At 44.8% G+C, this 56,318-nt stretch carries 65 protein-coding genes and 2 pseudogenes (2 of these 67 cut by a window edge); 46 read left to right on the top strand and 21 right to left on the bottom strand.

Annotated features, from left to right (window positions below):
* The 13 genes from EO763_RS13690 to EO763_RS13630 form a co-directional block, all read left to right on the top strand.
* Positions 1-27 carry the 3' end of a phage major tail tube protein gene (locus tag EO763_RS13690; RefSeq protein WP_005972713.1) on the top strand. 498 nt of this gene lie to the left of the window's left edge, so only the last 27 of its 525 coding nucleotides appear in the window; its start codon lies beyond the left edge, outside the window; it ends in the stop codon at positions 25-27.
* Positions 28-83: 56 nt separating this feature from the next.
* On the top strand, positions 84-380 hold the full coding sequence (locus tag EO763_RS13685; protein ID WP_161529274.1) for a 2Fe-2S iron-sulfur cluster-binding protein: 297 nt from the start codon (positions 84-86) through the stop codon (positions 378-380).
* 139 nt (positions 381-519) lie between these two features.
* A complete protein-coding gene (locus tag EO763_RS13680) occupies positions 520-840 on the top strand; it encodes a phage tail assembly protein (protein WP_103164394.1) in 321 nt (106 codons plus the stop codon).
* Positions 788-928: a GpE family phage tail protein gene (locus tag EO763_RS23830; protein ID WP_103164564.1), complete on the top strand. Its 141-nt coding sequence runs from the start codon at positions 788-790 to the stop codon at positions 926-928. The genes EO763_RS13680 and EO763_RS23830 overlap by 53 nt, the downstream gene beginning before the upstream one ends.
* A gap of 224 nt (positions 929-1,152) precedes the next feature.
* Entirely contained in the window at positions 1,153-3,630 is a 2,478-nt protein-coding gene (locus EO763_RS13670) for a phage tail tape measure protein (RefSeq protein ID WP_161530396.1), read from the top strand.
* Positions 3,630-4,559 carry a phage tail protein gene (locus EO763_RS13665; RefSeq protein WP_161529273.1) on the top strand — a complete coding sequence of 310 codons (930 nt, stop codon included), beginning with the start codon at positions 3,630-3,632 and terminating at the stop codon, positions 4,557-4,559. The genes EO763_RS13670 and EO763_RS13665 overlap by 1 nt, the downstream gene beginning before the upstream one ends.
* Positions 4,549-4,761: a tail protein X gene (locus EO763_RS13660; RefSeq protein WP_161529272.1), complete on the top strand. Its 213-nt coding sequence runs from the start codon at positions 4,549-4,551 to the stop codon at positions 4,759-4,761. Before EO763_RS13665 ends, EO763_RS13660 begins: the two co-directional genes overlap by 11 nt.
* Positions 4,749-5,909 (top strand): phage late control D family protein, encoded by a 1,161-nt coding sequence (locus EO763_RS13655; protein ID WP_161529271.1) that lies wholly within the window; start codon positions 4,749-4,751, stop codon positions 5,907-5,909. The genes EO763_RS13660 and EO763_RS13655 overlap by 13 nt, the downstream gene beginning before the upstream one ends.
* Entirely contained in the window at positions 5,906-6,487 is a 582-nt protein-coding gene (locus tag EO763_RS13650; protein ID WP_161529270.1) for a phage baseplate assembly protein V, read from the top strand. Before EO763_RS13655 ends, EO763_RS13650 begins: the two co-directional genes overlap by 4 nt.
* 58 nt (positions 6,488-6,545) lie before the next feature.
* Positions 6,546-6,893: a GPW/gp25 family protein gene (locus tag EO763_RS13645; protein WP_161529269.1), complete on the top strand. Its 348-nt coding sequence runs from the start codon at positions 6,546-6,548 to the stop codon at positions 6,891-6,893.
* Positions 6,884-7,987, top strand: a complete 1,104-nt coding sequence (locus tag EO763_RS13640) for a baseplate assembly protein (protein ID WP_161529268.1) — start codon at positions 6,884-6,886, stop codon at positions 7,985-7,987. Before EO763_RS13645 ends, EO763_RS13640 begins: the two co-directional genes overlap by 10 nt.
* Positions 7,980-8,561 (top strand): phage tail protein I, encoded by a 582-nt coding sequence (locus tag EO763_RS13635; protein ID WP_044203625.1) that lies wholly within the window; start codon positions 7,980-7,982, stop codon positions 8,559-8,561. The genes EO763_RS13640 and EO763_RS13635 overlap by 8 nt, the downstream gene beginning before the upstream one ends.
* 2 nt (positions 8,562-8,563) lie before the next feature.
* Entirely contained in the window at positions 8,564-10,576 is a 2,013-nt protein-coding gene (locus EO763_RS13630; protein ID WP_244321990.1) for a pyocin knob domain-containing protein, read from the top strand.
* A 51-nt stretch (positions 10,577-10,627) separates the two neighbouring features.
* Here EO763_RS13630 and EO763_RS13625 read toward each other — a convergent pair whose 3' ends face one another.
* Positions 10,628-11,266: a hypothetical protein gene (locus EO763_RS13625; RefSeq protein WP_161529267.1), complete on the bottom strand. Its 639-nt coding sequence runs from the start codon at positions 11,264-11,266 to the stop codon at positions 10,628-10,630.
* 78 nt (positions 11,267-11,344) lie between these two features.
* On the opposite strand from EO763_RS13625, the gene EO763_RS13620 reads away from it, so the two are divergent.
* The 3 genes from EO763_RS13620 to EO763_RS13610 all read left to right on the top strand — a co-directional run bounded on the left by EO763_RS13620 (position 11,345) and on the right by EO763_RS13610 (position 14,952).
* On the top strand, positions 11,345-11,920 hold the full coding sequence (locus EO763_RS13620) for a recombinase family protein (protein WP_161529266.1): 576 nt from the start codon (positions 11,345-11,347) through the stop codon (positions 11,918-11,920).
* 109 nt (positions 11,921-12,029) lie between these two features.
* Positions 12,030-12,998, top strand: coding sequence for a DNA-binding protein YbiB (ybiB, locus tag EO763_RS13615; RefSeq protein ID WP_161529265.1), 969 nt, complete (start codon positions 12,030-12,032; stop codon positions 12,996-12,998).
* Positions 12,999-13,083: 85 nt separating this feature from the next.
* A complete protein-coding gene (locus EO763_RS13610; protein WP_161529264.1) occupies positions 13,084-14,952 on the top strand; it encodes a M3 family metallopeptidase in 1,869 nt (622 codons plus the stop codon).
* A 51-nt stretch (positions 14,953-15,003) separates the two neighbouring features.
* On the opposite strand, the gene glnQ is transcribed toward EO763_RS13610, so the two are convergent.
* The 4 genes from glnQ to dps form a co-directional block, all read right to left on the bottom strand.
* Positions 15,004-15,726 (bottom strand): glutamine ABC transporter ATP-binding protein GlnQ, encoded by a 723-nt coding sequence (gene glnQ, locus EO763_RS13605; protein WP_161529263.1) that lies wholly within the window; start codon positions 15,724-15,726, stop codon positions 15,004-15,006.
* Positions 15,723-16,382 (bottom strand): glutamine ABC transporter permease GlnP, encoded by a 660-nt coding sequence (glnP, locus tag EO763_RS13600; protein ID WP_010294864.1) that lies wholly within the window; start codon positions 16,380-16,382, stop codon positions 15,723-15,725. The genes glnQ and glnP overlap by 4 nt, the downstream gene beginning before the upstream one ends.
* A gap of 26 nt (positions 16,383-16,408) precedes the next feature.
* Positions 16,409-17,155: a glutamine ABC transporter substrate-binding protein GlnH gene (gene glnH, locus EO763_RS13595; protein ID WP_039493511.1), complete on the bottom strand. Its 747-nt coding sequence runs from the start codon at positions 17,153-17,155 to the stop codon at positions 16,409-16,411.
* Positions 17,156-17,567: 412 nt separating this feature from the next.
* Entirely contained in the window at positions 17,568-18,071 is a 504-nt protein-coding gene (dps, locus tag EO763_RS13590) for a DNA starvation/stationary phase protection protein Dps (RefSeq protein WP_015839848.1), read from the bottom strand.
* A 342-nt stretch (positions 18,072-18,413) separates the two neighbouring features.
* Between dps and EO763_RS13585 the strand changes: the two genes are divergently transcribed.
* The gene (locus tag EO763_RS13585; protein ID WP_161529262.1) at positions 18,414-18,965 is read left to right on the top strand and encodes a P-loop NTPase family protein; all 552 of its coding nucleotides are present in this window, start codon (positions 18,414-18,416) and stop codon (positions 18,963-18,965) included.
* On the opposite strand, the gene rhtA is transcribed toward EO763_RS13585, so the two are convergent.
* Entirely contained in the window at positions 18,953-19,840 is an 888-nt protein-coding gene (gene rhtA / locus EO763_RS13580) for a threonine/homoserine exporter RhtA (protein WP_161529261.1), read from the bottom strand. The genes EO763_RS13585 and rhtA overlap by 13 nt on opposite strands.
* Positions 19,841-20,217: 377 nt before the next feature.
* Here rhtA and ompX point away from each other — a divergent pair, with 377 nt between their 5' ends.
* A complete protein-coding gene (ompX, locus tag EO763_RS13575; protein ID WP_039493514.1) occupies positions 20,218-20,733 on the top strand; it encodes an outer membrane protein OmpX in 516 nt (171 codons plus the stop codon).
* A gap of 286 nt (positions 20,734-21,019) precedes the next feature.
* Complete coding sequence (locus EO763_RS13570) at positions 21,020-22,189, top strand: MFS transporter (RefSeq protein WP_161529260.1); 1,170 nt, start codon at positions 21,020-21,022, stop codon at positions 22,187-22,189.
* A 43-nt stretch (positions 22,190-22,232) separates the two neighbouring features.
* Here EO763_RS13570 and EO763_RS13565 read toward each other — a convergent pair whose 3' ends face one another.
* Positions 22,233-23,633 carry an EmmdR/YeeO family multidrug/toxin efflux MATE transporter gene (locus tag EO763_RS13565; RefSeq protein WP_161529259.1) on the bottom strand — a complete coding sequence of 467 codons (1,401 nt, stop codon included), beginning with the start codon at positions 23,631-23,633 and terminating at the stop codon, positions 22,233-22,235.
* Between the two features lie 406 nt (positions 23,634-24,039).
* Here EO763_RS13565 and EO763_RS13560 point away from each other — a divergent pair, with 406 nt between their 5' ends.
* From EO763_RS13560 to EO763_RS13490, 15 genes are all read left to right on the top strand, one after another.
* A complete protein-coding gene (locus tag EO763_RS13560; protein WP_161529258.1) occupies positions 24,040-24,576 on the top strand; it encodes a rhodanese family protein in 537 nt (178 codons plus the stop codon).
* A 66-nt stretch (positions 24,577-24,642) separates the two neighbouring features.
* Positions 24,643-24,972: a DHCW motif cupin fold protein gene (locus EO763_RS13555; protein ID WP_161529257.1), complete on the top strand. Its 330-nt coding sequence runs from the start codon at positions 24,643-24,645 to the stop codon at positions 24,970-24,972.
* A 452-nt stretch (positions 24,973-25,424) separates the two neighbouring features.
* On the top strand, positions 25,425-25,751 hold the full coding sequence (locus EO763_RS13550; protein ID WP_341874901.1) for a helix-turn-helix domain-containing protein: 327 nt from the start codon (positions 25,425-25,427) through the stop codon (positions 25,749-25,751).
* A 26-nt stretch (positions 25,752-25,777) separates the two neighbouring features.
* Positions 25,778-25,999, top strand: coding sequence for a hypothetical protein (locus EO763_RS13545; protein ID WP_161530395.1), 222 nt, complete (start codon positions 25,778-25,780; stop codon positions 25,997-25,999).
* A gap of 73 nt (positions 26,000-26,072) precedes the next feature.
* On the top strand, positions 26,073-26,381 hold the full coding sequence (locus EO763_RS13540) for a hypothetical protein (RefSeq protein WP_161529256.1): 309 nt from the start codon (positions 26,073-26,075) through the stop codon (positions 26,379-26,381).
* A 119-nt stretch (positions 26,382-26,500) separates the two neighbouring features.
* Positions 26,501-27,379 (top strand): cell envelope biogenesis protein OmpA, encoded by an 879-nt coding sequence (locus EO763_RS13535; protein WP_161529255.1) that lies wholly within the window; start codon positions 26,501-26,503, stop codon positions 27,377-27,379.
* A 326-nt stretch (positions 27,380-27,705) separates the two neighbouring features.
* Positions 27,706-28,557, top strand: coding sequence for a DUF6387 family protein (locus EO763_RS13530; protein ID WP_039493522.1), 852 nt, complete (start codon positions 27,706-27,708; stop codon positions 28,555-28,557).
* 84 nt (positions 28,558-28,641) lie between these two features.
* On the top strand, positions 28,642-28,839 hold the full coding sequence (locus tag EO763_RS13525; protein ID WP_038911511.1) for a helix-turn-helix transcriptional regulator: 198 nt from the start codon (positions 28,642-28,644) through the stop codon (positions 28,837-28,839).
* Between the two features lie 300 nt (positions 28,840-29,139).
* The gene (locus EO763_RS13520) at positions 29,140-30,330 is read left to right on the top strand and encodes a tyrosine-type recombinase/integrase (RefSeq protein WP_208851955.1); all 1,191 of its coding nucleotides are present in this window, start codon (positions 29,140-29,142) and stop codon (positions 30,328-30,330) included.
* The gene (locus EO763_RS13515; protein ID WP_161529254.1) at positions 30,327-31,631 is read left to right on the top strand and encodes a site-specific integrase; all 1,305 of its coding nucleotides are present in this window, start codon (positions 30,327-30,329) and stop codon (positions 31,629-31,631) included. The genes EO763_RS13520 and EO763_RS13515 overlap by 4 nt, the downstream gene beginning before the upstream one ends.
* Positions 31,624-33,324 (top strand): DNA-binding protein, encoded by a 1,701-nt coding sequence (locus tag EO763_RS13510; protein WP_161529253.1) that lies wholly within the window; start codon positions 31,624-31,626, stop codon positions 33,322-33,324. The genes EO763_RS13515 and EO763_RS13510 overlap by 8 nt, the downstream gene beginning before the upstream one ends.
* A 15-nt stretch (positions 33,325-33,339) precedes the next feature.
* Entirely contained in the window at positions 33,340-33,729 is a 390-nt protein-coding gene (locus EO763_RS13505; RefSeq protein ID WP_161529252.1) for a hypothetical protein, read from the top strand.
* Positions 33,730-33,853: 124 nt separating this feature from the next.
* Positions 33,854-34,264, top strand: coding sequence for a hypothetical protein (locus EO763_RS13500; RefSeq protein ID WP_103199400.1), 411 nt, complete (start codon positions 33,854-33,856; stop codon positions 34,262-34,264).
* 390 nt (positions 34,265-34,654) lie between these two features.
* Positions 34,655-35,374, top strand: a complete 720-nt coding sequence (locus EO763_RS13495; protein WP_161529251.1) for a hypothetical protein — start codon at positions 34,655-34,657, stop codon at positions 35,372-35,374.
* Positions 35,375-35,678: 304 nt separating this feature from the next.
* On the top strand, positions 35,679-36,236 hold the full coding sequence (locus tag EO763_RS13490) for an ADP-ribosyltransferase family protein (RefSeq protein ID WP_161529250.1): 558 nt from the start codon (positions 35,679-35,681) through the stop codon (positions 36,234-36,236).
* Positions 36,237-36,473: 237 nt separating this feature from the next.
* On the opposite strand, the gene EO763_RS13485 is transcribed toward EO763_RS13490, so the two are convergent.
* The 9 genes and pseudogenes from EO763_RS13485 to EO763_RS13445 all read right to left on the bottom strand — a co-directional run bounded on the left by EO763_RS13485 (position 36,474) and on the right by EO763_RS13445 (position 43,862).
* Positions 36,474-37,310, bottom strand: coding sequence for a hypothetical protein (locus EO763_RS13485; RefSeq protein ID WP_161529249.1), 837 nt, complete (start codon positions 37,308-37,310; stop codon positions 36,474-36,476).
* Positions 37,311-37,722: 412 nt separating this feature from the next.
* Positions 37,723-38,049 carry a hypothetical protein gene (locus tag EO763_RS13480; protein WP_244321989.1) on the bottom strand — a complete coding sequence of 109 codons (327 nt, stop codon included), beginning with the start codon at positions 38,047-38,049 and terminating at the stop codon, positions 37,723-37,725.
* A gap of 36 nt (positions 38,050-38,085) precedes the next feature.
* A complete protein-coding gene (locus tag EO763_RS13475; protein ID WP_103161085.1) occupies positions 38,086-38,460 on the bottom strand; it encodes an META domain-containing protein in 375 nt (124 codons plus the stop codon).
* Between the two features lie 36 nt (positions 38,461-38,496).
* On the bottom strand, positions 38,497-39,300 hold the full coding sequence (locus tag EO763_RS13470) for a hypothetical protein (protein ID WP_161529248.1): 804 nt from the start codon (positions 39,298-39,300) through the stop codon (positions 38,497-38,499).
* Positions 39,301-39,618: 318 nt separating this feature from the next.
* A pseudogene (locus EO763_RS13465) lies at positions 39,619-40,997 on the bottom strand (relaxase/mobilization nuclease domain-containing protein).
* Complete coding sequence (locus EO763_RS13460; RefSeq protein WP_161529247.1) at positions 40,966-41,343, bottom strand: hypothetical protein; 378 nt, start codon at positions 41,341-41,343, stop codon at positions 40,966-40,968. Before EO763_RS13460 ends, EO763_RS13465 begins: the two are co-directional and overlap by 32 nt.
* A gap of 255 nt (positions 41,344-41,598) precedes the next feature.
* Complete coding sequence (locus EO763_RS13455) at positions 41,599-42,534, bottom strand: hypothetical protein (protein WP_161529246.1); 936 nt, start codon at positions 42,532-42,534, stop codon at positions 41,599-41,601.
* Positions 42,535-43,313: 779 nt separating this feature from the next.
* A complete protein-coding gene (locus EO763_RS13450; RefSeq protein WP_103199471.1) occupies positions 43,314-43,592 on the bottom strand; it encodes a hypothetical protein in 279 nt (92 codons plus the stop codon).
* Between the two features lie 18 nt (positions 43,593-43,610).
* Positions 43,611-43,862, bottom strand: a complete 252-nt coding sequence (locus EO763_RS13445) for a hypothetical protein (RefSeq protein ID WP_103199472.1) — start codon at positions 43,860-43,862, stop codon at positions 43,611-43,613.
* Positions 43,863-44,153: 291 nt separating this feature from the next.
* Here EO763_RS13445 and EO763_RS13440 point away from each other — a divergent pair, with 291 nt between their 5' ends.
* The 5 genes from EO763_RS13440 (at position 44,154) to hxsA (ending at position 48,160) form a co-directional block, all read left to right on the top strand.
* On the top strand, positions 44,154-44,531 hold the full coding sequence (locus tag EO763_RS13440) for a hypothetical protein (protein WP_208851954.1): 378 nt from the start codon (positions 44,154-44,156) through the stop codon (positions 44,529-44,531).
* Between the two features lie 204 nt (positions 44,532-44,735).
* The gene (gene hxsD / locus EO763_RS13435; protein WP_161529245.1) at positions 44,736-45,011 is read left to right on the top strand and encodes a His-Xaa-Ser system protein HxsD; all 276 of its coding nucleotides are present in this window, start codon (positions 44,736-44,738) and stop codon (positions 45,009-45,011) included.
* Positions 45,008-46,402, top strand: a complete 1,395-nt coding sequence (hxsB, locus tag EO763_RS13430) for a His-Xaa-Ser system radical SAM maturase HxsB (RefSeq protein ID WP_161529244.1) — start codon at positions 45,008-45,010, stop codon at positions 46,400-46,402. Before hxsD ends, hxsB begins: the two co-directional genes overlap by 4 nt.
* Positions 46,395-47,507: a His-Xaa-Ser system radical SAM maturase HxsC gene (hxsC, locus tag EO763_RS13425; RefSeq protein WP_161529243.1), complete on the top strand. Its 1,113-nt coding sequence runs from the start codon at positions 46,395-46,397 to the stop codon at positions 47,505-47,507. The genes hxsB and hxsC overlap by 8 nt, the downstream gene beginning before the upstream one ends.
* Positions 47,504-48,160 carry a His-Xaa-Ser repeat protein HxsA gene (gene hxsA, locus EO763_RS13420; protein ID WP_103161092.1) on the top strand — a complete coding sequence of 219 codons (657 nt, stop codon included), beginning with the start codon at positions 47,504-47,506 and terminating at the stop codon, positions 48,158-48,160. The genes hxsC and hxsA overlap by 4 nt, the downstream gene beginning before the upstream one ends.
* Before the next feature lie 117 nt (positions 48,161-48,277).
* Here hxsA and EO763_RS23300 read toward each other — a convergent pair whose 3' ends face one another.
* A complete protein-coding gene (locus EO763_RS23300) occupies positions 48,278-48,454 on the bottom strand; it encodes a hypothetical protein (protein WP_167521842.1) in 177 nt (58 codons plus the stop codon).
* Positions 48,455-48,696: 242 nt separating this feature from the next.
* Here EO763_RS23300 and EO763_RS13415 point away from each other — a divergent pair, with 242 nt between their 5' ends.
* The 4 genes from EO763_RS13415 to EO763_RS13400 all read left to right on the top strand — a co-directional run bounded on the left by EO763_RS13415 (position 48,697) and on the right by EO763_RS13400 (position 51,350).
* The gene (locus tag EO763_RS13415) at positions 48,697-48,891 is read left to right on the top strand and encodes a hypothetical protein (protein ID WP_010305181.1); all 195 of its coding nucleotides are present in this window, start codon (positions 48,697-48,699) and stop codon (positions 48,889-48,891) included.
* A gap of 331 nt (positions 48,892-49,222) precedes the next feature.
* Positions 49,223-49,672, top strand: a complete 450-nt coding sequence (locus EO763_RS13410) for a hypothetical protein (protein ID WP_161529242.1) — start codon at positions 49,223-49,225, stop codon at positions 49,670-49,672.
* A 12-nt stretch (positions 49,673-49,684) separates the two neighbouring features.
* Entirely contained in the window at positions 49,685-50,647 is a 963-nt protein-coding gene (locus tag EO763_RS13405; RefSeq protein WP_161529241.1) for an MvdC/MvdD family ATP grasp protein, read from the top strand.
* Positions 50,637-51,350: a hypothetical protein gene (locus EO763_RS13400; RefSeq protein WP_161529240.1), complete on the top strand. Its 714-nt coding sequence runs from the start codon at positions 50,637-50,639 to the stop codon at positions 51,348-51,350. Before EO763_RS13405 ends, EO763_RS13400 begins: the two co-directional genes overlap by 11 nt.
* A gap of 73 nt (positions 51,351-51,423) precedes the next feature.
* On the opposite strand, the gene EO763_RS13395 is transcribed toward EO763_RS13400, so the two are convergent.
* The gene (locus EO763_RS13395; protein ID WP_161529239.1) at positions 51,424-51,639 is read right to left on the bottom strand and encodes a hypothetical protein; all 216 of its coding nucleotides are present in this window, start codon (positions 51,637-51,639) and stop codon (positions 51,424-51,426) included.
* Between the two features lie 352 nt (positions 51,640-51,991).
* Here EO763_RS13395 and tssD (EO763_RS13390) point away from each other — a divergent pair, with 352 nt between their 5' ends.
* Positions 51,992-52,252, top strand: coding sequence for a type VI secretion system tube protein TssD (tssD, locus tag EO763_RS13390; RefSeq protein WP_161529238.1), 261 nt, complete (start codon positions 51,992-51,994; stop codon positions 52,250-52,252).
* Here tssD (EO763_RS13390) and EO763_RS13385 read toward each other — a convergent pair.
* Positions 52,238-53,463 (bottom strand): IS3 family transposase gene (locus EO763_RS13385; RefSeq protein WP_244321988.1). Its coding sequence is split into 2 segments (ribosomal slippage): positions 52,238-53,121 and positions 53,121-53,463, totalling 1,227 coding nucleotides; the frame shifts between segments, so codons are not numbered across the junction. The genes tssD (EO763_RS13390) and EO763_RS13385 overlap by 15 nt on opposite strands.
* Before the next feature lie 63 nt (positions 53,464-53,526).
* Here EO763_RS13385 and tssD (EO763_RS13380) point away from each other — a divergent pair.
* Positions 53,527-53,793 carry a type VI secretion system tube protein TssD gene (tssD, locus tag EO763_RS13380; RefSeq protein ID WP_161529237.1) on the top strand — a complete coding sequence of 89 codons (267 nt, stop codon included), beginning with the start codon at positions 53,527-53,529 and terminating at the stop codon, positions 53,791-53,793.
* 226 nt (positions 53,794-54,019) lie between these two features.
* On the opposite strand, the gene EO763_RS13375 is transcribed toward tssD (EO763_RS13380), so the two are convergent.
* Positions 54,020-54,652 carry a hypothetical protein gene (locus tag EO763_RS13375; RefSeq protein ID WP_039490017.1) on the bottom strand — a complete coding sequence of 211 codons (633 nt, stop codon included), beginning with the start codon at positions 54,650-54,652 and terminating at the stop codon, positions 54,020-54,022.
* Between the two features lie 366 nt (positions 54,653-55,018).
* On the opposite strand from EO763_RS13375, the gene EO763_RS13370 reads away from it, so the two are divergent.
* Positions 55,019-56,140, top strand: coding sequence for a PD-(D/E)XK nuclease family protein (locus tag EO763_RS13370; RefSeq protein WP_161529236.1), 1,122 nt, complete (start codon positions 55,019-55,021; stop codon positions 56,138-56,140).
* Positions 56,141-56,276: 136 nt separating this feature from the next.
* Here the strand turns inward: EO763_RS13370 and EO763_RS23620 are convergent.
* Positions 56,277-56,318 (bottom strand): annotated as a pseudogene (locus EO763_RS23620) (integrase domain-containing protein); it runs 1,193 nt beyond the window's last position.

Genomic DNA, 56,318 nt, shown 5'->3' with positions numbered 1-56,318 from the left:
AGCTACCGCGCCAATATCGGCGGTTAATTGATCTTCCAAGCCCGCCAGTGGGGCGGGCGTTTCTATTAATCAATGAGGTGACTATGTCAGCAAAAGTATTTGATATTATCGACTTGGGAAATAATATTCATTTCCAGTGCCGTGAGGATGTCTACATTTTGGATGCCGCAGAAGAAGCGGGTTTTGATTTACCGTATTCCAGCCGTGCTGGTGCGGACTCGGCATCTGTAGCCCGCTTGATCTCTGGCCAGGTTGATCAGAGTGATGGTTCATTTTTAGATGATAACCAGAAGGCCGCGGGGTTCTTTCTGACAGATACCTCTTACCCGCTAAGTGATTGTTTTGTTCGCTTCTTTGCAGAAGAAGAGTTGCGACGTTAATTACCTATGTTCACGTTATCGTAATGAAAGGGGCTTCGGCCCCTTTCTTATTCCCGCCCCTTTCGTTTTCTAATTCACTTTAAAATCGTTATTCCTCGCCACACGCGATACTGCTCCCGACATTTACTAAGGAGCCGTTATGCACACTGAAACCTATTCTCTGCAATTCCCTTACACCACCTCCGCCGGTCAACGCGTGGAATCCATTTCGCTCAAGCGTCTGAAAGTCAAAGACATCAAAGCGGTGAAAAAAATCAGCGATGACCCAAGCAACTGGGACGACGCACTGCTGTCGCGTATGACCGGTCTGGTGCCGGAAGACATCGATGAGATGGACGCGCAGGACTACATGGCGCTGCAAAAACGATTTCAGCAGTTACTTGGGTTGGATAACGCAGCCGGCGCTTCTGTGGAAAGCGCAAGCCCTGCTGGCGAGGTGGTTTCGCTTTCAGCCGAGTGAGATTGATGCGCTGGAGCTGGACGACTTTGAACGCTGGCTGGATGAAGCCAGCGAACAGATAAAACGTGAGAACGGTGAGGAAGACTGATTACTGACAGGATTACTGAGTCCACCATCCACCCTAACCCGGCCAGCGATAAGGACGCTGGCCGTTTTGCTCCCTCACCATCTGTCTTCTTCTCCTGCTTATCACCCGTCCTTTTCCTCGTCTTATCCCCGGTTTGTGATGGGGAAACCAAGCTGGAGCGGCGTAAGCCGCCGTCTCCGATCCGTCCCACAAGGGGCTTTTCTGAATGAGAGTGAACCGTGGATATGCTTTTAAACGGTGTCATGCTGGGCAGGGCGTTTGGCGCCACGCTAGATGACACAAAAAAATCGCTGCAGCCACTTAGCGATAAACTCAAACAAGCTGAGGAGTGGCAGCGTCTGTTTAATCAGTCGCTAGAACGCTTTGGCAATGTCAGTTTGCGCAGCACACAGGTGACATCCCGACTGAGCCAATCGCTACGTGAATTAGAAACCAATCAGGAACGGCTGGCGCGTAGCCAGTCACGTCAGGAAACACTACGTAGCCGTCGGGTTGAACTCGCCGGTGATTTTGAGACTAAGCGTGCACAGTTTGGTTCTGTCATGAAACCGATTGTGGCGTCGGTCACACGCTTTGCTTCATTTGAGGCGCAGTTGCGCGACATCAGCGTTGCTCATGGGATATCGAGTGAGCAGGAAAAATTGATGGGGCAGCGCCTGCGTCAAGATTCTCAACGGGTGAACCAAACACCGGATGCATTGCTCGGTAGTGCCGGACAACTGCTTGCTCACGGCATGTCGCCGGATCAGGCAACGGATGTTGCGGCGGTGCTGGGGAAAACGTCAACGGCCTCTGGTGCGGCGCTGTCCGATCTTACTGCACTTTCTGTCACGTTGGATGACGTGTTTAACCTGAAAGGCGCGAAGGCGTTGGAGGAATCCTTCTCCCGCATGCTGGCGGGCACTAAACAGGGTTTCTCCATGGCGTCGATGACGCAATACGCGACTGCGCTGGCCCCAGGGTTTACGGCGATGGGGGCGACGGGCAATCAGGCATTGAGTCAGTTGGTGTCCAGCCTGAGCGCGACAAAAGGCGCGGATACAGAAGCGAACACGGCTGCCCGGTTGGGGAGTTTCATGAATTCGGTGGGACGAACTGACATTGCCGACAGCTACTACAACGCGGGCGTAGATTATAACGCGTCACTAAAAAGCTACATGAAAGGTGGGTATTCACAGTACGACGCTGCGGTTCAGATTAGTAACCGATTCATCGACAGCAAAGGCAGTCAATTCCAGCAACTGTGGGATAAGGCCAGTAAAGCGGGCAACGTAGACGCACAGCAAAGTTTAATGCAGCGCTACGGGTTGCAGGAGGTATTCCGTACGCCAGAAGCCGTGAATTATGCGATGTCGATGAAGCAGAACTGGCAGAGCTATCAAGCGAACCAACAGCGGATGAACAGCCCGGCAGCCACGCAAACGCTGGGTCTCGACTTCGCCCGGCAGAATGACACATTGACCGGGCGCTGGAATCGAATGACAACGTCAGTGATGAATATTGCACTCAATGTGGGTGAAGCGCTAACGCCAGTATTGGTTTCCTTGAGCGACATACTGATTCCTATTCTGGATCAACTGGTGACCTGGACGGCAGCGAACCCTGAACTGGTTCGTGGGATCGTGATGGCCGTTGCCGGTTTCTTCGCGTTCAGAATGGCATTGAGCGGGGCGAAGTTGGGGATTACCACACTGTTATCGCCTTTACTGAGCGTTTGGGACGGTATTTTGCAGGTTCAACGTGGCTGGCAGCTATTCAATGCGGGATTAAGAACGACAGGAGTGTTGCAAGGTATTGGGGGGATTTTGAGCCGGTTGGTTGGTGGAGCCGGAACATTAGCACGCATGCTTGGCGGCGTGTTACGTAGCGGCTTGATGATGGCGGGTCGAGCAGTATTGTTTCTAGGCCGTATGCTGCTGATGAATCCGATTGGCTTGGCAGTAACGGCAATCGCAGGGGCAGCTTATCTGATTTACCAGTACTGGGAACCGATTAGCGCATTCTTTAAAAACCTCTGGTCACAAGTCAGTCAGGCCTTTAATGCGGGCTGGGAGGCGCTCAATAATGCGGTATCCGGCGGCGTAGTGGGTATTACCGCTTTACTGCTCGATTGGTCACCATTCGGCGTGCTGTATTCCATCTTTGCCGATACCGTCAGCGAGTTGGGCATTCAACTTCCCGGCAGTTTAAGTGCCCTCGGTGGCGTGATTATCGACGCATTAGTCAATGGCCTGATGAGTGCTTTCCCCGAGCTAAAAAACGTCCTGAAAACGATCGACGAATTGGTTCCCGATAGCGTTAAAGACTTTCTGGGTATCGGGTCGAAAACCGTGTCTATCGACGCTAGCGGTCAATCTGTGGCTGCCAGTACTGTAGCCCCGCCAGTTCTAAAACCTACCTCGGTATCTGCATTGTCGCTACAGCCGACAGCGCGTGTTGAATCACCTAACGCTGAGAACACTGCGTCAACCCCGCAACAGCGTGTTGCACTGACACCAACTGTCGGTGGAGCGAAAGGTAAGTTAGTCACCGCAGCCCCTTCCGAGCGTGTTCAGGTTGCTTTCTCACCCACCATTTATCTTAACGGCCAGAAGGCTGCGCCAACGCCTGAAATGACGAAGACGCTGACGCTTAGCATGAATGAACTGGAAAATATGTTGAACAAGCTGCTCGCTCAGCGTGAGCGCAGGGGGTACGCCTGATGTTTGCGGTATTAGGAAATATTGAATTTAAAGTGACCGCCTACTGGGACGGCTTTAATACGTCATTCGGGGCAGATTATGCCGAGCATGGCCGCATTGAGGGTAAACCCGGTCTGCAGTTCATCGGTGCGAAGCTGGACGAGATTCGCATTAGTCTGGTGTTTCATAAGCAGTACTGCATGCCGGATGTGGAGTTGAAGCGGTTGACTGAGGCGATGCGAGCGCATCAGGCGATGGCGTTGGTCTTCGGTAATGGGGACTATCGCGGCTGGTTTGTGATTACGGCACTGACCTCGACCAGCCAGCATACTGATGCGAAAGGCAACGTGTTGGCCATGAATGCCGAGCTTACGCTGCGAGAATATATTGGCGATCCGAAGAATCCACTCAAGCCACCGGCGATACAAACGCCTGTTCCCAACGTCAGCGCAATCACTAAGGCGGTCGAGAAAGTGAGTGATTTTGCGACCTCGCTACGCACGGCCGTCACGTATGCCAAGAAGGCGCAGTCTGCCTTTAAGGCGGTGAAAACCACCGTACAGATTGTGAAACGGATGAAGAGAAATCCCGAAACCGCGTTGTTGCAAATCCCTGGACTGCTAACGCAAGTCGGGAATGTATTGACCCCGTTAAGTGAGGTGGAACCGGCGTTTAAAAAAGCGGCGGAGGCTATTTCTGATACGGCGGTTCAGGCGGAGAAGATGATGCCTGAAATTACAGCGGTTAATAAAGCGGCGAATGAAATGCTGAAACAGGTCAAGCAAGTTGCCAACTTGTTGCAGGACGTCGACAGCAAAAATGTTATCGAGAAGCTTGAAGCCATCAGTAAACATGTTGATGCCGCGAGCGACACATTTAAAGGCGCTGAACCTGCGCTCAGCAAACTGACGGCGGAAATCGTGAAGAGGGTTGAAGCATATGCACCTTGAACATATCACTACACAGGGCGAACGCTGGGATACCTTGTCCTATCGGTATTACGGCGATCCGCTTGGCTACCCACGTATTATTGCCGCTAACCCGCATGTCCCCATTGTGCCGCTGTTGCCATCGGGTGTGGTGGTGCTGATTCCGATTATTGAACAGTCGGAGGCCAGTAAAGCGGAGGACACCCCACCATGGCTGCGTTAACGGAAGAACTCAAGCTGATCTCTCCTGCGGTGTCGGAAGTACTGCAACCGGCGTTTACCCTGTGGTATCAGCAAAAAGACATCACCAATGATATCGCACCCTATGTCACCAGCGTGACGTATAGCGATAGCATCAAGAATGAATCGGATTCGATCGAGGTCAGGCTCGATGATACCGATGGCCGCTGGATGGATAAGTGGTATCCCGGTACGGGCGATACGTTATCGCTCAAGCTAGGCTATCTCGGTGAAATGCTGTTTGACTGCGGTACTTTCTCGATTGATGAGATTGAGGTTAGTGGACCGCCCAGCGAAGTCATGATTCGAGGTGTCGCGACATCGGTCAATCGTGCGTTACGAACCAAATCAAACCGCGGTTTTGAGGATACGACGTTAGCCGCCATTGCGACGCGCATCGCAAAAAAACATCAACTGATGCTCGTGGGGAAGATTCAGATCATCAAGATCGATCGCGTTACGCAATATGCGGAAACCGATGTCGCTTTTCTAAAGCGGCTCGCCAGTGAATATGGCTATGTCGTGAAAGTGGTCAGCGACCAGCTGATTTTTTCCCATCTGGCAACGCTGCGTAATCAGGCGTCTGTTCGACAAATTAAGCCAACGGACGTCGCGCGTTTTTCATTGAGCGACACGATCAGCCACGTCTATAAAAACGCCAAGACGAAATATCAGAAAGGGAGTGAAAAGAAACTGATGGTTTATGAAGCCAACGGTGGCGCGAACAACGAAATGAAGTCTGCCGGTGCTGAGACCAGTGCGGATACGTTGAAAGTTAACGTGCGCGCGGCGGATGCTTCTGGAGCGAGGATGAAAACGGATGCTGCATTGGATGCGCACAACGAAAAGCAACAAAAAGGGTCGATGACGCTGATGGGCAGCCCGCAGTTGGCGGCGGGGAATAAAGTGGAGCTGGTGTCGTTCGGCCAACTTTCTGGCCATTGGTTGATCGAATCGGCTCGCCATGCTCTGGAACGTGGCAGTGGCTACACCACGGAGATTGGGTTGATTCGCGGGCCAATTACGGCGGGTAAGCGGAAATCGGACGGCGGAAAAACGCTGGTGACGTATCACCCGGATGGCAGCCAGACAACACAGACGGTCAAGAGTAAAAAGGATATAGGTTTATGAGTTTATCTCGTCGAATTGGCACGATCAGTGCGGTAGATGAGGTTCGCGTCATGGTGCGCGTTCGTCTACCAGAGTGCGACAATCTGCGTACGGCCTGGCTGCCGGTATTACAGCGCAATACGCAGAATAATAAGGATTATTGGTTGCCGGATATTGGCGAGCAGGTCGAAGTTCTGCTGGACGGCAACGGCGAAGACGGCCTGGTACTGGGGGCGATTTACTCCGCCGTTGATGTGCCAATACTGGCAAATAAGGACAAAAGGGCGGTAACGTTCTCTGACGGCGCACATATTGAATACGATCGTCGAACGCATACGTTAACGATCAACGGCGGCGTGCAGCATATTGCGATTAGCAGCGGGACTGACGTGGTGGTTAACGCTCAGCGTGTCACCATTAATGCGCCAGAAACGACGGTGACGGGCAAGCTACTGGTGCAAGGACAACTCACCTACGAGAGCGGGATGTCCGGTTCCGGCGGTGCCAGCCTCAATGGTAATGTCAGTATCTCTGGTAACGTCAGCGCCAGCGGCAGCGTCATGGATGCTGGCGGCAACTCTAATCACCACTCGCACTAACGTTTCCCTAAACCGCTTTAATATTCCTTCCTCTCACCGGGGGCGACAATGGCCCCCTATGAAAACTCAATCTGTTTTTTGGCAACCGGCGCTGCAACGTCCCGGCGACATCGTCGAAGGAACGGCAGATATCATGCAGGCGATTCACATCATCCTGCGGACACCCTGCGGCAGCGACCCACATCGGCCTGACTTTGGTAGCAATCTACATCTGTATCTCGATTATCCGATCGATCGTGTGATCCCGCATGTCGTTCGGGAATCGGTAGAAGCGATCAAACGATGGGAACCTCGCTGCCAGCTACTGGCGGTTAAACCTTCTGTGAATGGGGCTCACCTGACGCTGCACGTTAGCTGGAAAACCGCTAACGGCGCGACACAGACCACGGAGTTGTTATGGCGCTGACAGAACCCAATTTTATTGAACGCGATGCGGCGAAGATTACCGCCGAAATGATCGCGAAATATGAAGCTGATTCAGGGAAAACACTCTATCCGGCGCAGGCAGAACGCCTGCTGATCAACCTCTTTGCTTACCGGGAAACTTTATTGCGTAGTGCGGTCCAGGAAGCCGCCAAGCAGAACCTGGTTGCGTTTGCTCGTGCACCGATGTTGGATTATCTGGCAGAACTGGTCGGCGTCTATCGTTTGGCGGCGCAGCCAGCGCGTGCAGAACTTCGCTTTACCCCTGAAACGCCGTTAGTCAGCGATCTGCTGATTCCTGCGGGTACTCGCGTTAGCGCATCAGACAGCGTGATTTTCACCACCGACAGCGATGCGCTGCTGAGAGCGAGCGGCAGCGGGGTCACCGTGCTGGCGACCTGTACCGAAAGTGGCGATGTGGGCAATGACTGGCTGCCTGCTCAGATCAGTACGCTGCTGGATGAGATTGGCGACAGCGATTTAAGCGTTATCAATATCACCAAAAGCAGCGGCGGTTCCGCAGAAGAAGATGACGATCGCCTGCGTGAGCGTGTTCAACTGGCACCGGAATCGTTCAGTACGGCGGGATCGAAATTGGCGTATCGCTTCCATGCGCTGCGAGCACACCAAAACATTGTTGATGTTGCGGTGATGTCGCCTGAACCGGGTGAAGTGGTGCTTTATCCGTTGCTCAGCACTGGCCTGCCGGACAGCAGCATGCTCTCGCTGGTGGAAAGTTTTTGCTCCGACGAACAGGTGCGTCCACTGACGGATTTTGTTTCCGCCAAATCCCCCACGCAGGTGGATTACGCCATCAGCGCTAAATTGACGCTGTTTAACGGCGAACAGGCTGGCGTCGTTCAGGCCGCTGCGGAGAAAGCGGTGCAGGCCTGGGTTGAAACCCGTACCGCTACGCTGGGGCGTGACATTGTCCCAAGCCAAATTATCGCCACGTTATCCATCCCCGGCGTGTATCAGGTGGAGCTCGTTTCACCGTCATTGATGGTGTTGGATGACAGCGAATGGGCGAACTGTACGGGCATCAATGTCAGCGTCGTCGGGGTGTCGAATGGCTGATTCACTACGACTGTTGCCACCGCCGCTGGCGGCTGACACCCGCTTTCGTTCGCTGGCGGAATTGGCCGACCGCGTTGATGACATCGATCTGAATGCCTTGCTGGTTTATCTGATCGACATTGCCGATAGCAGCGCGTTGCCCTGGCTGGCAGAACAGTTCTCGCTGTTTGGCGACGGCTGGGAACTGGCAGAATCGGATGACTCCAAACGTGCGCTGATCAAGGCCGCTATCGATCTGCATCGCAGCAAAGGTACGCCCTGGAGCATTAAAGAGATCATCCGTCGTTTTGGATTCGGCGAGAGCACGCTGATCGAGAATATTGGCCGCCTGAGCTACGACGGTGAAGCCACCTACAACAACCTTTATGTGCACGGCGACAAAGCGGCTTGGGCGGTTTATCGCGTGCTGCTAAAACAACCGATTACCAACGATCAGGCCAGAATGCTGCGCAATGCCATTGGGATGTTTGCCCCAGCACGCTGTCATCTGGCCAGTATCGAATATTGGGAAGTGCCTATCCGCTACAACCGGACGGCAATATACGATAGTAACTACAATCATGGGAGCGCTTGAACATGGCGAATTTGTCAGAGAATCCACAATGGGTTGACGGCATTTACCAAATCGAAACGTCAGATCCGGTCGTGGGTGGACCGGACGGTGTTTCAAACCGACAGGCTAAAGAATTGGCTAATCGTACCCGCTATTTGAAAAAAGAGCAGGAAAAAACGGGCAGCGATCTGGCGACACACGCTGCCGCCGCCGATCCGCATACGCAATATGCGCCGAAGGCGAATCCCACTTTCACTGGCACGCCGAAAGCGCCAACGCCTGCAACCGACAACAATAGTCAGCAGGTTGCTACTACGGCGTTTGTGAAATCGGTTGGTGCGACGAAACTGGCGAAGGACCAAAACGGTGCAGATATTCAGGATAGAGAACTGTTTAACCGCAACCTTGGTTCATCGCGTGCATACAGCTCATCGATCCCCATCGGAGGCAGTGCTGGTTTATGGACAACCGCTGAGTTTATTGGCTGGTTAGAAAGCCAGGGTGCCTTTGTTCATGCCTATTGGGTTTGCCGTGGATCGTGGTCATATGCCCACAATAAAATTATCTCTGATACAGAGTGTGGTCAGATACCACTGGCTGGCTCCGTGGTTGAGGTCATGGGACAACACGATGCCACGACAATCAGGATAACTACACCTTCAACAACGCCAACTGGGCTTAGTGATTCAGCGAATGCACAATTCACTTATATCTATAACGGGGTTGATTATTCTCCTAGCTGGAGACGTGATTACAATACAAAGAATAAACCTACTGCGGCCGATATTGGTGCGTTACCAGAGAAGGCAGTTGCTCAGGCTGCCGCAAAACTGGCTACGCCTCGCACCATCAACGGTGTACCGTTTGATGGCACGGCGAATATTGCCCTGACGCCAGCAAATATTGGTGCGTTGCCAGTGGCGGGAACGGCAGCAGCCGCGACAAAATTGGCCGTCGCGAGAAAGATTGCTGGTGTGGCATTTGACGGCACGGCAGATATCGATGTGAATTCTCAGGGTGTTTTCTCGGCATCGTTATCTATCGGCAATGCTGTTGATTTGAATACCTATACTACGCCGGGGCTATACCATCAGGCGGCAAATGCGCAGGCTGCATCGGGAAAAAATTACCCGGAAGCGCAGGCCGGTTCGCTGGAAGTGCTGAAACATGCTGGCATTACTCAGGTTTACCGTATTTACAACAACTCCCGCTGTTACAAACGAACCCAATATTCGGGAGCATGGTCTGCCTGGGTGTTGGATTACGATACGGCAAATAAGCCTACCGCAGCAGATATTGGTGCTATAGCAAAAACAGATGCCGATAATAATTATGTTCGACAGGGCTCATCAGGTGTCGTTTATAAAAATGATGATCTTGCATGGAATAGCCCCACTGGTGCTTATTTAAAAGATAATGGAGGGGATGCCTCTCTTATTTGGCATATAGGGCTAAATACCGGTTCAACATCAGCCGCCCAGTTTCACTTCAACTATGCGAATGGTGGACTGAAATACCGGAGTTCCCGTGATAGCCTCGGTTTTGAAAAGCCGTGGGCGCGTATTTATAGCGATCAAGATAAACCGACTGCTGCTGATATTGGGGCATTACCCGCCGCAGGAACTGCGGTGGCGGCTACCAAGTTGGCGACACCGCGAAAGATTAACGGTGTTGAGTTTGATGGGTCAAAAGATATTACTCTGACTCCCGCAAACCTCGGTTTTAAAGAAATTATTGAGACGGGTGCTGGTGCAGGATATTACTGGCGAAAATATGCGGATGCGATGATAGAGCTTTTTGCCAGCGAAGATGTCGTAATGGGTTCTAATAAAAATGTTATATTTCCAATTAATATCAAGGAGATGATTTTTATCACTGCAAATGATATCGGAGGATACAATGGTGGAAATGCTTACACAGTACGGATTTCTAATGTAACAAACACTGGTTTTTTGGTTTCATGGGATAGATTTAATGAAAATGGTATTTGGAACAAAAAAACACTTTACTACCATATAATTGCTAAATCAGCATAGGTTGTGGCCCTATTGGGCCACTTTTCATACTAAATATATATTTTAGGATTTTTATTTAATATCGTAAACAATGATAGTTGCCATATCTGTTGGTGACGGTGAAGCTGAATCTGTATCAGATATAGCAAATGAAACAGTGTCATATCCGAGCATCGTAACACTTATCGCTGATGGTTGGTTATCTGCGTCAATAGTCGTTACTCCCAGTGAATCATCGAACCCATATGTATTAGTAGATGCCGTCCCCATTACAGGCATATTCGGTGATGATAGAGGAGCTTTCAGCCTCATATAATGCGAATTCATTGATGTACCAGAAGTACTGACATGTCCCATCCATGAGCAGCCGATTTCACGATATATGAATCCTGCCACCCTAAATATCTTGCCACCACCAACAGTAACCCCATGATTTTGATAGTAAATTTCAACGGTTGCTAGATTATTATTTTCAAAAGGGAACACTATTGACGTAACAATAAACTTCCCAACTGGGTTGAAGCGACTAGTCCCTTTTCCTGATATAGCAGTTGCATTATCGTCCAACATAAACAAACGAGTTTTGTCCACTTCAATGAAACGCCCATGTGATTTAATTTCAATATTTACTTCGAGAATATCATTGCTAATTGCTTTGAAGTTCAATCTTTGCAATAAATTCGATGAAAATTGCAGTAATGCAACAGGCATCAAATTAAATTCTCCAAAACCGAGGTTTGCGAGAACCTCGTAATAAAAATACAATCAATCATTTCATGGGGTTATGAAATGTTGATTGGCTATGCGCGAGTGTCTACTACCGATCAAAATACGGAATTACAGAAAAAAGCGCTGATTCGCGCAGAATGTGAGCTGATTTTTGAGGATACCGCCAGTGGGAAAAATGCACAGCGGCCTGGGTTAAAAAAGGTGATCAGGCGGTTGCGGCGTGGCGATACGCTGATGGTATGGAAGCTGGACAGGCTAGGGCGCAGCGTGCGTGATTTGATTGAGCTGGTATCCGCATTGCAGGCGAAAGGCATCCATTTTCGCAGCCTGACAGATAGTATTGATACCTCTACGCCCGCTGGTCGTTTTTTCTTTCATGTGATGAGTGCGCTGGCGGAAATGGAGCGTGAGCTGATTGTCGAACGGACACGGGCCGGACTCGATGCTGCTCGGTTGCAGGGGCGCATCGGCGGGCGTAAACGGCTGATGACGCCCGATGCGCTTTGTCGAGCCGAATCAATGTTGGCAACAGGGGCGACGCGCCGTCAGGTAGCGAACATCATCGGCGTGTCAGAAAAAACCATCTATAAGTACTTTCCCGCGCGGGATAAGGATGGCGTTCCTACTGCTGGCTAAAAAACCGCGCAATCGCAATTTCCTCTGCGCCAGAGTGACCAGAAACTCGGTAAACATGTTATTTTCATTGATAAGTTCTTTACTGTGTCGCCGCAAATGAGAGGCCAGCATGGATTACACCAAAATTATCAAAGAAGTGGGGCGCGGGAAAAATCATGCGCGTGATATCGATCGGGCCACGGCTTATGAACTGTATAGCGCGATGCTGCGCGGTGATGTGCCGGAGCTGGAGCTCGGTGGGCTGTTGATTGCGTTTCGCATCAAAGGAGAATCGGAAGCCGAGATGCTGGGTTTTTATCAGGCGATGAACGAGCATGTACTACGCCTGACGCCGCCTGCGGGCTTTCCTATGCCAGTCGTGGTTCCTAGCTATAACGGGGCGCGAAAGCAGGCAAACCTGACGCCGCTGCTGGCGCTGCTGTTGGCAAAACTGGGTTTTCCGGTTGTGGTTCACGGCGTCAACGAGGATCCGACCCGTGTTACCAGCGCCGAGATTTTGCGTAACCTCGGTGTGACGATTGCCGAGAATGCTGAGCAGGCTCAGCAGGAGCTTGATAACGGTAGCCCGGTATTTATCCCTGTTTCGACGCTATGTCCGGCTATCGATCGCCAGCTACAGCTGCGCTGGCGTATGGGCGTGCGTAACAGTAGCCACACGCTGGCTAAGGTGGCGACGCCGTTTGGTGAAAGCGACGCGCTGCGCGTCGCCAGCGTTTCCCATCCTGAGTATGTTTCCCGCGTGGGAACGTTTTTTAATGACATCAACGGGCGCGCACTTCTGATGCACGGCACGGAAGGAGAGGTTTACGCCAACCCGCAGCGCTGTCCGGAAATTCATTTTATCCATCAGCAAAATACCAACGTGCTGCAACTTCGGCAGGATATCAGCGTCGCACCTGATGCGCTGCCGATTGCGAAGGATGCCGTAACCACGGCGCGCTGGACGGTACAGTGCCTGACGGGGGAAATTGCGATACCACAGGCGATCCGTCTGCAACTGGCGTGCTGTTTAGTTGCTGCCGGCGAAGCGGCGACAATGGAGCAGGCTGTCGCCACAATTAAAAAACGCCTTGGCTGATCGGTTTGCCGGAGCGGATTCGGACGCGTTTATCGCGCCACTTCACGCAGCCAGACGGCTGTCATTTGAAGAGAGAAGGAATAGCATGCAACAGGTAGCGGACTATTTTAACGCTTTGAATCGCGACTATCTTGCGGTTCATCAGGCGAAAGAAGAACTGTTTTGGCAACTGTATATGGGAACGGGCAACGATGAGGTGTCTGAGCGTTTCTCCGCCGCAGAAAGTGCCTATAAGCGCTTTATTTCGCAGCCACAGCGTCTGGCTGAACTCAGAGCCCATCTTACGACACTGAAAAATAGCCCGCGCGATGAGCAACAGCAGGCGCTGTCGCACGGTTTGCAAGGCTGGTATCGATTTTTCGACTGCAACGTGATTGAAGACCCGCAGGCGCAGGCGTTGATGGATGAAATTATTGCGGCCGAAAGTGCGCTATATGCCAAGCGTAAATCCTATGAAATGACGCATCTGGATGCCAAAGGGGAACGGGTTTCCGCTTCGCTCGGAGAGCTGCTGACCAATCAGACGACCAATGATACCGAAGCCTACCGTCAAAGTTCCCAGCAGGCGCTGCGCGATCTCGAACAGTGGCTGTTGCAGAATGGCTTCCCTGAGCTGATTTCACTGCGTAACCGCTTCGCCCGTCAGATGGGCTACCGTAACTATTTTGACTATAAGGTCAACAAGACGGAGCGGATGACGCCGGAGCAGCTTTTTGCCATCCTCGATCCTTTTGAAGAACAAACGCGTGAAGCGAATGCCCGTAGCCTGAAAAATCTGGCGGATGAAAAGGGCGAAGAGGCTCTGCAACCGTGGAATATTCGCTATGCCAGCGCCGGTGATGTGACGCGTCAGCTCGATCCCTACTTCCCTTTCTCTGCGTCGCTGGAGCGTTGGATCAATAGCTTTAAGCGTTTGCGCATTGGGTTTAACGGTGCAGAAATGCAGCTCGATTTACTGGTGCGCAAAGGTAAATACGAGAACGGCTTTATGCATGGCCCGGTGCCGCCGTTTGTGCAGGAAGGAAAATGGGTTCCTGCACGGATTAATTTCACCAGTCTGGCAAAACCGGATCAGATTGGCAGCGGTGCCAGCGGCATTAATACGCTATTTCATGAAGGTGGGCACGCCGCGCATTTTGCTAATATCCGACAGAATGCACCCTGTTTTTCACAGGAGTTTCCTCCAACCTCAATGGCTTATGCGGAAACGCAGTCCATGTTCTGCGACAGCCTGCTGGGTGATGCTGACTGGTTAAAACGCTATGCAAAGAATGCACAGGGAGAGACGATTCCTGATGAATTGATCCGCGCGGATATCAGCACGCAGCAGCCGATGCGCGCTTTCAATGAGCGGCACATCCTGCTAGTGCCGTACTTCGAGTGGCAGCTCTATTCGTGGGACGACGAGGCGCGTACGCCGGAAGCGATGACAAAACTGGCACGTGACACCGAACAGCGTATTTTGGGTATTAGCGGTAGCCCGCGACCGACGTTGGCGATTCCGCATCTACTGTCTATGGAGTCCGCGTGCTCTTATCAGGGATATCTGTTGGCGTTGATGGCGGTGGAGCAGACGCGCAGCTACTTCCTGCAACGCGACGGCTATTTGACGGACAACCCAGCCATTGGCCCCGATCTGGCGCAGCACTATTGGTTGCCGGGTAATAGCGTGGGCCATGACGATACGCTGCGCAGCCTGACCGGAGAGGGGTTTAATCCAGCCTATCTGGCAAAAGCCTGTAATCTGACGGTGGAAGAAGCCTGGAAACAGGCGGAAAGCACGATGGCGCAAGCGGCGGGTCGGCCTCAACCTGCCGCGGATTTCGATCTGTCAGCTCGTATTCGCGTGGTCGATGGTAGCCGCGTGCTGGCGGATAATGAGCAAAGCGATGAGAAAATGTGCCAGGATTTTGCGGCGTTTATTGAACGAGAATATCCGCGTTCTCCGGCATAACGTTCGCTGATATTGCGAGTAAGAAAAAGGGGGCTTTCGCCCCCTTGTTGATCAAGATACGTGTTGCAGAAATTCGCGCAGGCGCTCGCTGGGCGGATTCGTAATCAACGTTTCTGGGTCGCCATCTTCTGCGATGCGACCTTTATCAATAAAGATCAGGCGTGAAGCCACTTTATGGGCAAAGCCCACTTCGTGGGTGACGATCACCATCGTCATACCTTCCTCGGCCAGATCTTTCATGACGGTCAATACTTCATGACGCAGTTCCGGATCGAGTGCAGACGTCGGCTCATCGAACAGCATCAGCTTCGGTTTAACCGCGAGTGCACGGGCGATGGCGACACGCTGCTGTTGGCCACCGGAAAGCTCGGAGGGGTAGTGATGCGCGCGTTCTGACAGACCCACTTTCGCCAGTAATTCCAGCGCCAGTTTCTCGGCATCGGCTTTATTCGCGCCGCGAACCCGAATAGGGCCGAACGCGACGTTTTCCAGCGCCGTAAGATGCGGGAACAGATAAAACTGCTGGAACACCATCCCTGCTTCCTGACGGATTAAACGCTCGTCAACACGCGGATCGTTCACTTTGAGGCCGTCAACAATCAACTCGCCGCTGGTAATCTCTTCCAGTTTGTTGATGCAGCGCAGCAGCGTGGATTTACCCGAGCCCGAAGGCCCGATGATGACCACAACTTCACCCTGGCCGATGGTGAGATCGATATTGTGTAAGACCTGCGTCTTGCCAAAGTGTTTGGATACGTTTTTAAATTCAATCATATAATCTTAAGTCTTCTTTCCAGACGACGCAGAATAAAGCTGAGGATCAGCGTGATGCACAGATAAATAATGGCAACCGCAGTCCAGATTTCCAGCGCACGGAAATTGCCCGCGATGATTTCCTGACCTGAGCGCGTGAGTTCAGCGACACCGATCACAATAAACAGTGACGTATCTTTGATGCTGATAATCCACTGGTTACCCAGCGGTGGCAGCATGCGGCGCAGGGCGAGTGGGGCAATGACATGGCGTAACGTCGCGCTGCGTGACAGCCCAAGTGCAAGACCCGCTTCACGGAAGCCGTTATGAATCGACAATACCGAACCACGAGTAATTTCCGCGATGTAAGCACCAGAGTTAATCATGATGGTCACCACGGCGGCGGCAAAAGGATCAATCCTCACGGACGTGAAAATCATCGGCAGGGCAAAGTAAATAAACATCACCTGCACAACAATCGGGGTGCCGCGAATAATTTCAATAAAAACGAGCGAAATGCGGCTGGAAAACCAGCCGCCGTAGGCGCGGGCAAAACCCGCGACCACGCCAATCACGAGGCCGCCAAGCAGACCCAGAACAGAAATCAACAACGTCATTTTTGCCCCTTCCATCAGGAGGGGCAGAGAAGGCCAAATGGCGCTCCAATCAAACTGCATGGAATATCTCCAGATTAAATCGGCAATTACTTAGGTTCTACGCCAAACCACTTCTTGTAGATCTCAGCATAAGTGCCGTTTTCACGCAGTGTTTTCAGGGCGCCATTCACTTTTTCACGCAGCTCGTTGCTGCCTTTCGGGAACGCGATGCCGTATTGCTGGGCTTTAATGGAATCACCTACCGCTTTAAACTGGCCGTTGCCTGCGGTTTTGATGAAGTAGAGGATATTTGGCGTATCGTGCAGCACGGCATCAGCACGGTTGGTGCCCAGTTCCATGTAGGCGTTGTCGATGTTCGGGAACTGGCGCAGATCTTTGGTTTTGATATTGGCTTTCGCGTAATCAACGGAACCCGTGCCGCTCTTCACCGCAACGACTTTACCCGCCAAATCCTGCTCGCCTTTGATATCGTTGTTGTCCGCTTTGACCATCACGAGCAGGCCGCTATCGTAGTAACCGTCAGAGAAATCGATTGCTTTTTTACGCTCTTCAGTAATGGTGATGCCTGCGAGCGCCAGATCGATGTTACGCGTTTGCAGGGCAGGAATAATACCGCCGAAGTCCATTGGTTTCAGGGTGTATTTCAGGTTGAGTTGCTTAGCAATAGCATCCCAGAGGTCGATGTCAAAGCCGACGTACTTGTCACCTTGTTTGAATTCAAAAGGGACGAAAGCGGTGTCGGTTGCGACAATCAGTTCTTTCTCAGCCGCATAGCTAGAAATACTCATCATCAGCGTCAGGGCAGCCAAAGAGGCCTTAAGTCGTGATTTCATCAAATCCTTCCTATTAGCAGTTGTGGGAGCTTTTTGTTTTACAGGCGTTTTTAAGCATAGTACGAAAGTAAAACCCATTCGAACATGAGGCCAGTGACCATGCATTGTGCTTAACCTGTTGCTTTTTATTTTATCACCTTGCCGGCGGTGAAATTTTCATCTCCGATTCGCTCAGGCAAAGCGCTGTTATGATTAACTGATTTATACGAGGGAAACAACCGTTGATTAGCGTTCTGCCCAATTAATGCAGGCAAAAGCTAATTTTTTGAGCGTCTTAACGGATAAAATGCGTGATTTATGCGGGTTGCACGAAGAAAGAGCATGGCTTGAGTGGGTTTTCTGGGCAGTAAAAAAGGCTGCCTGAGCAGCCCTTGAGCACGTTCGCAGAAAGTAATGCGGACGATAACGCCGATTATTCGATGTTTGATTCAATAAACCACAGGAACTGGTCCAGATCGCGTGATGCGGCAGTCAGAATATCCGCAGAGGCTTCATCTTCCGTTTTACCAATTGCCTTGCGTACGTTGTTGGCGACAATCGCATAACGTTCGGCCAGCGCTTTCAGATGATCCTGAACGCTATGGATATTGGTTGGGTAGCTTTTCAGCGAGGTTTGTTTCCCCACAATTTGCACGGTACCCAGCGCAACACCGCCTATCTGTACCACGCGCTCGGCGATGGTATCCTGATGGTCAATAATCGAGGTGCGGAAGCCGTCCAGCATTTCATGAACGGCGATAAAATTTGCACCACGCATGTTCCAGTGTGCCTGTTTGGTAATCAATGACAGGTCGATGAAATCAACAACCAGTTGGTTTAACAGCGCGATCGTCGAGGTCTTCACGCTATCATCCAAATCATTGCGAGTGTAAAGCAGTGCGGACGGTGCTGATTTCACGAGTTTGGCGGTAGACATAATAGTTATCCTCTCTTTAATTATTGATAGTCTTACTGTTCAATGTGATTAATTATAGCAGTGATAAAAATTAATATTGAAAAGAATCACCTATCAAATGGATAGCTATAGCATAACGATGGTGTAGGTATTTGTAGTCAGGATTTATCTGATATCAATAATGTGATGGCGGTGATGTAAACGTAATATTTTAATTGTCATTGAAATATCATGTCATATATTGATAAATATCATCATTGGTTAGATGAAAATAATTATTATTCTCCGCTATTGTTTAAATAGAATGACAACGTCGTTTCTCTCTTAAAATATAGCGTGTGCGAGTAAAAGGAGTTGTGACGAATGAGAGTGAATATTATTGGCACCCGTGGAAGCGGTAAATCTACGCTCGCTCGCCGCTTGTCTGAAAAGCTGGCTAGTCCGTACATTGAAATGGATGCATTATTTTGGCTTAAGGACTGGCAAGAACGGGCGGGTGCCGATTTTTTTCAACAGCTTGAAAGGGCTCTGGAACCTGAAAGCTGGGTATTGGATGGCAACTATAATCGAACGCGAGATATCAAATGGCGCAATGTTGATGTCGTGATTTGGGTTGACTACTGTTTTACCCGCACGCTTTTTCAGGCGGTTCGGTGTGCCTATCTTCGGGTATGGCGCAAAGAGGAACTTTGGAGCGGCACGGGCAATAGGGAGTCTTTTCTCCGCAGTTTCTTTAGTCGGGATTCAATTATCCTCTGGACGATGAAAACCTATTCAAGCAACCGGAAACGGTATTTGGCGGATTTAGCCGATCCTCGCTATCACCATATCCGTTTTATGACTTTGCGTTCTCCTCGGGAATGTAAAATTTTTCTGCAACATTTCCCCAAGGAAATACGCACTCATTCTGCTTGAGTCGTCACTTTGGCTGCGCCCGCGGGTTTTATTGTCAGCGTTGCGCCGATTGACGCGATGATAATAAAGATAAGCGCCATCCACTGTATGAACGATAAATGTTCACCGAGAAAAAGGATCCCAGAGAGGGCGGCAATAGCGGGTTCCATACTCATCAGCGTGCTGAACGTTCTGGCAGGCAGACGAGTTAATGCCACCATTTCCAGAGAATAGGGGAGCGCGGTGGACAGGATGGCGACGGCAATGCCGAGTGGGAGTATCGAGAGCGAAAACAGCGTGCTCTCGGCGTAATACGCGCCAATAGGGCAGAAGATCAGCGCGGCAATACAGGAGCCGATAGCGACCGTTCCCGGCCCATGATTTGCCCCCGCTTTTTGCCCAAACAGGATATAGAGCGCCCAGCAGGCACCTGCACCCACGGCGTAAGCCGCACCCGTCAAGTCAACATTGCCGATATTGTGACCCAGTGGTAATAAGAACCACAGCCCAGCAACGGCCAGAAAAATCCATAGAAAATCAATCGGTCTGCGTGAGGCTAACATAGCAACAGCAAGCGGGCCGGTGAACTCCAATGCGACAGCAATGCCGAGCGGCACCGTCTGCAATGAGAGATAGAACAGAAAATTCATCCCGCCTAGCGTAATGCCATAAACTAACAGCGGCAGGCGATTACTGCTAAAGCGCATATGCCACGGCTTGAAGATGATGCACAGAATTATTGTACCAATTCCCAGACGCAGTGCGGTGACGCCTGTGGCCCCAATGAGCGGAAATAGGCTTTTTGCCAGAGCGGCTCCACTTTGGATAGAAAGCATCGAGATAACGATAAGCAATACAGGGACTAATGATGACGAACGGCGGGAAAATAAGGTCATTCTTTTGGCCTTAAAACAGGTATAACATTCCGTTGCTATTATATCCAATTGTAAACAATTTGTCTGGTATGAATTGACTTTTATTGACCTTTATTTACGCAGCATTTGATTGCTTTATTTTTTGCACGGTACTATTAGCATGAAAACTGAGCGGAAAGTTCAGAATTATCTGTTTTACTACCCAGTAATGAATTTATTTTTAATCTAATTGTCACAATAAAAAATTCAATATAATTAGAGTGATAGGTTTGTTCTGACAATATTTGTTACATCTAAAGCCTAATTGATAAATATTTATAGGGCGGCAATTTCCGAACTTCTTTGTTATATTTACTGCGTTAGTTAGTCTTTCATAAAATGAATCTGAGGCTGTAAATATGAAAAAAATCGCGTGTCTTTCCGCTCTGGCTTGTGTATTAGCCGTTGGCGCAGGTTCTGCATTTGCTGGTCAAAGCACTGTAACTGCAGGCTATGCTCAAGGTGATGCTCAGGGCGTACAAAATAAAGTTAAAGGTTTTAACCTGAAATATCGTTACGAGCAAGATAATAACCCATTGGGCGTTATTAGCTCTTTCACCTATCTGGAAAAAAATAGCAGCGATAGTGGTATCTATGACAAAGGCCAGTACATGGGCTTTACTGCCGGTCCTGCTTACCGTTTGAATGACTGGGCAAGCCTGTACGGCGTTGTTGGTTTCAGCCATGGTAAAGTAACGAGCAACAATACCAACGGTCAGGATAACCGCAGCAATGACGATTACGGTTTCACCTACGGTGCTGGCGTTCAGTTTAACCCGATCGAGGACGTTGCTCTGGATGTCGGTTACGAACAAAGCCGTATCCGCAGTGTTGATGTTGGTGCTTGGGCTGTTGGCGTAGGTTACCGCTTCTAACCTAACCCTGTAGGGTTTACTTACCCTCAGCGTTGGTTGTTAACTGTGTCGGAAGAATCCGCTCTTTTCAGGGCGGATTTTTTTATGGCGCTAAATCAGCGACGAGTTTCGCCAGTCATTTATCCAGTCACTTTCCAGTCGGTCGACATCCCGTCGTTCTTGCCAGCGTTGATCAAATGCATCCGGTATCGGTCTGTCATAAGATTTTATCTTGACGTTAAGATTCTTTATGTGAAGATAATGTTCATCAAGTCGTAGTGATTTGCTCAAGCTATTGAGGTTATACATGGTAGTGATATCAACGGCCCGCACGCGGGCTTTTCTGTTCTTCACGATTATCCTGTTGGGGCTGAATTTGCGTCCTGTTCTGGCGGGAATTGGTCCGCTGCTGAATCAGATTCAGGCTGCAACGGGTCTGGATGACAGCATGGCGGGGATGTTAACCACGCTCCCGGTGTTCGCTATGGGATGGTGTGCGTTATATGGCGGTCAGTTACAGGCGCGTCTCGGTGAATATCGGGGGATCACGCTGGGCATCGTGGTGATTGCCTTGGCGTGTAGCGCACGCTGGTGGCTGAATAGCGGTATTGCGCTGCTGGTTAGTGCCGCGCTTGCTGGAATCGGGATTGCCTTGATTCAAGCGCTGGTGCCGTCGTTTATCAAGCTCCATTTTGGTCGCCATAGCAGTCTCCTCATGGGTTTTTATACCACGGCGATTATGACCGGTGCGGCGTTTGCGGCTTCATCGGTTTCTCCGCTGGCAAATGCGTGGGGCTGGCAAAGTGCGCTGGCCTGCTGGGGGATTGTGGCGCTAGTTGCTGCGGTGGCCTGGCGGTGTATCCCGAAAGCGTATACCGTGAAACAGGATGCGGTGGCTATCGTAGCAACGCGCCGAAGCGGAATGGACTGGCTGCTGATGGTGTTCTTCGGCATTGGTACGGGGGCGTATACGCTGGTGCTGGCATGGCTGCCACCGTATTACATTCAACTGGGGTTAGATGCGACGCAAAGCGGCCTGATGTTGGGCGGATTAACGCTGACGGAAGTGATTTCTGGCCTGTTGGTGTCAACGTTCATCAACCGTTTTCCCGATCGACGTAAACTGCTGCTTCCTATCCTGAGTGTGATGCTGGTGGGGATGATTGGGTTGATTGTAGCTCCGCTGACGTTCACGTATCCCATCATTATCATGCTGGGCGTTGGCATTGGTGCGCTGTTCCCGCTATCGCTTATCGTGGCGTTGGATCAAGTGACCGAATCACATCAGACCGGTTCACTGATGGGTTTTGTGCAGGGCGGCGGTTACATCCTTGCCAGCCTGATGCCTTTGCTAGCTGGTTTTATACGTCAGCATACGGCGGGTCTGGAGCAGGCCTGGATGATTATGACCGTCGGTGTGGTCGTGTTGATTATCATGGCGACCCGCTTTGCTCCGGTGAAGGGCCCGAATCGCTAGCCGTTTGTTGTGTTATAAGCGAGCGGAAACCCGCTCGCTATCATTAATTTGTCGGTGGACGATAGCGCCATAGCCAGCGCCCACTCATCAGGCGACGGTAATAGAAGAACCCGCGAACAATCCAGTCAAAGAACATCCCCATCCACACGCCGATCACGCCAAAACCGAGCACCACGCCGAGGATATATCCCGCGATGACCCGACATCCCCACATCCCTGCCATTGCCACCCACATGGTATAGCTGGCGTCTTTCGCGCCTTTCAGACCCGCGGGAAGTACCCAGGATGCCGCCCAGATGGGCATAAATAGGGCGTTGAGCCACAGGAGATGTTTTGCCACTTCAATAACTTCCGGCTCATTGGTGTAAAACGACGCCAAAAAGCTGGCGCTCGGCACCGACAGGACGGCAAGTACACATAGACCGATATTGGACAGCCAGAAGATGTGCTTCAACTGGCGGGTGGACTGCATGATCTGGCCTTTCCCCAGCCGTGTGCCAACGATAATCGTGGCGGCGGCACCGAGTGAATTACCGGGAAGGTTGATCAGCGTTGAGATGGAGAAAGCAATAAAGTTTCCGGCAATGACCTCAGTTCCCATATCTGCCACAAAACGCTGTGTGATGAGCTTGCCGATGTTAAACATCACGGATTCAATACTGGCGGGAATACCAATACTGAGCACTTCATAGAGGATCGACAGGGTAAAAGGCGCAAAGTAAGACTTGAAGGGAATACGCAGCGCACCGTTAAAACCGTGCATCAGCGTCAGAATCACGAATACCGCACCGATATAGCGCGAAATGGTAATACCAATGCCTGCGCCAACAAAGCCAAGGCCATCCCAGGAAAATGCACCGTAAATCAGCAGGCTACTGATAGCAATATTGAGAATGTTCATCCCAATGTTGATGACCATGGGCAACTTGGTATTGCCCGCGCCCCGTAACGCGCCACAGCCTACCAGCGCGATGGCGACAGCCGGATAGCCCCACACCGTCCAGCGAAGGAACGTGAGAGCAAGGGCTTTAACCTGTACGTCGGCCTGTCCTGCGATCAGATCGATAATCGCTGAACCGGCGAATTCAACCAGCGCGACCAACAGAAACGATGACAGAACCAGTAATGACATCGATTGACGAGCGGCAGATCGCGCCTGCTTTCTGTTGCGCTGTCCCAGGCTGAACGCGACAACAACGGCGGTCCCTAATGCGACAGCGGTAAAGAACGCGATGATGACCATATTGAAACTATCGGCCAAACCGACGGCCGCCATAGCCTCTTTCCCCAGCCAACTGACTAGGAAGGTGCTGAAAACTCCCATCAACACGACGCAAAGGCCTTCAATAAAGATCGGGAAGGCTAGCGGTGAGATTTCTCTCCAGAAGAGAACGCGGTTGGAGTAACGCTTTTTATACCAGTCTGTGTCTTTTAATTTTTTCATGAAACGATCTTGGCGGTATCTCAAGTTTCCCAGTCGGCACGGTAAACAGAGCCATAAGGTGGCTCGCAAATAGCATTATTTTTGCACAGTACTTATTCATACAGTGACTTACCCATACTGTTACTGATCCATTTTTGTACGATCGCGGCAGCATGGTTGTTTTTTAAAATAGCGTTTCTATTTACAGAGTATCAGCCGCTAAATCGATGTCCAGTCTGGATTGCTTTCCCCGTGTGGAAAGTTGTTGCGTGTGTCCATTATTTAATTTAGATTTTGCTTAATTAGGTTTTTCTAAATTAAAGGTGAGACGCGGACAATCAGCGGTCTCACCTTCCTTGTCGACTGAATGCCGTGTTTAACGAGTGCATTATGACGAGTTTCAACGGCTCAAAAGAGGATCACGATCATGCCAACACCCGTTTCTATCTCACCCGCTCAGGCTCGCAAATTGTTAGATGAAGGGGCGGTACTCATTGATATTCGCCAGCCGAGAGAATATGCCCGCGAGCACATCGCACAGGCAACATTGCACCCACTGAATTCCTCTGTCGGGTATGTTCTTCCTGCTGATGAGAGGGAAGGAAAGATTGTGATCTTCCATTGTTTGTCTGGCATGCGTTCGGAGCAGAATGCCGATTTGCTGGCGCAGGCGGTTTCACCTGCAACAGTATTGCTTCTGGAAGGGGGAATGGCCGCATGGAAAAAGGCAGGATTTCCAACGGAAGTGAATCGTAAGCAGCCGATTGAACTCATGCGGCAGGTTCAAATCGTCGCTGGCGTACTGATTCTGGGTGGTGTATTACTGGGCTACAGCGTAAACAGCGCTTTCTTCCTGCTCTCCGGTTTTGTCGGGGCAGGGCTGCTGTTTGCTGGTGTGACGGGGTTTTGTGGCATGGCAAGGCTGTTGATGAAAATGCCGTGGAACCGTACCGCCAAACGCTGATGTGCTGGGATGGCTTGCCAGTAAGCGGAGTGTTAACCGATAACGTTAAAGAATAGGGGCAGTAAGATGGACATGAAAAACATTCCGTTTGGTACGACCGACTGGTCGCAAATAGAATCCACCGAACATCGGGGTGAGACGGGGATCGCCTATTGGCGAACACAGCGCTTTGATAATATTCGGGTTCGTATTGTTGAGTACACGCCAGGCTATCTGGCCGATCACTGGTGCTCTAAAGGGCATATTTTGCTGTGCCTTGAAGGTGAACTTCATACGGAATTAGATGATGGTCGTGTTTTTGTCCTCAAACCGGGAATGAGCTATCAGGTTGCGGATAACGCGGAATCCCACCGTTCCTATACCGAGACAGGCGCTAAGCTGTTCGTTGTCGATTGATGCCAGAGGGCTAACTCGGAATGACGGAGAGTAGCCCTCGATTTAGTTAATCTCACTATGATCTGATTCCATAACAATTTGCCGCCTACAACAAAGTGATCTTGACCCACCATCTCCGGACAGCTTTTGTCTCTAAGTTAACGTTATCCGCTGGCTACGGTATTCTCTCGGTGAGAGGTACCCCAACGCTTTTGCGCTCGTTAAAACGATTGCGTCAAGATCGGCCCCCAGTGAATCTGCATATTTCGACAGACTGGTGTCGATGATTTTTAGATAGGTAAATGAATCAGACTCGGAATCAATGACGTCAACGTTATACCCGATTACAGAACCACGATTGGTTGTCGTCTGAGCGGATGCAGGATTAATTGTTAGTACCGATGTAAAAATGACCCACATGCCAATGTAAAACGGACCCACCTAGGGTAAAAATGGCAGCTTTGTAGCTGCCTATGTTGACATTGGAGTTACGCGTGGAGATTGCAGTTCTTTTACGTCACGGCATGTCTATTCGGGGTATTGCCCGGCAGCTTTCATGTTCCCGGCAGACTGTCCGCCGTTATATTCGCATGCAGGACTCGCCTGCTAAAGCCCGTTATTCTGCACGCCTTCCCCGACCCAGGAAGCTGGACCCGTTTAAACCCTATATTCTTGAACGTGTTGACGCTGCCAGGCCTCATTGTATACCGGTCAGCGGTATGCCGAGTGAGATCCAACTTCGCGGGTACGCCGGTGGATACAGCATGCTGACGGCTAGAACTTCCGCGGGCGCGGGTTGATTCATGTCACAGGTGCGACGAACTACATGCATTGTGGTGCGGTATTGGGCTTGGACTTGACTGCTAAACCTCAGCTATTAGAACAGGACATTTATGCGATGCGTTCTGCTGCATGGTTCTGGAATTCACGCAAATGCGGCGCTGTGGCTGATGACGTTGTTGCTGTAACCCGATTGATAAACGGCGGGAGTAACGGGTTGGTCGATCGGCGTGAGCGCTTCGAACGTGCCCGACAAGTTCTGGTATGAGTATCATTCCTAACTGGAAATTAGCCACTGGCACGCTGGTGGCTGGAATAGCGCTCGGTTGGTATGTGCAGGGGTGCGGTGGGATGCAGATGCTGCGGAGTTTGGTCGTCAGCAGTCTGACAACATCAGCGCGGGGCAGCAGGCAATTATTGCAGGGCAGGCGCTGGAATTTCAGCGCTTCAATGATATTGCCCGTCAAGCTAATCAGCATGGCACAAATATTAAAGTGAATTCAGATGAAACACAGATCGTTTACAGGACAATTATCAAACGTGACCCAGTTGGTCGTCAGTGCGTTAGTGATGATGTTGCTGATCGGTTGCTCGGCTACACGTACCGTTTACGTGCCAGCACAATGCGTACCGTTACCAGCGGTAACTGACTCAGTCGGTATTGGTTCGACGGCGCTTGATAAAGCTAACAATCAGCTTTCTGGAATACGTAGAACGGAATCCATTTATTCCTCGCAATAGTGGGGATATTTTATCAAGAGGAAGTGAAATGAAAAAATACGTTATTGCGCTAATGTGCCTGTTTTCAGTTTCAGCATTTGCAGAGACCTATAAAGGCTACCCCGATATTCCAGGTACCGCAGTCGGTTTTGCTACGGAGGTCGTCAGCTATACTCCCGGTCCTAAGGTGTCATCGAGTTTTAAGGATCCTAAGCGTGCCCTTGGCGCCCCTAATCGTTACAGTTCAGGAGAAACGACGTTCTCCCTTGGTGCAGCAGGTAGTCTTGTTTTGCGTTTTAGTCCATTAGCTATCAAGAAGGGTGGAACAGTAGACGCTGATTTTTACGTCTATGAAGTCGGGACATATGAGTCGTGGGATGCCTATGTATCAGTGGATGGAAATGAATGGATAAAAGCGACTCCTGTATTTAAGGATATCAACCCAGCTCCTAGTAATGTGGCGACGAATAGAGGCTCCGTAATTGGTTATGACGTTGATGTTATTGAGTCTACATCTGACTCATTTGCCTATCTAAAAATTGTAGACACCAGTTTGTCAACATATGCGGACTCGCCAGGCGCTGATATTGATGCAGTTGTCGTGACGAGCGCGAAAGCTCTGGGAAGTGAAGTATTTGTTGATACGGATTCCCGTAACGGAACGATTTACAATCTGTATCAAAATGATGTCACTGGCGCTGTAGGTGTCAAAATCATCAATAAAGATAACACCGTTTCGTATGTCCCTTTCTCTACCGATGATTCTCTGAAGGCCGTAGCATTGTCGCTACAAGGTGATTTCAATTGTGATGATGAAAAAGACATCAATGTGCTTGCGACAAAAACCGCAGACAATGTGCAGGTGAACATCATCAAGCAGCAAAATGGCACAGCCATTAAGACTATCGATAACTCAGTAACCAAGTAAGGCATTACAGCAGGCATTCACTGAGTGCCTGTGATAATGAATCGTTATCACGAGAGCATTAAAGTAATGAATTTAACTTTATGAAATATATAATTTATTTTTCATGTTGATATTTAGCGTATGCCTATAGCTATGCCTAAAAGTCAAAGTCATCCCATCAACAGAAAATATTGCCTCAAACTTCGAACCTTCAGACGATAAAGTATTACATCGGATCTACGCTGTTCAAGTGACAGAAAAACTGAAAAGAGTGGTGAATAGTTAGTCATTCAGCCTGGTTCAACTATCCTTTTTTAAGGAAAGGACAATTGATAGCGGATGATCATATGAAAAACTTGTCGGACAAAGACATTAAAGAAATCAAAAAATGGCTAAATATTGATACCTATCGGCAGTTTGAAAACATATCTCTTGAGCGGCTTTATCTTGAGCTGGTGATGAGGTCGCTGTTTTTTAGTTCTGACCATAGTGATTATGATCGCTGGGTGGTTAAAACTTATGCCAACAGTCTCTTCAGTGGGGATCCCTTCCTCATTACAGATAGTCATATGAATCAGCTTAAAACAAAAGCCAGACTTTTGGTATCCCCATACTTTTCTGTAACAACGACCGGAAGGGTGGCACATCTTTGTTTTGAAGGGATGAAGAAGTCGTTATTTGGCTGGAACAATGTTGATGATTATTGGATAGATGAAAAAGTCGACGAGCTCCCTGTTGCAGAGGCTATGCCGATATTATGTGAACACCGGGTTATGATAGAGATAAATCTCACCAGTGGCTCTGACGAAGAAATCGCTGAATCACTGAAAGCCATGCTTCCTAAGTGGCGTAAAATCCGGAAGATTGAGCCGGAGTCATTAGACACCATTCGCTTTGGTCACAGCACAATCAAGAAAATTATCGATTACAGACTGATCCCATTACTCGACATACTGACATGGGCAAAGCACCATGATATTCGGGTGTCAGATAATCACCTTTCCTCTCTGCTTCACTGCGATTCTGATGAGGAAAATAAAACAAGAATGGGGAGTCATATAAAAAATACTGACAAACCCCTTGCGCTTAAAACCGCCAGCAAGTCATTCATCCTTCAGTTTCATCATTTTCTTAACAAGAACAACCATTTGAAAGAAATGCGGGTTTCTGATGTTATAACGCTCGCAGACAAGGACTAAAAACACGCTAATTCTGGATGTGCTGAAATTCGCTTGTTTCCCTGAATTTTTCATATAGTCTCTTCTAAAAAGCGAGGAGAGACTATGAATACCCAGAATCGCCTTATTCGTTTCCCCGAAGTAATGAGAAAAACCGGATTTGGAAAAGCCTGGATCTATCGCCTTATTAGTGAAGAACGTTTCCCCCGACCTGTGAAAATTGGTATCCGTGCTGTCGCATTTGTTGAAAATGAAATTGATGAATGGATATTGACCGCGATTGAAAAAAGAAATGTATTTTAAAAGTGTAAAGAATTTCAATCAATAAAGGCTATATATTTTACAGAATATTTGACAGTGTTTAATGAGGGCTTTTGTTTAAAGGTTTCGCGGGGCGTTATTAAGTCTCAGGTGTACTTAATCTAAATTAAGTACACCATAGATATTAAATGTAAAAAATATCGTTATTATCCTATTGATTAAAAATAAATTTAATTATTATTGTCTTGTCATTTTCTTAAGATTTTTTTGTAAATTTATTATTTGTAATTTAATAATATATTGCACCTAGAGTGCTTTTGTAAAATATTTTAAGGAGAGAATATGGATCATATTAGAACGAATGCATTTATGTTTGATAATGGTGAGCGATATTGCCATGTTATTAACAGTCTGACAGGAGATCCGCTTTTTGATCCTAATATTTATATAACGACAAACGTCAGGAGCAAATCGGTGTCGATTAATACAATGGAGGTGGTTGCCGGAAGTCTGGTATTACTTTATCGATTTTTTCATATGAGAAAAATAGACATCGTGGATCGGATCACCCGAATGGAATTTTTAAGTTCTTATGAAATTGATGCGCTGGCTGATTTCGCTTCGGAAAACTTCAAAAATAGGAAAAAAACGTCCGGTAGCAGAAGTGTGAAAGCGCCGACAAAGTATTTCAGACTGACGTTTATTTGCCATTACCTTGACTGGCTATACCATCATCACTTACCGCATTCGGTAGACGTAAATCTTGACGCCCGGATCACAAGGATGGTGGCTGAACTGAAAAATAAAAGACCTGATTCTGACGGATATCGTGACTATATCCCTGAAAAGTCCTTAACGAAGGCGCAGCAAGATATTCTGTTTAACGTAGTCAGCGTCGGGTCTGCATTAAATCCGTTTTCTCCTGAGGTTCAGACACGGAACAGGCTCATCATTTTATTACTGTTCAGTTACGGGGTCAGAGCCGGTGAGCTTTTAAATCTCCGGATCAGTGATATTGATTTTGCCTGTTCCTCTATTACTATCCAGCGCCGCGCCAATGACAAATCAGATCCAAGGGTTAAGCAGCCGCTTGTCAAAACGCGGGGAAGGGTGCTCCTCTCTGAGGAAGCGGTCATGTCTGAATTATATAATTACATCCAGCAAGACAGGCTAAAAATAAGAAATGCAAAGAAAAATGATTTTCTTTTTATTACCTATAAGAAAGGGGATACAGAGGGAAATCCCCTGTCGATGTCGGCTTACCGGAAAATTATCCATACGATTAGCCAGTGCTCACCGGAGTTGTGCGGGGTAACCGGGCATCAACTGAGACACACATGGAATGATCACTTTTCTTCCATGTCAGACGCCCATGGTCTTTCTGAGGTGAGAGAAGGGCAATGCAGAGTGTATTGTATGGGCTGGGTGCCGGGCTCTGAGATGGCGATGATCTACAACAAAAGACATCTTACTAAAAAGGCAAATGAAACCTCACTGGCTGTTCAGCAAGAAATCATCAGGGAGATGTTATGAATAAAGTGAAAGAAAACAAACCCTGTTTAATGGCAACACGTTCAGGTTATTCATTTTCTCTCTCCGATACACGGTGGCATCTGGATAAGGATAATACGGTCAATATTTATTCTGTATTGCAAACATTAACCCCGTCATTGCATGAGGGGTATCTCAATACACTGGCTTTTTTTGCCTGTAAACGGAGTGCGGGTTATGTGGTGATGATCAATAACAGCATGAGGCGGTTTATCCGTGAGATGTCCCCTGATTATATTGATGAGTCAGCGATCCTGAATTACAGAGCTTCACCTGCAACACCGCTGGCAAGTCTGATGGTGCTGAGATGTTTTCTGATTAAGTGGCATTCCCTGGGTTATGCGGGTATCGATGACAATGCCATTACGCTGTTGAAAGCCATGAGAATAAAGGTTAAAGCGCCCGGAGACGTTGTAAAACAGGAAAGCCCTGAAAAGGGCCCCTTAACGGATACGGAGCATAAGGGATTAAATAGGGCGATCCACCATGCCGGGAAAAACGGCAGGATCACGCTGTCTGAGTCTGCAATGGCATTGCTGGTCAGCCTGACCGGAAGACGACCCTTGCAAATCACCTCATTAAAATATCAGGACATAAAAGAAGAGAATAATAGTGATTCTGGCTATTTCATCAACTTCCCCAGGATCAAACAGGGGGGCGGATTCAGGAGGACCTTCAGGCTCCTGAACGTTGATAAATATCTGTTTGATATTGTCAGGCAACAGGCAGAGGCGTCGGTAAGCCGGATTGAGAAGGCTATCGGCAGGGCGCTTCAACCGGCAGAAAAAGAGGATGTGCCTGTTTTTCTGTGTGAGTCGCAATGTCGTCTGAGCGAAGGTCAGAATATGACGGCGTTACTGGCGTCGGACAGACTTCATGCTTCCCGAAACGGGGTTAATGATGCACTGATCAACGTGGTTAATACCGAGCAGGTCATCTCTGAAAGAACCGGTGAAATCATGAAAATAAGTCCCCGACGACTCCGTTATACCCTTGGCACCAGGATGGCGCGTGACGGGTATGATGTGCAATACATTGCAGAGTTGTTAGATCACTCTTCCACGGCCTGTGCCGGGATTTATGTTGAAAATTTACCGGATAGTGTCGTCAGGATTAACGATGCTGTTTCTGACAAATTATCCTTTATTGCCGATGTTTTTCTTGGGAAAGAAAAGCCGAAAGTAAAAAGCTGTTCATCCTGTGCGACAGCCATTCCGTGTCATCAGTGCCTTTATTTCAGACCTTTCACTCACCAGAATAATGACGAGGTGGCGCATGGGTAACGTGACCGTATTCAAATCTCAGGTCGGGTTGAGTGCGGAAAAGAATACCGGTGATTTTATTGTTTTTTGCCGGGATAAGCTGACCGTATTTGGTGCGGATTTAAACTGGCATTCACCTGTCTGGAAAGGCATTGCAACGTTTTGCAAGCTGGGGACGGGGAGAGGCGCAGTCAGCAATGAATGTGCCATGGACAGCGATTTCATTTCTTTTGCCAAAAGCTATATCCGTTACCAGCAGGCGTTACGCCTGGTCAAACATCACGGTGCGGCACTCATGGCACTAAAGTGTCTGGAAAAAGCGCTGTTGCAGGTTTGCCGGAATGCCCATATCTATAACACGTCGGTTCTGGTGCTGGATGAAGCGATGCAGACCGCCAGACAGTATTATAAAGATAATGTGTTATACCAGTGTGGCACACAGCTTGAAAAACTGGCGCAGTTTCTTACGACCCACCGCTTCGTTAGCTGTGGTTTTTTTCGCTGGTGCAATCCGGCTAAACCCGATTTCAAAAATCATTACCTGCCTGAGAAAGAAGATCCGGACAGAAAGCATAAATTACCGGACGAACGGGCTTTACTCGCTATCGCTGAAATTTTTTCACGACCGAATGATGAACTCAGTGAGCGGGATTTGTTTACCACCTCGGTCTTTGCCCTGCTGATGTGCTCACCAAACCGTATTTCAGAAATTCTGGCATTACCGGCAGACTGTGAGATCACCCGGAAAGATAAAAATGGCGTGGAGCGTTACGGGCTTCGCTTTCATGCCGTCAAGGGCTATGGGGCCACTATCAAGTGGGTGCCTGATGTTATGGTGCCGGTTGCCAGAAAAGCGGTCAGCCGGTTACGCTTTCTGTCGGAAAACGCCCGTTCAATAGCGAAACGGGCAGAAAATCAAACATGTTCAGCAAAACCTAAGACTGCTGCACGCTCTGTAAACGAGAAGGTGATGCCGTGTCTGCCTGCGGATTTTCCCTGGTTTGATAAAGAAAAGTCTGTGCGATATAGCAATGCGCTGTGTCTGCTGAACAAATATCAGGGCTGTGAGAAAAGGGAGACGCGGGACGTTCAGATTTGCAGGCCAGCGTATTATTTCTTTGCCTCTGATATTGCAAAGATGAGACCTTCCGGCACGGTGAAGAATATCTTTGCACGTCATGGTTATACCGATGATGAGGGGAACCCCTTATTTCTGCGCTCCCATCAGCCGAGGCACCTTCTCAACACGCTGGCGCATCAGGGGGAACTTTCAGAAATGGAGATCGCCAAATGGTCAGGCAGAGTCAGTGTCATGCAGAACCGTGCCTATAATCATGTCTCTCAGGAAGAGATGCACGAGAAAATCAAAGAGCTGAAGCTGGGTGCTCATGGCTACGCTCTGCCTGTCAGTATTCCGGTTATCACAGAAGAGCCGGATCACGGTGCGGTTCACGTCACGCCCTACGGTTATTGTGTTCATGACTACCTGATGCTCCCCTGCAAGAAATTAGCCAGCACGTTGCATTACGGCTGGGCAGGGGGAATGAACGGGCATGAGCCTGTCAAAAAAGTCCGTCAGCACCTTCGGATGGCGAAAAAGGCAGTGAAAGACGCGTATTTTGGTGCGGATAAATGGGTGGCGCACCACGAAGCCGTATTATCTGTTTTAGATAAAATGCAGAGCAAAAAAATGAAAATATCTTATAAAAATTAATCATCAGGAGGCCGTATGGCAAAACATTTAACATCATCAGATATCACAGTCATTAAAAAAACGCTTCAGGGCTGGCAAGGAAAATTAACATGGGAAGCGCTTTGTATCGAAGTTGAAAAATTTATCGGAAAGAAACCCAGTCGTCAGTCATTGAATATGCATGAAGATATCGTGGCTGCCTATTTAATGAAAAAGAAAATGATACAGACAAGCCGCGTTGAACCAAAGAAACCCGCCAGCCTGAAAATTGCGGCGCAGAGAATACGACATATTGAAAACGAGATGGCAATGCTTGAGCAGCAAAACAACCGTTATAAAGAGCAGTTTTCCCTATGGCAGTATAACGCCAATAAATATGGGTTGAAATCGCACCAACTTAATGAACCGTTACCTGAAAAAAAGTGACTATAAACGAAAGCAGGTAGCGTAAATATATTTTTATAAATTGCTTGATTTTTAATTCAATGGTGATATTGATACGTTGTCAGGATGACAATTAATAATAATTTAAATGCAAGGATGCATAGTTATGAAAAAAATAAATATGAGTTTAATGGAAAGGTATCTTCTGTTGCTGGACAGGTTTGTTGATAAGCTCGATGAATCGGGCTTTTCAGAAGCGGAAATCACCGAGCAGTCTTATCTTTTTTGTGCCGGATTTTATATTAAATATCAGCAGGACATAGAAAATCTGACGTTTTCAAACCGAGAAGTGGTGCTAAGTTTTCTGCTTCTCTCTTACTATTGCCATATCGAGAAAATCAGTGATGACTTGATCGACAAAGCCCGTCTGAATAAAGTATTTCTTTCCATCATCAGCTTCATCATCAACAACGGTGGAAGAACCGAACGAATCTACGTGCATGAGAAAAAGAAGTATGACGCCAACAAGCTTATAAGGGCTTCAACGAGCGTCAGGAAGAGTGGTTGCCGGATGTGATTAAATGTATTAGCTAAGACCCGACTTGGCACAGTTGCTGCGCAGAGCTAAGAGTAATTTGACAGGCGGCTCTGTGCCAGAAACGGACCATTGATTGTTTTTTAAACTGCTAATTTATTTGGCCGCGGATCAATCTGGCACTGACCGGATCATTATAGAATGGATAGCGCAGCATTGAAGTTGAGGATGCGTGGGAGATATCTTAGTCATTTTAAATATTTGTTTGATATGGCTGCGAAAGTCTCCACCCCCGAAAAGATATTTACCAACCCGTCACTTACCATCTTTTTGAGTTGAAAAATGATACTATTTATGTTTCATTTACTGTATATTTGAGTGTCATAAATTAATCACAAACAATAATTAACTCTTTAACAAAGGATGTTGAAAATGGCAAATTGTTATTATCCGGGTTGTAAAAACGTTGCGAATACAAGAGAACATATACCACCAAAGTCATTTTTCCCAACTGATAAAACATTAAACCTGATGACAGTAAAGTCATGTGAGAAACATAATAATTCAAAAACTAAAGATGACATTTATGCTTTAACTCAGATATGTCTGTGTTGTTTAACCTCAGATGCAGATGAGAATGTTAATAAGGTTTTTAGTAGTAGCGTGATTGAACAATTGCAACATAATAACAAAGCGTTGCAAAGAACTATTTTTAAAAATTCCAAATCCAGCGATAAAGGAACCATCGTTCCTGTTGACACAGAGAGGATGAATAACTTTATGAACTGTTTAACCTTTGGTGTGATATACAAAAAAATAGGGAAAACAGTTAACTTAGATGATTATGTTATAAATAATGTCTATTTGGATTTCAACAATGAAAGCAACTTACCCCAAAAGATGAAAGATTTCTTCATTGGTCTTTACGGATGTTATTTCGAATATAATAATGAGTTTGAATTTTTGAAAAGCTCTTTCGAAATCAAGAAAGGATATAGCGAAGACATATATAAAGTGAACATAATGGGGATGGACTCCTTAAAAATGAATAAAGAGAATGAGTTTGGACACAATGTGACTGTTAACCATCTTTTTTTTGGAAAGTTCAGAGTAACGACTCTAATTACAAGAAGGTCATTACCAAAGAGCTGAATGAGTTTTCCAGTATTGAAATGAAACAGACTGTACTTGCCTTGCTACTGCGACAGCTAATAAATGCACCAGTGTTGCATTTAAAATTATTGCACTCAGGCAATTTTTAAAGAGCGCCATATGGCACCTTTTCACTCACAGCAGACCTCTGCTCAATTAACTCGTCCGCTCCGTACCAGAAGCAGACGTTCATAATTTTGATTCTCATGCCAGGGGTAGTTCAGCTATATTACAGAATCTTCTGCTGGCGGGTTTTAGCCCATATAGTGGATAGGAAGATTGTAACGGTGGATTGTATTTAAAAATGACAGATGTAAAAGCATTCATGGCTAAAGAAGTCGGCGAGTATCTTGTCGATATGTGGTGGGGGAGCATCAAGTCTTCACATGAAGAAGCTAGGAAGCCAATTACGTTAGATTATGATGAGGCGCTGGCTGTTTATGCATATACAAACTGCATGCCGCCATTTTTTGAAGATATTAATGGTGCTCTACGATGTGGAGAACACCACTACTTGGTCGATCTAATTGATTCTGCATTGCAAAAACTTCCTGTTCACTCTGAAAGCTTGACCTATCGCTGGGGAAACATTGGTAATGATATACAGCTTCTTTTGTCTAAAGGCGTAATGACCAATCTGGCATATACAAGCACAAATCTACAAACTCGTCGTTATGATGGCACTGATTTTGATGCTGATTCAATGCGTATTTTTATGCATTTAGGTAGAGACATTTCTTTGTATTCTGATGATAACAGCCTAGGTCTTCAGGAAGCTCTTATCCCAAGAGGATCAAGCTTTCGTTTATTGGCGCAAAATGTTGTTCCAGAATTCATGTACGATTTGATACAAATAGCTTAGCTGTTATGTAGAAAATTAAACCTATTTTATTGCTAACTAAAAACCACATCTTGTGGGCGTGGTCATCAGTAGGTTTTGGTTCTACCTTATTGTCTTTTTATTTAGATTTAACAGGACTAGCAGATACTTCTTTTTAGGGATTTTCAGTACGTCCCTATGGGGCGCATTCAATGTCACCCGCTATGCGGGTGGATTTTTACTAACAGCTAAATTGAAATTCAATTGTATATTTTCTTATTAGGCATTTTCGAAATATTTTTCCATGTCATCAACTTCAGTACCTACAATTTCAGTAATTCCCGGTATCAGTGGAAAGAGTGGATTTTTTTTATCTTGATCAAAGAAGAATTTAAGCAGTTTCTCACAAGATTTAACGTATTTGTCAATATCACCAGACAGCAACTCGCTCAGCACTTGAGAAGTTGAATTCGATTTACTATGAACTATATTATTTCTTAGTTCCTCCAGTTTTTTAAAATGTCCCCAAAATGACTTTTGTGCAGGAGAATCGCAGCGATAAATATCTGGAAGTATTTTAGAAACCTTTTCTGTTGTGGTTATCCACCTTTCAATCCCTAGTTTGTCATAAACCTCAATAACCCCCTTTTTGTTTGAGTCTCTTTTATAACTATAATCATCAGGTATAGCTGAATTACACATTGCTTCGATAGCTTTGTAACTGAATACTATTGTCTTTTGAACCTCCTCTAAGTAATCATAAATATCACCAACATCATTTTCAAAAAAATTTTTTCTTTTATCACTTTCTATTTTTTGGATGATCGATTTTCTAAGTGATTGTGATTTTTTAAGTGAATTATTGGCAATATTCATTGATAAAGATATTTCATTTGGTCTAGATAACGATATTTTTTTATTTCCTATTTTGGCATCTATGGTTTCTTGCAAAAGAATAAGTTTATCTTTTTTCAAATCTACGATCATCAAAGGTGTATTTGAGCGGGCTATGAAATTAATTTTCTGTTTTCCATTTGATATGGAAGACCAGTTTTCCGTAATTTGTGAAATTATATAATTTAAACCTTTTTTTAATGAAATTGTATTTTCTCTCATGATTAACCCTGTTTTTATATGGATAATAGCTGTGGTATATATATCTTAGCATTAATACTACAAGGGTTATAAGACCTATATGAAATAAAAATACTGACATCAGCATTGTATTGATGTGTCATAGTCCGGCTACCGTTAAGTCGTTCTAGTTCTTGGTGTCGGTTGGAGCTAACATTGACTAACTTCCTGTTGATTAAGAAACTACAATGTTAGTGATGTCTTCATCGTTTCTGATAGTAATTGCCAACTTCTTCTGTTCGCTCAACGCAGCCTGTCAGATTTGATTGTGCTCTGCCAGAGAAAACTTCCAGTTCAAGTCTAAGCTAATGCAGATGAAAAAAGCCCGTAGCGGTGAAACTACGGGCTGATGCTTTCCCTGATGCTTTCCCTGATGCTGCTTATGACTTATAGGTTATTTCGAGGGCGAGACTTTCCACTTGCCTTCAAATTTAAAGAACTTGAGCTCCATGGTTGATGTTCTTTCACCCAGAAACGGGAGCTTTGCATTGTATTCGACTGTGCATTTGTAACCGCCGTCACTGTCTTTGTCTTTACAGGCGATTTTCTTGGCTGAATTGAAAACGACTCTTGCTGATTCAGATGGTGCGCCTTTGTTCATTTCTTCAGTAAAAGACTGCATTGCCTTAGATACGTCAGCATCTGATGGTTCGCTGTCACAGCCGGTGAGAAAAAAGGACAGCACCAGTAATAAACCTAAGGATAATTTTTTATTCATCATGGCTCTCGTTTTGAGGATTGCTGAATTTAAAAGGATTTAAAATGCACCGCGTTTCATTTCACTGGCACCGGCAGTGAATTCATAAGAACTGACTTTTTCACCTTTAAACGTGATGAGAATTGATTTTTCTTCAATATCCGTTCCGCCAGTCAGTATTCCGACAATCGGAATATATGATGTTGGTTTACTGCGGTAGTTATGCATAGAATAAGACCATTTCTCCTCATCATCTGAGGTGATACGTTTATCCGGCTCACCAAAGGCAGTTAATACTTCTGACTTGGTGGTTTTTCCTTTTACAATTTTAGCTTTTACGTCTTCCTGCGTTACATTTTTCAGAGTCTGATTACCGAAGGAATAACATCCAGAGAGAGTGAGTGATACCAATGTTACGATGATAAATTTTTTCATTAATTTAAACCTTTAAGGATTTACTATTATTAGGTCTTAACGTGTAAATGAACTAACCAGATTTCTGAATTCGACATTAAACTTGCTAGCCCTGATGTTTAACCATCTGATGAGGACATGACAGACCAGTGTTGATAACAAATAGATATCCCATAAATCATCATTTTTAAAATCAAAAAGGAAAATAATAAATGAAACGGCAGAGATAATATTAGTTACGATAAAGGTAACAGGGAAAAAGCTTGGGACGGGCATAGCAGAACTATAGACACTAGCAGTAAATCTTACTATAGGTCGAATAAACAAAAGCAGAGTCAATGTCGTTAATCCGAAGACAATAAAACATTTTTCCGGCATGTTTACATGTCGTTCTTTGGTGGTTTCATTAACGATCAGTGCATCATGAAATGATGCATAGGAATGATGGTCATGATAGCCATTGAATTCGTATTTTTTAATACGATGTGATTCACGGAACGGTAGGCCATGCGCGGAAATTTGTGTCTCATCCCCAGCATCTGTTTTTACCCAGATAGTGTCATTGTTCGGGTTGTAGCTGATGACAGTGCCTGAGAGGGTTTCCTGAAACGTATATGCGCGACCGCAAAATTCAAATTTTTCGGTAGTGATTTGCTCTTCCCACTGTTGGCGGATCCAGATTCTGGAATCTGCGTCTTCTTTCCTATTTTTGTTGTAGGCAAAAAAAGCCCAGATGAGCAGGGGAGCACTGACGGGTAGCCAAAGCCACCAAAGCTGAATTGCACCTGCCATAAAAAGCCAGTCGATAAACACAGGAAGCAATACGCCGATCCAGAAACGTCTCATGAATAAAAGGCTCATACAAATTCCTTAATAGCTGAGTGAAAGTCATATTCGATGTATGAAGAGGTCAGGAACTATGTATGAGACGAAGTTTGTCATTGCTGAACCTATATCGTTAGTTGAATAAGTAAATAGACCAGTTAAATCAGTCTATTATGGGAAAAGGAACAGCTACATTTTGAACAGTTGTGATCAAACAAAGCAAATCGCTTATAACGATCGATGGTTTACTTGTGATAGTTAAAAGCTATCATAAATTAAATATAGATCGGTATTAACGATCGTTAATCTTGTCTTTTTTGTATGAAGAAAGGCTTGTAGGGCGGCTTCTCAGCCCTACATTTGGAATGATGATGAGTGTGATTTTTGCGGAGTTTGGATGGTGGTTTTTGGTGTCGCTGTAATTTCTATCATCTCCATGCCCGTGATGGTGTTGTGTTTTCTGGGGCGTTTGAGCATAGGGATTTTGAGTTTTTTCAACATGCCAATGATGGTGTTGAGGTAGGGAATGGTTTCTAACCATTTGAAACCCGTCAGCACCGTAGCTGCGGATTTTCTGCGATGAGCTTCTTTTGCCGCTTCGGTTGCATGTGCTTCTTTACCATCTGCACCAGCTTCTTTTACTGCTTCGGTTGCATACGCTTCTTTGTTACTTGCAACAGCTTCATTGTGAAGCGTTGTAGGATAAGTGATAGCGTATTCGTCCTGACCGCCGTCTTTATTGGGGGCAAGCGTTTCGGCGGGGCTGTTAACGTCTTCTTTGATGATTTCAGGGGTATCTATAGCATTGGTCATATCAAGAGCTTCGCTAACCGATGCCTTACTGACTGAGGGCATTTTCAATGCAAACAGGAAAGCATTGTCGCGTTCCGGCTGGTAATCGAGTTTGTCTTGTAGGGTAGACCAGGAATAACCTTTACCTAACTGCGAAGCTTTGAAGCAATCCCCTGGTATTCGAATGAAAACCCATTCATCTTTCCGACAGAAGCGATATTCGGGACTGCCATGATATTTCGTGCCACAAGCTGTGTCACAAACTCAGTGGTGGATGGTTTACCGACAAGTAATGCTTCCAGAGCTTCCTGGATTACCGATTTTGGCGATAGCTCTCCTTTATACTTCTCCATCATCGCTTCGTTACGTGACAGCTTTTTAGGCTTTGGTTTTGCGCCCATCGGTTTCTGTGTCGGGGATTTTCTGGATAGCGAAGGAGGGAAGGGTAAAGCTGGAGATGCTTTAGTTTCCGGTCCTTTGGTTATGGTCAGTGAATAATCGCGTTCAAGCTGCTGAATGATACGGGTGCTGATGAGGTTTTCATTTTTGCCCAAGTAAAGGCTTCCGTTGGTGAGATCGATACGACTGGCAATAATGTGAATGTGCTGGCCTGCTGCGTCGTCATGAAGGATATAACATCTCAGGTGCGTTTCAGCGAAGCCCATACGAGCCATGTAATCATCGGCTATCTTTGACCATTCCGAATTCGTTAACGCTTCGTTCTTCGGTAATCGAAGCGAATTATGCCAGACGGGTTTGACCACATCCGGACGAAGCGTTTTTGTGGTATTGAATTCGGCGATCAGATCTCCGGCTATATCCCCCAGCATGTTCCCACCAATCACAATCGGATCTTTTTTATGGTGAGAGCCTGGCTTTAATGCGTAGAGAACAACACCGGCGAAACCCTTACCCCGCCTGATCTTCTGCATTCCCTTCATGGGAAGCACTCCACATATTATCGGTGATCAGATTTGTGCGAAGCTCTGAGATCTGACGCTTCACTGCAAAGAGTTCAGTTTGTGAGAGAGAACTATCATTGCTCTTGCTATCCAGATGAGCGACAAGCCTGTTTAACTTCTGCGAAATCTCACCAAGGGTTTTCCATGCTTCGAGATTAATAGAGGGAATAACAGAGGGAAGGTTATGCAGAAACGCCATACGCAGCCATTCACCTTTGCGGTGACCGCCACGCCTTTTATTCAGAAGCGATAATTCTTCATTATTTAATCTGACACTGACGCAATGGCTGCGAAGGATATTATTAAAAGTATTATTTTCGATCATATGAACTCCTTTTCATAAATTCTTTTATACATATAGCATAAAAAATGGAAATAATCCTTTATTTCCATTTTATTGCTAACTCAAAACCACGTCCTGTGGGCGTGGTCATCAGTATGTTTTGGCTCCGCCTTATTGTCTTTTGATTTAAGTTTAACGGGACTGGCAGAGACTTCTTTTTAGATATTTTAGTACGCCCCTATGGGGCGCATTCAATGCCACCTGCTACGCAGGTGGATTTTTACTTTTCATATATTATTAATCGGGGAGTTTCCCATTTTTCCTTATATAGTTTGTGAAATAATCTTTTTCTGGCTCATTTATAGATAGAATTGATGTTAAATCTTTATGGATTATTTCGTTCCCATTTGCATATAATATGTTTTTACATTTTTCAAATTTATCGAAATAAATATTTTTTATAAATTTAAAGTTTTTTTCGTTGCAACTAATAATCCATACTCCATCAATATGTAGATATTCTTTATTATCAAAGTAACTGGATCTAAAATTAGTCAGGTTTTTTTTGTGTACATGAAAGTCTCGATCTTCAATACTATGAGTAACATTCTTGTTCTCATCTATGTTTATCATTATAATTTCTTGTTTTTTAAATAAATTTTTTAAATAATTATAGTCAATAAACTCATTGTTTTTAATAAATCCTAGATTTATACATACTATATTAAAATCATCAGGATTAATTGTTTCTTTTGATAAGTATTTTTCGTATTTTTCACTTTTTTCTTTTAATGACCCTGTGATTCTGGCATGTAAACTTTCCATCTCTGGAATATATTGCTCTACAGACCCTCTTCTCTCTGCTACAGGGTTTGAAGGGGACTCGTTACTAAATAATGCAAGTGATGATTTTTTTTGATCGACCTGAATAGGCGTTATTATTTCGATGTTTATTTTCTTTTCTGAAAAATTAAAACTAATATCAGGGCCTTCATCTTTACTATTTATTTTTACACCAATGCTAGATAGAGAGTCTTTACAGTATTTTAATATTAACAATTCAGACAATCTCTGAAGTGTTTTATCTAACGAACTCATTTGCGTTATGAAATTACTATCTAGTAAATTTTCATTTTTTGTTTCATTAAAGATTTCAGAGTAAAAATTAATTGAATTTTCATCGGTTGTATAATGTCTCTTTATAGCATCGTGAAAATGTGAAATATCTAACATGTTAACTCCTGATTATATTTTGATTTCTGGTTTAACTTTGTGGCGTATTTATTATTATATTATTGCTCTAGTCTGTAAAGTTCATTTTCTGTTTTTATGTTTTTAATTATTATAATGAATACTATTATCTTGGTAATTAATTTATCTTTATGCTTTCCGCGTTTTTTATATCTTTTTATTATATATGAAATATTTGTTAACATTGAATGCGATTTGCTTTTTTATCAAAAAGATCATGTTTTCCGACATGAATATATTTCTCATTACTGAGAAAAATTCAATTAGTAAGCCTGTGCGACTCCAGAAATAATAATCAGGTACTGATATTCATCGACAGTATTTTTTATTGAATGATTTATTATAGTTAATTATGTTTATTTATTATTTATAAAAGCTATTTAATTAATTAAGCTTGAAAAATAAGGGAGTGGTTGTATTAAAATGGTTTCTTGGTAAGGTGTGATAATTATATTGTGATTTTTATATATCCCTCCTTCATTTTTAAATTATTTCTAATAAATTTTTTATATTTTACCGAGTGAGTTACTTTTTTCAACCGAAGGGCGAAAAAACAAGGGAGAACTCGAAGAAGCAGCGTAGCGCTTCGTAGAGTTAGCCCTTGCTATTGACATCAATAAATAATGTGTTATTTGTTTAATAAATTTATTTATTAGAGGTGTATAATGTTTAGGGATATAATTTCTCAGGTTTTACCGGTTTTTATAATTATTTGTTCATGCTATCTTCCAGTAGCAATTCATCGAGATTTGAAAAAAATGTCAATAAATAATCTTACTGATAAGAAAAGCGATTAAAAAAATTGCTGCTATTCCAGAGTATAATAAAATCGCATTTTTAAATGTGGATTTTGTTTTATTGGATTTAATGTGATGATTATAAATCACATTGCCAATATAACCAGTTATTGCAATGAATAAAAAGTAAATAATAAATGTTAACCATAAAGGATGGATCTTAGATATTACTCCTTCGTATGCAATAAAATATCCGCCTGAGATCACCGCTGCCAAAATGAAACTTTCAACTCTTTTTCCCATTTCATACCTCACTCATTTTTAGTAAGATTCATACAAGTGGCTTACGCATATGCCACATACTTTTCTACCAATTTTTGCAATTTTCTCTCTGGCTTCTTGTTCTGTCTTACATGAAAATTTATTAAGTTTACTCTCACTCTTTTCCATTTTATTACAAATGGACTTTGATTTTGAATTACATTTGAAATCAGGGTTGTTTATATACATATCACCCTCGAAAAGGTGTAACTCCCCAGACTCATTGTGTTCTTTAAGAGTATAAGCCTTCATGATATTTTCCTTTTAAACTTCACCTGATGTTTATATCTTATAACAAGTGACAAAATCAATGAAAAAATATTATCAATGTTATTTTTTAATGAAATTGTTTTTTTTGTAATCATTATCAAGCGAATTTTTTATTGATTGATACGTGATTGAATTTATTTTGACGTGGCTCTATTATAATGATCGGTGTATATATTAAAAGGATATGTTTTATTAATCTTTGCAGTTTTTTATAAAAAATAGTTTATCTATCTAGCATACCTAACTAAAAACCATAAAATATAAGGGATTACCATGACTACTTGTAGAATCTGCGGGTTAACCTATGATCCGTCTTACCCTTACGATGTAAAAATCCATATAGATAAGCACAAAAAATTAGCGAAAGGTATACAGCCACGTATGGTTCGTGAGTTCTCGAAATCTTTTGGCTGGGCTATTGCTTATAATGATGGTGGGATTGAACGTATAGAAAATTATTTCGATCCAGAGCTTGGTAAGTTAGTGGTTGTTTTCTCTTGGTGGAGTCGAGCTTTAGAAAATGGCGTATCTCAAAAAGATTTTGATGCATACATGGATGCTCATCTGAAATTTGCTGACTCATTGGTAAGTGGTAACGGTGTAGCTGAAGCCCGTATAGCAATCAAAAAGTGGGAGGTATATGCAGGATAATTGAGATTGTTAACATGGTCGATAATTTTATCTTATTACATTGCTATTTTTAGAAGGGGATTACTGGGGGATTTATTTTAGCTATCGGGTGGATCTTTTTCGATAGTAGGGCTATATCGTATAAGCAGTATTTTAAAAATCATTAGCATAAAAATATTTTACATCTGTAATTTTTTTAATTGTGATTAATTAGACAGGACAGCAATGTTTATAAAAACTATAGGAAAAACAAACCATTCTGAGTGGGTGGTGAGAAATAGTTTGTATTGGATGTCTGCTTACACAAGATGGCAACTGGGGGCAGATGACAACGACTGGATCGTCTCTTTTGAGTCCTTTGACGACACCATCAAGTTTGAATTTGAACGACTCCTGAATGATTACAAGCTCCGCGAAGCTCATCAAAGCCATACCGGACATATCAGGGCTTCAATCATCTCCACGGTGCTGAGAAGCATTGATGTGAGGCTGACCGAATGAAGCCAATGCCATTTAACTTTGACAGGTTGAATGATGGCAGGGTATTCATCAGCAATCTGGCTGGTTTTCATCACTTCATCACTAACGATGAATTAGAAAGCCTTTCCTGCAATAAATGGTCGCCGGAGTTCCGGTCTAGTGAGATTCTGGAAAGTAAGCTATTCATTGCCGACGATGTTTCCGAAGACCTGGCTTCTGCTTCACTCAGTTCAGGATTTGCTAAACGACTGATGAGCGATCTGGCTGTCAGACCGATTTTCATGATTGTGCCAACATTGAGGTGCGATCATACCTGCAAGTATTGTCAGGTTAGCCGGGCGGCAATCGGTGCTGAAGGTTACGATCTTGATCCGCTTCTTATCCCTGATATCGTTCAGACCATTAAAAAACTGTCTTCTCCTCCCTATAAAATAGAAGTGCAGGGCGGGGAGCCTTTACTCCGGTTTGATCTGATCCAGGAAATATACGCTGAGTGTGAGAGAACGCTGGGTCAGCAATGCTTTGAAATGGTGATTGCCACAACGCTCTCACTGCTTGAATCGTCCATGATGGACTGGGTTAAAGATCGCAATATCACGTTCTCCGTTTCTCTGGATGGTGGTGAGGATATCCACAATAAAAACCGTCTCCTTGCCGAAGGTAAATCCTATTCAAAAGCCGTTGCGGGGATGCTGGCGGTGCGAGAGCAACTTGGCGCAGGTCGCGTGGCGACAGTCACGACCGTTACCAAGGCATTGATCCAACATCCGGGTTCAATCATTGATGTCCATCTGGGATTAGGCTTGACTGATATCTTTGTCAGACCTGTTAGCCCCTACGGATTTGCCCATAAAGAAAGTTTCACTTTCTCGATGCAGGAATATTTCGACTTTTACGCCGCGTTGATTGACGAAATTCTGTGGCATAACCAGAAAGGCACTGCTGTGGTTGAACACTCAGCCGCGATACATTTAAAGCGGATTTTCAATCCGGGTTTTAGTGGCTATGCCGATCTGAAATCCCCCAGTGGCGTCGTATTGAACTGTATTCTCTTTAACTATGATGGCCGTGTTTATGGCAGCGACGAAAGCAGAATGCTTCAGAAAGTAAATGCAGATGCTGATTTTAGTGCCGGGGCTGTTTCAGGATTGTCTTTTTCTCAAAGCCCTTACTATCAGTCAGTCCTGAGTTCATCGTTCAATTTCGCTCTACCGGGTTGTGATACCTGTGCTTACCAGCCATTTTGCGGAGCAGATCCTTGCCAGAACATCAGTGTTCAGGGAGAGCCGGTAGGCGACAGAAGCCGCTCCATCTTCTGCCAATATCATAAGGGAATGTTCCGGTTCCTGATGAATGCCATTGCTCAGGATGGGCCTACCGCAACGATGCTGAAAAGGTGGGCTTATGTCTGAGGTGCTAAGAAACGATATTTTCCGTTTTACGGTAAAAAACACGGTTGAAATGGGTTTCTATCGGCTGTGCAAAAAGAAGCCCGTTGACCCACAGTTTTTTCTGCCAAATTTACTGATCCAACCTTCTTTTGATGATGGTGCGGTTGCCCCTTATTATGCAGGCTCTATCGTCAGTAATCAGCTATACGAGTCCGTAGAAGATGGCGATATTGGCGTTGTGAATAATGGCAATATGCTCAGAGTGATTTTGTCTCGCAGAGCAAATCATAATACTGTCCTTGTGACGGAAAGATGTAATAACCGATGCCTGTTTTGTTCTCAGCCACCAAAAACACCCAATGATGACTGGCTTCTTACACAGTCTGCCCTTGCGATTGCGGCATTTAACTTTAATGGGCTTGTCGGGGTCAGTGGTGGTGAGCCGCTGCTATATGGCGAAGAATTTCTCTCGTTTCTTGATTTCGTTATTGATAATGCTCCTGATACCTCTCTGCATGTATTAACCAATGGTCGACAGTTTGCTGATGCTCGGTTTGCTGAAAAGGTGAGGGAACGAAGCAAAAGAATGAACATCACCTTTGGGATCCCGCTTTATTCTTCACGACAACACATTCATGATCATCTTGTGGGGAGTGATGGTGCTTTCAGGGACACCGTTAAGGGGTTAATTAACGCTGGAAATTCAGGTATCAACATTGAATTAAGGATCATCCCAACAAAGGCGAATTACCACGATCTTGCTGACGTGGTGGAATATATTGGCAGGGTTTTTTCTAACATCAGTCAGATCTCCATTATGGGATTGGAATCTATTGGCTGGGCAAGAAAGAACTGGGATGAGATTTTTGTCAGTCACGATTCGTATGCGACCTCTCTGTCCTTAGCTACCGACACGGCCAACAGAGCGGGAATCCCGTTGGTGATATTCAATTATCCGCTGTGTCACCTGCCTGAGTCTTTATGGGATTATTCAACACAATCTATTTCTGACTGGAAAAACTACTATCCAGAAGCGTGTGATTCATGCAGTAAAAAATCATCCTGCGCAGGTTATTTCTCCTCATCAAAAGGCCGTTTTCATCAAATGCCGAGACCAATACTATGAAAAGATTAAAGTTAGCCGCTTTATTACCTGGTTTTTTAGCACTCAATAACTCTGTGTGGGCCAGTGATGCAGCGATGAATATTGAAGAGTTTGGCTACTCTCCGTTAAATGATCACGATCTTGTGCTGGCACCACTCAATACCGAAGTGCCTTTTTATATTGCCGGTCACCGAAGCCACAGCTCTCATCGTAGCCACAGTTCGCACAGCTCCCACCGTTCTTCATCCGGTGGTGGATATTATGGTGGTAGTGCTACACCATACTACCCTCGCAGCAGTGATTCATCTTCCGGGAGTAGCGGCTCAGGAGTGACGTCATCACCGTCTTCGCCAGCGGCATCTTCACCTTCAACGAGAGCGCTTCGTCCTGAAACCGGAAATTCTGTAAGCTCTTCAAGATCTGGAACGAGCCAAAATACCAATACATCCATGAATGGTGTCTCTTCCGATCAGGAAAAAAGACGCAGGCTTATCATGCGTGTGCAATTTGCCTTGTTTGATAAAGGCTATTATGAGGGCATCATTGATGGCGTCATGGGACCAGGAACCCGATCTGCTATAAGAACATATCGAATTAATAAAGGTCTCCCTTTACCAGCCACTGAAACGTTAGATACCCAGTTACTGAATTCATTAAATGTGCTTGCACGATAATTATTCTTAGAGAAGGTTATTTATGGCTAACAACTGATGACCGTATTGATGGAAAAGGATCTGGATAAATGTATACCAGATCCATTTAACAGAGGGAGTTGAGATAAATTTACATCGCTAGATTAGTGCATCTTCTGTCGAATGAAAATCCTGATATAACCAGTCAAGCCTTTCCCAGAGGATGAACGTTAGAATTTCTTTGACCTGTGGCTGTTTGGTCTCGATAACGGCATAGATCAACGCTCTGCACTGATCGATGATTTCTTCCTGCTCTAAAGGTGTGTTATCGAACATAACGCACCTCTGTAGCTTGTTGCTGAAACTGATTAAAATAACGCTTACTCGATTGCTTAAAGTGCTGATCTTCCAAAAGAGAATTGCTAGACTTGCTGATAGCTATATCGTTACTTCCTTAACGGTGTGGTTAGCCCCTGCCTGGTATTGCATTACCTTTCAGGGGCGAAACTGGTGATGAATGTGAGGTTTGTGATAGTGTACGTACCTATAAAACTCAGCATAGTTAAAAAGGTACGTACATGTCAACGATTAAACGCGATACGAAAAAATCTTCATCATTGGGGAAATCACCCACTTTTCAGATACGGATCTCGCCTGAACTACGTGAGCAGCTTGATGAAGTTGTGGCGAAAGAAGGTGTTAGCCTTGGGAACTGGTTCAAAGAGCTTGCCCGTAAAGAGCTTCGTAAGCAGGGGATTGAGCCGAAGGGGTAATTTTCGACCCCATACAGTTATCTTCAGAGGATATAGAAATGATACTGAGCAAAACAGGTTATCCCGAAGGTGAGAAACTACGCGCCGTATGGGATTGCTGTCACGAGCTGTATGAGAAACTTGGCGGCAAGCCTCCTACCCGAAAGCAATTCTATGAAGAAATAAACAAACGAGAGCCGGATAGAAAAGGGATAAGCACCCATTCACGTCAGTGGGGTGACTGGATGAGACATCATGGTTTTAGATGAAATAGGTTGTTAGATAGTAAGATATGAGACTTACTATATCGACCATCTTACTTGTTTATCGTGTGATAATATGAGGAGTTGTAATGAAAGAACATATCCATTCTATGCCTTACCTTGCTCGTTTTGCTTCTAAAAGAACAGAGGAAAACAATATACCTGGGTATTATTCATCTGAGCAAGATGTATGGGTCATTGAAGATGGTGATAAAGAGCTGCCAATAATATTTAAGGGATGTCTGCCTGAAACTCTTACAAAAACAAATGCTAACCAAGAAGGAGATGATGACACCTCTTATGTAATGATTGAACTTGCAACAAAAACAGCGGCTGAACTTGAAAGAGACGATACAGATTTAAGTATGAATCATCTATTAGAATTGGTTACAAAAACAGATACTATTCAAGAACGAGATGATAATAATTGGGGAGGTAGCCATTTAATTGAACTTGCTACAAAGACTTTTGTAGCTGTTGAAAGAGATGAGGAGTTTTCCTTCCTTCATCTTTTGGATAAAGAAAGTATTATAAACTAAGGATGGTTTCGCATGATATTGTTAGTAACAAATCAACGTGATATTACTACGGATTATATCATTTTAGAGCTAAGAAGACGTGGTGTTGATTTTTTTCGTCTTAATACAGAAAGTTTACCTGGCTCTTATAGTTCTATGTCGAACTCATCCAAAATGGACTGGAGAATAAAAATAAATGAAAGGGAAGTGAACGGGAATGATATCAAAGCCGCTTATTTCCGGAGACCAGGTAGACCTAATATCCCTGAAGACATAACAGACAAAAATGTTAGAGATTACATTGATGGAGAATGGAACGGTTTCCTTAAAAGTTTATATATGCGTCTCGATGGTTTTTGGTTTAATTCACCAACTAATATTATTTTAGCAGAAGATAAGCCTAGGCAACTTTTATTAGCAAAACAGATCGGATTTGATATTCCAGAGTCTTACATTACTAATTCATTCGATGAAGTAAATGAATTTTCTAAAAGGGCTAATGTTATAGGAAAACCGCTTAGGCAAGCTGTATTTACCGAAGGCAATGCTGAAGGTGTGATATTTACAAACAGAATAAATGAATTAAGTGAACAAGACTCTACCGCATTATCTCTCGTTCCTATAATTGTTCAGACTGAAATAATTAAAAAATACGATGTCAGAGTGACAGTTGTTGGAAGTAAGGTGTTCCCTGTGGCTATTCTTTCTCAAGCTCACAAGGAAACTGAGGTGGATTGGCGAAAAGGTTCAAGAATAGATTTAAAGCATGACCCCATAGAATTACCTTCTTCAATAAAATTGAAATGTATAGAGTTAGTTGAATCACTAAATCTTCGATTTGGTGCAATAGATTTTATTTGTGACAAAAATGATAAATTTTGGTTTCTGGAAATTAATCCTAATGGGCAGTGGGCGTGGATAGAGAATCAGACAAGTCTTCCTATCGCAAGTGCGATTGTCGACGAACTTATAAGGATTAGTGAACATGAAGTGTAAAGATATAAGGGAGTTATTTTGGCCTATTTTAGAAAAAATGACCGAGCAGGAGGAAAGAGAAGACAGAGAAAATCTTAATAGAGATATTTTAAGGATAAAATCTACTGATTGGAGTGAAAATAGTGATTTAGCTTTAGATGAAGCTAAAAAACTTAATGAATTAGAAAATCAAAGAAGGGGAAGTGCTGATAGCAAAGCTGCTATATATTTAACAGCAATTACAGCACTTGCCCCTGTTTTAGTTTCATTAATCCCTGGTATCATTAGTAATGGTAAAAATCCTAAAGTGATTGATTTTTTATCATTTATTATATTTTTTTATGCAATGATTAACCTACTTAGAGCTGCACTTTGGGCATTTGATACCTTGAAAGTATCTGCTTCAAATAGAGTCGATGTCATTGATTTGACAAAAATTTGGGATATTAAAAGTTTTCATAAGGAAAAATTAATAAAAGAGAATCTTTTTACTGTACGGAGAAATCGAGACGGTGTTAATAAAAAGGTGACTTGCATCAAAATGACACACGAACTTCTCTTAAGAACTTTTTTAGCTTTTGTTTTTTTGTTGACGGTCCAGACTACATCCTCATTTTTTTCTGATGTTATTTTCGATAAAAGAGAAGATGATAAATTTTTTGAGGAAAAAAAGTACCATACTAATGATGGTTATTATTCAGAAGGAAGTGATTCGTGGATTTGAATGTGAAAATAAGTATTCGATTAATTGAGTATATTAGAGCCTATCCCAATAGGCTCTAAATCTCCAAATATCATTAGCTAAAAATCACCCTCCCTTTTTTCGCTGCTTTCGCTATATCTATCAGTTCGTATTTGGTTTTACTACTGCTGTTTTGCACTTCAAGTGAGTGCCCATTCAAAATAACTTCCGCAACATCAATGATTTCATACTTGGTGAATTTTGTGCCATCAATAACCAAGCTAGCTCCAGCTTTAGCTATATCAATTAAATCATACTTTGTTTTGCTCAATTTTTCGCCCTTTTTTATAAGAAATGATTTTAGTATAATTTAATAATTGAACAGAATTAAAAACATATCCAACTATAATCTATACCTAATGTCTGTAGTGCTTTAAATATATTTCAACAAACACATCACGAGGCTCAACTTCACTGCCAAGAAGCTGCTTCTTAAACTCGTATATTAGGGTTATTTCGTTCTCAGTCAATGGAGAACGCCCATCATAGTTTACGAATGAGCAAATCGATTCGCTGAGCTCTTTGATATCCATATCATCCTAATAATTATAATTGCATCAATGGTTTTGAGTGTTCATTAGCGATAATATGCAGAATGCAAAACCATTGAAAAGGAAATTTATATGGCTAATTATGCATACATGACTATCGAAGGTAAATCACAGGGATTGATTTCTGAGGGTTGCTCCACATTAGAATCTATCGGTAACCGATATCAGGCAGGGCATACCGATGAAATCATGATCCTGGCTTTTAACCATATGATGAGCAATGACGGTCATGCAGTCCATAACCCTATCACCCTGGTAAAACCTATCGATAAGTCAACGCCGTTACTGGTGGAGTTGCCCCTACTAAAACGGACACGGCTAATTAGCAGCTAACATGGCATCGCGATATTCGCGTGGGGATTTCATATTCAGCCCCTTGTGCGGATGCAGGTTATTATAGTCCTCCATCCATTCTGCCATTTTTTCCATCACTGATACTGCATCCGGCAGGTCATTTACGTAGACGTAATCCCGCTTGAACGTCTTGACGAACGATTCTGCCATGCCGTTGCTTTCCGGGCTACGTACTGGGGTGGTACACACGATGAACCCCAGTGAACTGGCGAACGTACGCGTGGCATCGGCTATGTAGCAACTGCCGTTATCAGTCAGCCATTCTACTGCATGTGGGACCATCAGTGCGTTACCGAACCGCTTCTCCAGACTTTCTGTCAGCAGATCCTGTACCATTACACTGCTGATACCCCCTGTGGTGGCACTCCAGCCGATAACCTCTCGGTCACAGCAGTCCAGGCTGAACACCACTCGTACCACTTCACGGTTCCAGCAGCGGATTTCAAAGCCGTCAGAGCACCACCGGGTATCCGGTTTCAGTGTGATCACACTACCGGTATGGTTGCGGTGTTTTTTCTCATGACCCGATTTTGCCAGCAGCAGGTTATGGTGTTTCATGATCCGGTATATCCGCTTTGGATTTACCCGGCGACCGTCTTCCTTTAACCTGCGATTCAGATGTGCGGTGACCCTGCGATAGCCATTTGTCGAGCGCTGGCTGCATATCTGTCTGATTGATGGCAATAATTCCTCATCCGCTTCTTTGCTGTAACGCGCCATACGGGGCAGTCGCTGCCCACTCAGGCGTTCATAAAGATTAGAGCGTGATACCTGCAGTACCTGTGTTATCCGGATTAGGGGATATCGTCCGGTGGCAGCAATGGCATGCGCGATATCAACTTTTTTGACTGCGCTATCTCCAGCGCATCGCGGAGGATTTCGGCTTCCATTGTTTTACGTCCCAGCATCTGCTCAAGCTGTTTTACCTTTTTTTCCAGTGCCTTAACTTCAGCAACACTGACAACGTCATCGCCAGCAGCGATCGCAGATTGGCCACCTTCGTTCATAAGTCGTTTCCATTTAAAAAGCAGACTGGGTGTAATGCCATATTGCCGGGCAACCAGAGAAACGGAATAGCCGGGTTGCATGGACAGCGCAACAAAACGGGATTTTTCTTCGGCAGTATAACGGCGTCGCTTCTGCTCGCCAGTGATCACTTCGATTCTTTGCACAAGACACTCCTTAAACATAGGTCTATGCCTATGTCTTATTGATGAAGTGTCCGGTTTAAATGGGGGCTACTACAACTGGCAATGGCATTGAACGAGCAAGAGAAGGTCAAAGTGCTGCTCGACTTTTACCGCACGACGCAACATGCCAAACAAGAGAAATTTTTCTCGATTCAGATCAATGATGGACTCATATCAGATATCAACCTCGTCATGCCTAACATCATTGATGATGGTGCTGGCCTGATATTGGAGCATATCTCTATCAGATATAAAGATGTGACATGGACGCATCATAAGGCTGGGACGTCTGGTTATGCACTGTGGGAAATGACGAAGTTCATGAACTAAACAAGTGCAGGGGTGACCCTGCATTCATTTTTTATCAAACCAGTCAGATAATTTCCCTAACCCAATGAAAACAGAAACGGCAATGATTAAATGGACTGTTTTTTCACTCCAAGGGGCATATCCAACAAATAGAATATAACAAATCCAAAAGAAGCATATGCTGAAAAGAAACATGGTTATGTTGTTTAATATGAAAATAAATGCCTTTTTTAGAAAGGTAGTCATATCACTTAATCCTGTATTCTATTTTATCAATTAATTGATTAAACATGCCATTACCATAAACTCTCCTCATCTTTATTGCTTCGGTTAGTGGTTCAACATTTTCTTCAAACAGGAAGAAAAGAAAATCCAAATCATCTCTTCTCAACTCTGAATATACTTCAGGATTGTGGCTCCTCAAATACATTGATCGATATATTGACCGTTTCGCCATACCACCAAGCAACAAAATATAATATACCGTGCCAGTAGATACTTTGGGGGCATTGCCGATTCTTTTTGCTATTTGAAAGACTGCTTGTGAAACAAGCATACTACCGACTACGGAGCCTACTGCCTTATTATAAATCGACTCTTTTTTAGACTCCGAGGCATCTCGGTTAAAGACCTTAAATATTCTTTTTATTGCCTCAATGATTTTTTCTCTTGATACAATTCCTCGATGAATCGCTTTTATCAATCTTTCCATTTCTCGTGATTTGGCATACCGTGTATCCGTATCAATAAAATCATAGGCCAGATAGCCAAAATTCTTACCTATCTCTGATATGCCAGAGCCTATCCCTTCATAAAAATCCGTAGTGGTTAGCATCTTCACTATACGGTCAGCCAGTTCATCTAAGTCTGCTTCGGTCATTGTTATTCCATCCATGAATTACATGATTTGTCACAGTTGATTGTAGTGTAATCAACTAATGAGCGGAATACATTCTTATTACATTAATAGCCTGCTATTTATTTGGTGAGGATAACCGCTACTTGGTTCATCATGGTTGAAGGTATGCTCATGTCTCAAAAAAAATGTAAAAGGCGGTTATCAGAGGGGATGTGTTGATTTTCAGATATAGATAACCTTTAGGTCGCGAATAACTCAATGAATTTTTAACGAAAGACGGTATCATCTATGTCACTGACTCAAAGAATTCACTGGTCAGTAACTGAGCGTAGAAAATGACTGAGTTACAGAAACTATTTTTATGATTGAATTATTATATGAGGGATTATGAGCGGAAATATTTTTCCAGATGATTTCCTGGAACAACTTAGCAAGATAACGATTAAAGAAATCCCTGAGCCTAACTTCTTTGATGTAGGTGGATGTGGTTATTTTGAAAACCCTACATCAGATTTAATGGCATTGTTTATGGGAGGTCATGAAAAAGTAACGCCGTGGCTGTTGAAGGCATTATTAAAACTATTAAAAGTAGATGCTGAGAATATGGATTTTTCGTCACTCACTGCTGACAGAGAAGTTGGGTGTGAGGATGGAGAAAGAATCGATATCGTAATATATCATGACGATTTTATAATCGGCATAGAGAATAAAGTCATCTCCGGTATTAACAATCCGTTTGATAAATATGAGGAGCAACTTAAAAAACATATTGATAATAATCAAGATGTATATAAGTGCATACTTAAGCCCTCATGGAATAAAAGTTCAGTAAATAATGACTGGAAAGTTATCACCTATGCTGAGTTGGCTGATATGGCAATTTCCCTTCTGGGTCAGGATATGATTAATGAACCATTAAGTAAATGGACGATTTTCTACAACGAATTTTTATCCCATCTGTCTGCATTGAGTGAGGAAGAAATGAGTGATTTATTGAGTAATGAACAGTCTGATTTTATCACGGAAAATTTTGGAAAACTTATAAAAGCTAAACAGCTTTTGGAGGTGTTTGAAAATACTATCTCTCAGGAAGGGAAAAGTGTCATTTCCAAAATATTTCCTGACAGCAATATCACCAATCGTATGAATAATTGGGATGGGGATTATAAAGCATTGCACTTTTATCCAAGTGAGTGGGGAGGCGAAAAAACGTATATGACTTTGGTTTATAGTCCTGATGGGGATGGAATTGAATTCTATGTCAATGCTGAAATTAATAAAAATCAATATCCCGATATAGCCTATCTCAAGGATGAAGTAGAAAAGAGCATAGCCAGGAATGATTTCATACCGAGTGCAAGTAATGAAGATTACTCTGTCTCTTCCTCAAAAAATGGAGCCAATCTTTCTCTCAGTTTCTGGGGGCTATCGAAAGATAAACAGGGAGCAATGACGCTGCTGCATGATATGACTGTGTGGGTGAATGAAAAAATAAAATCTGTTCTGTAAATGCGGCTTTTTTTGCACGATATGGGCTACTTTCCTACAAAATGTAGCCCATCTATGGTGAAGCGCGTTGCCCGAAAAGCCCCAACGACCATGAAGGGGCTAAAAGGGCAGGGGTTATTGCTTCCTGTTGGCAAATTTAGCCAGCGACAGAAATAATGCTTGTTTTACCATATGAAGC

It is taken from the genome of Pectobacterium odoriferum (assembly GCF_009931295.1).
Lineage (GTDB): Bacteria > Pseudomonadota > Gammaproteobacteria > Enterobacterales > Enterobacteriaceae > Pectobacterium > Pectobacterium odoriferum.
The sequence above is the reverse complement of the archived record's forward strand: the minus strand, read 5'-3'. Positions and strand labels throughout refer to the sequence as shown.

Bases quoted from the DNA above. Each gene is read 5' to 3' on its own strand.
- EO763_RS13485 (WP_161529249.1), bottom strand. From the start codon at position 37,310: ATGAGAGAAAATACAATTTCATTAAAAAAAGGTTTAAATTATATAATT.
- dps (WP_015839848.1), bottom strand. From the start codon at position 18,071: ATGTCTACCGCCAAACTCGTGAAATCAGCACCGTCCGCACTGCTTTAC.
- EO763_RS13405 (WP_161529241.1), top strand. From the start codon at position 49,685: ATGATATTGTTAGTAACAAATCAACGTGATATTACTACGGATTATATC.
- EO763_RS13500 (WP_103199400.1), top strand. From the start codon at position 33,854: ATGAAAAAAATAAATATGAGTTTAATGGAAAGGTATCTTCTGTTGCTG.
- EO763_RS13520 (WP_208851955.1), top strand. From the start codon at position 29,140: ATGGATCATATTAGAACGAATGCATTTATGTTTGATAATGGTGAGCGA.
- hxsD (WP_161529245.1), top strand. From the start codon at position 44,736: ATGTTTATAAAAACTATAGGAAAAACAAACCATTCTGAGTGGGTGGTG.
- EO763_RS13440 (WP_208851954.1), top strand. From the start codon at position 44,154: ATGACTACTTGTAGAATCTGCGGGTTAACCTATGATCCGTCTTACCCT.
- EO763_RS13400 (WP_161529240.1), top strand. From the start codon at position 50,637: ATGAAGTGTAAAGATATAAGGGAGTTATTTTGGCCTATTTTAGAAAAA.
- EO763_RS13490 (WP_161529250.1), top strand. From the start codon at position 35,679: ATGACAGATGTAAAAGCATTCATGGCTAAAGAAGTCGGCGAGTATCTT.
- glnQ (WP_161529263.1), bottom strand. From the start codon at position 15,726: ATGATTGAATTTAAAAACGTATCCAAACACTTTGGCAAGACGCAGGTC.
- EO763_RS13560 (WP_161529258.1), top strand. From the start codon at position 24,040: ATGCCAACACCCGTTTCTATCTCACCCGCTCAGGCTCGCAAATTGTTA.
- EO763_RS13460 (WP_161529247.1), bottom strand. From the start codon at position 41,343: ATGATCGAAAATAATACTTTTAATAATATCCTTCGCAGCCATTGCGTC.
- EO763_RS13550 (WP_341874901.1), top strand. From the start codon at position 25,425: ATGTTGACATTGGAGTTACGCGTGGAGATTGCAGTTCTTTTACGTCAC.
- EO763_RS13510 (WP_161529253.1), top strand. From the start codon at position 31,624: ATGGGTAACGTGACCGTATTCAAATCTCAGGTCGGGTTGAGTGCGGAA.
- EO763_RS13645 (WP_161529269.1), top strand. From the start codon at position 6,546: ATGAAAACTCAATCTGTTTTTTGGCAACCGGCGCTGCAACGTCCCGGC.
- rhtA (WP_161529261.1), bottom strand. From the start codon at position 19,840: ATGACCTTATTTTCCCGCCGTTCGTCATCATTAGTCCCTGTATTGCTT.
- EO763_RS13495 (WP_161529251.1), top strand. From the start codon at position 34,655: ATGGCAAATTGTTATTATCCGGGTTGTAAAAACGTTGCGAATACAAGA.
- EO763_RS13545 (WP_161530395.1), top strand. From the start codon at position 25,778: ATGCATTGTGGTGCGGTATTGGGCTTGGACTTGACTGCTAAACCTCAG.
- hxsC (WP_161529243.1), top strand. From the start codon at position 46,395: ATGTCTGAGGTGCTAAGAAACGATATTTTCCGTTTTACGGTAAAAAAC.
- EO763_RS13375 (WP_039490017.1), bottom strand. From the start codon at position 54,652: ATGACCGAAGCAGACTTAGATGAACTGGCTGACCGTATAGTGAAGATG.
- tssD (WP_161529238.1), top strand. From the start codon at position 51,992: ATGGCTAATTATGCATACATGACTATCGAAGGTAAATCACAGGGATTG.
- EO763_RS13660 (WP_161529272.1), top strand. From the start codon at position 4,549: ATGCACCTTGAACATATCACTACACAGGGCGAACGCTGGGATACCTTG.
- ompX (WP_039493514.1), top strand. From the start codon at position 20,218: ATGAAAAAAATCGCGTGTCTTTCCGCTCTGGCTTGTGTATTAGCCGTT.
- EO763_RS13650 (WP_161529270.1), top strand. From the start codon at position 5,906: ATGAGTTTATCTCGTCGAATTGGCACGATCAGTGCGGTAGATGAGGTT.
- EO763_RS13480 (WP_244321989.1), bottom strand. From the start codon at position 38,049: ATGATGAATAAAAAATTATCCTTAGGTTTATTACTGGTGCTGTCCTTT.
- EO763_RS13525 (WP_038911511.1), top strand. From the start codon at position 28,642: ATGAATACCCAGAATCGCCTTATTCGTTTCCCCGAAGTAATGAGAAAA.
- EO763_RS13630 (WP_244321990.1), top strand. From the start codon at position 8,564: ATGGCGAATTTGTCAGAGAATCCACAATGGGTTGACGGCATTTACCAA.
- hxsA (WP_103161092.1), top strand. From the start codon at position 47,504: ATGAAAAGATTAAAGTTAGCCGCTTTATTACCTGGTTTTTTAGCACTC.
- EO763_RS13680 (WP_103164394.1), top strand. From the start codon at position 520: ATGCACACTGAAACCTATTCTCTGCAATTCCCTTACACCACCTCCGCC.
- EO763_RS13670 (WP_161530396.1), top strand. From the start codon at position 1,153: ATGCTTTTAAACGGTGTCATGCTGGGCAGGGCGTTTGGCGCCACGCTA.
- EO763_RS13620 (WP_161529266.1), top strand. From the start codon at position 11,345: ATGTTGATTGGCTATGCGCGAGTGTCTACTACCGATCAAAATACGGAA.
- EO763_RS13555 (WP_161529257.1), top strand. From the start codon at position 24,643: ATGGACATGAAAAACATTCCGTTTGGTACGACCGACTGGTCGCAAATA.
- EO763_RS13505 (WP_161529252.1), top strand. From the start codon at position 33,340: ATGGCAAAACATTTAACATCATCAGATATCACAGTCATTAAAAAAACG.
- EO763_RS13565 (WP_161529259.1), bottom strand. From the start codon at position 23,633: ATGAAAAAATTAAAAGACACAGACTGGTATAAAAAGCGTTACTCCAAC.
- EO763_RS13655 (WP_161529271.1), top strand. From the start codon at position 4,749: ATGGCTGCGTTAACGGAAGAACTCAAGCTGATCTCTCCTGCGGTGTCG.
- EO763_RS13610 (WP_161529264.1), top strand. From the start codon at position 13,084: ATGCAACAGGTAGCGGACTATTTTAACGCTTTGAATCGCGACTATCTT.
- EO763_RS13635 (WP_044203625.1), top strand. From the start codon at position 7,980: ATGGCTGATTCACTACGACTGTTGCCACCGCCGCTGGCGGCTGACACC.
- glnP (WP_010294864.1), bottom strand. From the start codon at position 16,382: ATGCAGTTTGATTGGAGCGCCATTTGGCCTTCTCTGCCCCTCCTGATG.
- EO763_RS13535 (WP_161529255.1), top strand. From the start codon at position 26,501: ATGAAAAAATACGTTATTGCGCTAATGTGCCTGTTTTCAGTTTCAGCA.
- ybiB (WP_161529265.1), top strand. From the start codon at position 12,030: ATGGATTACACCAAAATTATCAAAGAAGTGGGGCGCGGGAAAAATCAT.
- EO763_RS13470 (WP_161529248.1), bottom strand. From the start codon at position 39,300: ATGAGCCTTTTATTCATGAGACGTTTCTGGATCGGCGTATTGCTTCCT.
- EO763_RS13685 (WP_161529274.1), top strand. From the start codon at position 84: ATGTCAGCAAAAGTATTTGATATTATCGACTTGGGAAATAATATTCAT.
- EO763_RS13530 (WP_039493522.1), top strand. From the start codon at position 27,706: ATGAAAAACTTGTCGGACAAAGACATTAAAGAAATCAAAAAATGGCTA.
- EO763_RS13625 (WP_161529267.1), bottom strand. From the start codon at position 11,266: ATGCCTGTTGCATTACTGCAATTTTCATCGAATTTATTGCAAAGATTG.
- EO763_RS13370 (WP_161529236.1), top strand. From the start codon at position 55,019: ATGAGCGGAAATATTTTTCCAGATGATTTCCTGGAACAACTTAGCAAG.
- EO763_RS13475 (WP_103161085.1), bottom strand. From the start codon at position 38,460: ATGAAAAAATTTATCATCGTAACATTGGTATCACTCACTCTCTCTGGA.
- EO763_RS23300 (WP_167521842.1), bottom strand. From the start codon at position 48,454: ATGTTCGATAACACACCTTTAGAGCAGGAAGAAATCATCGATCAGTGC.
- EO763_RS13640 (WP_161529268.1), top strand. From the start codon at position 6,884: ATGGCGCTGACAGAACCCAATTTTATTGAACGCGATGCGGCGAAGATT.
- EO763_RS13585 (WP_161529262.1), top strand. From the start codon at position 18,414: ATGAGAGTGAATATTATTGGCACCCGTGGAAGCGGTAAATCTACGCTC.
- EO763_RS13410 (WP_161529242.1), top strand. From the start codon at position 49,223: ATGAAAGAACATATCCATTCTATGCCTTACCTTGCTCGTTTTGCTTCT.
- tssD (WP_161529237.1), top strand. From the start codon at position 53,527: ATGGCATTGAACGAGCAAGAGAAGGTCAAAGTGCTGCTCGACTTTTAC.
- EO763_RS13570 (WP_161529260.1), top strand. From the start codon at position 21,020: ATGGTAGTGATATCAACGGCCCGCACGCGGGCTTTTCTGTTCTTCACG.
- EO763_RS13515 (WP_161529254.1), top strand. From the start codon at position 30,327: ATGAATAAAGTGAAAGAAAACAAACCCTGTTTAATGGCAACACGTTCA.
- hxsB (WP_161529244.1), top strand. From the start codon at position 45,008: ATGAAGCCAATGCCATTTAACTTTGACAGGTTGAATGATGGCAGGGTA.
- EO763_RS13665 (WP_161529273.1), top strand. From the start codon at position 3,630: ATGTTTGCGGTATTAGGAAATATTGAATTTAAAGTGACCGCCTACTGG.
- EO763_RS13445 (WP_103199472.1), bottom strand. From the start codon at position 43,862: ATGAAGGCTTATACTCTTAAAGAACACAATGAGTCTGGGGAGTTACAC.
- EO763_RS13450 (WP_103199471.1), bottom strand. From the start codon at position 43,592: ATGGGAAAAAGAGTTGAAAGTTTCATTTTGGCAGCGGTGATCTCAGGC.
- EO763_RS13415 (WP_010305181.1), top strand. From the start codon at position 48,697: ATGTCAACGATTAAACGCGATACGAAAAAATCTTCATCATTGGGGAAA.
- glnH (WP_039493511.1), bottom strand. From the start codon at position 17,155: ATGAAATCACGACTTAAGGCCTCTTTGGCTGCCCTGACGCTGATGATG.
- EO763_RS13455 (WP_161529246.1), bottom strand. From the start codon at position 42,534: ATGTTAGATATTTCACATTTTCACGATGCTATAAAGAGACATTATACA.